54 protein-coding genes, 4 pseudogenes and 1 riboswitch (2 of these 59 cut by a window edge) are annotated in these 56992 nt (G+C 64.0%); of the genes and pseudogenes, 38 read left to right on the forward strand and 20 right to left on the reverse strand.

Features of this window, described 5'->3' with window-relative positions; genetic code table 11:
* Window positions 1–170 carry the 3' portion of a ferredoxin gene (locus tag AOT96_RS33410; RefSeq protein WP_058228098.1) on the forward strand. The gene continues 22 nt to the left of window position 1, outside the view, so the window shows 170 of its 192 coding nt (coding positions 23–192); its start codon lies beyond the left edge, outside the window; its stop codon occupies window positions 168–170.
* 68 nt (window positions 171–238) lie between these two features.
* Window positions 239–1477 (forward strand): NAD(P)/FAD-dependent oxidoreductase, encoded by a 1239-nt coding sequence (locus tag AOT96_RS33415; RefSeq protein ID WP_065353021.1) that lies wholly within the window; start codon window positions 239–241, stop codon window positions 1475–1477.
* 123 nt (window positions 1478–1600) lie between these two features.
* On the opposite strand, the gene AOT96_RS33420 is transcribed toward AOT96_RS33415, so the two are convergent.
* A complete protein-coding gene (locus tag AOT96_RS33420) occupies window positions 1601–3163 on the reverse strand; it encodes an acyl-CoA carboxylase subunit beta (RefSeq protein ID WP_058228048.1) in 1563 nt (520 codons plus the stop codon).
* A 320-nt stretch (window positions 3164–3483) separates the two neighbouring features.
* A riboswitch (SAM riboswitch) is annotated at window positions 3484–3598 on the forward strand.
* Window positions 3599–3649: 51 nt separating this feature from the next.
* Between AOT96_RS33420 and AOT96_RS36265 the strand changes: the two are divergent.
* A pseudogene (locus AOT96_RS36265) lies at window positions 3650–3868 on the forward strand (aminotransferase class V-fold PLP-dependent enzyme); the annotation flags it as partial.
* Window positions 3777–4202: a hypothetical protein gene (locus AOT96_RS35590; protein WP_058228049.1), complete on the forward strand. Its 426-nt coding sequence runs from the start codon at window positions 3777–3779 to the stop codon at window positions 4200–4202. The pseudogene AOT96_RS36265 and the gene AOT96_RS35590, both read left to right, overlap by 92 nt.
* Before the next feature lie 166 nt (window positions 4203–4368).
* Here the strand turns inward: AOT96_RS35590 and AOT96_RS33430 are convergent, their stop codons facing one another.
* Window positions 4369–4905 carry a hypothetical protein gene (locus tag AOT96_RS33430; protein WP_058228050.1) on the reverse strand — a complete coding sequence of 179 codons (537 nt, stop codon included), beginning with the start codon at window positions 4903–4905 and terminating at the stop codon, window positions 4369–4371.
* Window positions 4906–5265: 360 nt separating this feature from the next.
* On the opposite strand from AOT96_RS33430, the gene AOT96_RS35120 reads away from it, so the two are divergent.
* Window positions 5266–5715: a GIY-YIG nuclease family protein gene (locus tag AOT96_RS35120; protein WP_231915179.1), complete on the forward strand. Its 450-nt coding sequence runs from the start codon at window positions 5266–5268 to the stop codon at window positions 5713–5715.
* 29 nt (window positions 5716–5744) lie between these two features.
* Window positions 5745–6480, forward strand: a pseudogene (locus tag AOT96_RS33435) (IS6 family transposase).
* Between the two features lie 80 nt (window positions 6481–6560).
* On the opposite strand, the pseudogene AOT96_RS35595 reads toward AOT96_RS33435, so the two are convergent.
* Window positions 6561–6680 (reverse strand): annotated as a pseudogene (locus AOT96_RS35595) (aldehyde dehydrogenase family protein); the annotation flags it as partial.
* A 74-nt stretch (window positions 6681–6754) separates the two neighbouring features.
* Entirely contained in the window at window positions 6755–8023 is a 1269-nt protein-coding gene (locus AOT96_RS33440; protein WP_058228051.1) for an acyl-CoA dehydrogenase family protein, read from the reverse strand.
* A 185-nt stretch (window positions 8024–8208) separates the two neighbouring features.
* Between AOT96_RS33440 and AOT96_RS33445 the strand changes: the two genes are divergently transcribed.
* From AOT96_RS33445 to AOT96_RS33480, 8 genes are all read left to right on the forward strand, one after another.
* The gene (locus AOT96_RS33445) at window positions 8209–8733 is read left to right on the forward strand and encodes an aromatic-ring-hydroxylating dioxygenase subunit beta (protein WP_054801153.1); all 525 of its coding nucleotides are present in this window, start codon (window positions 8209–8211) and stop codon (window positions 8731–8733) included.
* A complete protein-coding gene (locus AOT96_RS33450) occupies window positions 8730–9533 on the forward strand; it encodes an SDR family NAD(P)-dependent oxidoreductase (RefSeq protein ID WP_058228052.1) in 804 nt (267 codons plus the stop codon). The genes AOT96_RS33445 and AOT96_RS33450 overlap by 4 nt, the downstream gene beginning before the upstream one ends.
* A 31-nt stretch (window positions 9534–9564) precedes the next feature.
* The gene (locus AOT96_RS33455) at window positions 9565–10485 is read left to right on the forward strand and encodes a quinone oxidoreductase family protein (RefSeq protein ID WP_058228053.1); all 921 of its coding nucleotides are present in this window, start codon (window positions 9565–9567) and stop codon (window positions 10483–10485) included.
* A gap of 492 nt (window positions 10486–10977) precedes the next feature.
* The gene (locus AOT96_RS33460) at window positions 10978–11586 is read left to right on the forward strand and encodes a helix-turn-helix domain-containing protein (RefSeq protein WP_058228054.1); all 609 of its coding nucleotides are present in this window, start codon (window positions 10978–10980) and stop codon (window positions 11584–11586) included.
* Complete coding sequence (locus AOT96_RS35925) at window positions 11478–11810, forward strand: IclR family transcriptional regulator domain-containing protein (RefSeq protein ID WP_231915187.1); 333 nt, start codon at window positions 11478–11480, stop codon at window positions 11808–11810. The genes AOT96_RS33460 and AOT96_RS35925 overlap by 109 nt, the downstream gene beginning before the upstream one ends.
* A 110-nt stretch (window positions 11811–11920) precedes the next feature.
* Window positions 11921–13480, forward strand: coding sequence for a long-chain-fatty-acid--CoA ligase (locus AOT96_RS33470; protein ID WP_167349902.1), 1560 nt, complete (start codon window positions 11921–11923; stop codon window positions 13478–13480).
* A 92-nt stretch (window positions 13481–13572) separates the two neighbouring features.
* On the forward strand, window positions 13573–14310 hold the full coding sequence (locus tag AOT96_RS33475) for a dienelactone hydrolase family protein (protein WP_058228056.1): 738 nt from the start codon (window positions 13573–13575) through the stop codon (window positions 14308–14310).
* A 152-nt stretch (window positions 14311–14462) separates the two neighbouring features.
* Complete coding sequence (locus AOT96_RS33480) at window positions 14463–15779, forward strand: aromatic ring-hydroxylating oxygenase subunit alpha (RefSeq protein ID WP_058228100.1); 1317 nt, start codon at window positions 14463–14465, stop codon at window positions 15777–15779.
* A gap of 165 nt (window positions 15780–15944) precedes the next feature.
* Here AOT96_RS33480 and AOT96_RS33485 read toward each other — a convergent pair whose 3' ends face one another.
* Window positions 15945–16919 carry a zinc-binding dehydrogenase gene (locus AOT96_RS33485; RefSeq protein WP_058228057.1) on the reverse strand — a complete coding sequence of 325 codons (975 nt, stop codon included), beginning with the start codon at window positions 16917–16919 and terminating at the stop codon, window positions 15945–15947.
* A gap of 461 nt (window positions 16920–17380) precedes the next feature.
* On the opposite strand from AOT96_RS33485, the gene AOT96_RS33490 reads away from it, so the two are divergent.
* The 6 genes from AOT96_RS33490 (at window position 17381) to AOT96_RS35130 (ending at window position 22720) form a co-directional block, all read left to right on the forward strand.
* Window positions 17381–18145, forward strand: a complete 765-nt coding sequence (locus AOT96_RS33490) for an ABC transporter ATP-binding protein (RefSeq protein ID WP_058228058.1) — start codon at window positions 17381–17383, stop codon at window positions 18143–18145.
* Window positions 18142–18852, forward strand: coding sequence for an ABC transporter ATP-binding protein (locus tag AOT96_RS33495; protein ID WP_058228059.1), 711 nt, complete (start codon window positions 18142–18144; stop codon window positions 18850–18852). The genes AOT96_RS33490 and AOT96_RS33495 overlap by 4 nt, the downstream gene beginning before the upstream one ends.
* A 13-nt stretch (window positions 18853–18865) precedes the next feature.
* Complete coding sequence (locus AOT96_RS33500; protein ID WP_058228060.1) at window positions 18866–19756, forward strand: branched-chain amino acid ABC transporter permease; 891 nt, start codon at window positions 18866–18868, stop codon at window positions 19754–19756.
* Window positions 19756–20889: a branched-chain amino acid ABC transporter permease gene (locus AOT96_RS33505; protein ID WP_058228061.1), complete on the forward strand. Its 1134-nt coding sequence runs from the start codon at window positions 19756–19758 to the stop codon at window positions 20887–20889. The genes AOT96_RS33500 and AOT96_RS33505 overlap by 1 nt, the downstream gene beginning before the upstream one ends.
* A gap of 148 nt (window positions 20890–21037) precedes the next feature.
* Window positions 21038–22345: an ABC transporter substrate-binding protein gene (locus AOT96_RS33510; protein ID WP_058228062.1), complete on the forward strand. Its 1308-nt coding sequence runs from the start codon at window positions 21038–21040 to the stop codon at window positions 22343–22345.
* A gap of 117 nt (window positions 22346–22462) precedes the next feature.
* A complete protein-coding gene (locus tag AOT96_RS35130; protein ID WP_257233077.1) occupies window positions 22463–22720 on the forward strand; it encodes a zinc-binding dehydrogenase in 258 nt (85 codons plus the stop codon).
* Between the two features lie 189 nt (window positions 22721–22909).
* Here AOT96_RS35130 and AOT96_RS33515 read toward each other — a convergent pair whose 3' ends face one another.
* From AOT96_RS33515 to AOT96_RS33525, 3 genes are read right to left on the reverse strand one after another with little or no spacing between them, the layout of a single operon-like run.
* Window positions 22910–23809, reverse strand: a complete 900-nt coding sequence (locus AOT96_RS33515) for an SDR family NAD(P)-dependent oxidoreductase (RefSeq protein ID WP_058228063.1) — start codon at window positions 23807–23809, stop codon at window positions 22910–22912.
* Window positions 23806–24309: a nuclear transport factor 2 family protein gene (locus tag AOT96_RS33520; RefSeq protein ID WP_058228064.1), complete on the reverse strand. Its 504-nt coding sequence runs from the start codon at window positions 24307–24309 to the stop codon at window positions 23806–23808. Before AOT96_RS33520 ends, AOT96_RS33515 begins: the two co-directional genes overlap by 4 nt.
* Window positions 24310–24348: 39 nt before the next feature.
* On the reverse strand, window positions 24349–25761 hold the full coding sequence (locus AOT96_RS33525; RefSeq protein WP_063892161.1) for an FAD-dependent oxidoreductase: 1413 nt from the start codon (window positions 25759–25761) through the stop codon (window positions 24349–24351).
* Window positions 25762–25940: 179 nt separating this feature from the next.
* Between AOT96_RS33525 and AOT96_RS33530 the strand changes: the two genes are divergently transcribed.
* Together AOT96_RS33530 and AOT96_RS33535 are read left to right on the forward strand one after the other, a co-directional pair.
* The gene (locus tag AOT96_RS33530) at window positions 25941–26798 is read left to right on the forward strand and encodes an alpha/beta fold hydrolase (protein WP_231915182.1); all 858 of its coding nucleotides are present in this window, start codon (window positions 25941–25943) and stop codon (window positions 26796–26798) included.
* Window positions 26799–26885: 87 nt separating this feature from the next.
* Window positions 26886–27209: a non-heme iron oxygenase ferredoxin subunit gene (locus AOT96_RS33535; protein WP_054801916.1), complete on the forward strand. Its 324-nt coding sequence runs from the start codon at window positions 26886–26888 to the stop codon at window positions 27207–27209.
* Here the strand turns inward: AOT96_RS33535 and AOT96_RS33540 are convergent.
* Entirely contained in the window at window positions 27194–28837 is a 1644-nt protein-coding gene (locus AOT96_RS33540) for an FAD-dependent monooxygenase (protein ID WP_197486194.1), read from the reverse strand. The genes AOT96_RS33535 and AOT96_RS33540 overlap by 16 nt on opposite strands.
* Window positions 28838–29017: 180 nt before the next feature.
* Between AOT96_RS33540 and AOT96_RS33545 the strand changes: the two genes are divergently transcribed.
* The 4 genes from AOT96_RS33545 (at window position 29018) to AOT96_RS33560 (ending at window position 33757) form a co-directional block, all read left to right on the forward strand.
* On the forward strand, window positions 29018–30217 hold the full coding sequence (locus AOT96_RS33545) for an NAD(P)/FAD-dependent oxidoreductase (RefSeq protein WP_063892153.1): 1200 nt from the start codon (window positions 29018–29020) through the stop codon (window positions 30215–30217).
* Between the two features lie 68 nt (window positions 30218–30285).
* Window positions 30286–31257 (forward strand): alpha/beta fold hydrolase, encoded by a 972-nt coding sequence (locus AOT96_RS33550; RefSeq protein ID WP_058228103.1) that lies wholly within the window; start codon window positions 30286–30288, stop codon window positions 31255–31257.
* 37 nt (window positions 31258–31294) lie between these two features.
* A complete protein-coding gene (locus AOT96_RS33555; RefSeq protein ID WP_058228067.1) occupies window positions 31295–32161 on the forward strand; it encodes an alpha/beta fold hydrolase in 867 nt (288 codons plus the stop codon).
* A gap of 531 nt (window positions 32162–32692) precedes the next feature.
* Complete coding sequence (locus tag AOT96_RS33560; RefSeq protein ID WP_058228068.1) at window positions 32693–33757, forward strand: extradiol ring-cleavage dioxygenase; 1065 nt, start codon at window positions 32693–32695, stop codon at window positions 33755–33757.
* Between the two features lie 54 nt (window positions 33758–33811).
* Here AOT96_RS33560 and AOT96_RS33565 read toward each other — a convergent pair whose 3' ends face one another.
* A complete protein-coding gene (locus AOT96_RS33565; RefSeq protein WP_231915183.1) occupies window positions 33812–34615 on the reverse strand; it encodes an IclR family transcriptional regulator in 804 nt (267 codons plus the stop codon).
* 217 nt (window positions 34616–34832) lie between these two features.
* Here AOT96_RS33565 and AOT96_RS33570 point away from each other — a divergent pair, with 217 nt between their 5' ends.
* Both AOT96_RS33570 and AOT96_RS33575 read left to right on the forward strand, forming a co-directional pair.
* A complete protein-coding gene (locus AOT96_RS33570; protein WP_063892154.1) occupies window positions 34833–35894 on the forward strand; it encodes an amidohydrolase family protein in 1062 nt (353 codons plus the stop codon).
* Window positions 35891–37093: an FAD-dependent oxidoreductase gene (locus tag AOT96_RS33575; protein WP_063892155.1), complete on the forward strand. Its 1203-nt coding sequence runs from the start codon at window positions 35891–35893 to the stop codon at window positions 37091–37093. The genes AOT96_RS33570 and AOT96_RS33575 overlap by 4 nt, the downstream gene beginning before the upstream one ends.
* A 70-nt stretch (window positions 37094–37163) precedes the next feature.
* Here AOT96_RS33575 and AOT96_RS33580 read toward each other — a convergent pair whose 3' ends face one another.
* The gene (locus tag AOT96_RS33580) at window positions 37164–37964 is read right to left on the reverse strand and encodes an enoyl-CoA hydratase/isomerase family protein (protein WP_058228070.1); all 801 of its coding nucleotides are present in this window, start codon (window positions 37962–37964) and stop codon (window positions 37164–37166) included.
* Between the two features lie 183 nt (window positions 37965–38147).
* On the opposite strand from AOT96_RS33580, the gene AOT96_RS33585 reads away from it, so the two are divergent.
* From AOT96_RS33585 to AOT96_RS35600, 5 genes are all read left to right on the forward strand, one after another.
* The gene (locus tag AOT96_RS33585) at window positions 38148–39815 is read left to right on the forward strand and encodes an acyl-CoA synthetase (protein ID WP_063892163.1); all 1668 of its coding nucleotides are present in this window, start codon (window positions 38148–38150) and stop codon (window positions 39813–39815) included.
* Window positions 39816–39819: 4 nt separating this feature from the next.
* A complete protein-coding gene (locus AOT96_RS33590) occupies window positions 39820–40575 on the forward strand; it encodes an SDR family NAD(P)-dependent oxidoreductase (RefSeq protein WP_082654934.1) in 756 nt (251 codons plus the stop codon).
* Window positions 40576–40633: 58 nt separating this feature from the next.
* Window positions 40634–41122, forward strand: coding sequence for an FAS1-like dehydratase domain-containing protein (locus AOT96_RS33595; RefSeq protein ID WP_063892164.1), 489 nt, complete (start codon window positions 40634–40636; stop codon window positions 41120–41122).
* A gap of 2 nt (window positions 41123–41124) precedes the next feature.
* Window positions 41125–41547 carry a MaoC family dehydratase gene (locus AOT96_RS33600; protein WP_058228073.1) on the forward strand — a complete coding sequence of 141 codons (423 nt, stop codon included), beginning with the start codon at window positions 41125–41127 and terminating at the stop codon, window positions 41545–41547.
* A 141-nt stretch (window positions 41548–41688) separates the two neighbouring features.
* Window positions 41689–41832 carry a hypothetical protein gene (locus tag AOT96_RS35600; RefSeq protein ID WP_156525060.1) on the forward strand — a complete coding sequence of 48 codons (144 nt, stop codon included), beginning with the start codon at window positions 41689–41691 and terminating at the stop codon, window positions 41830–41832.
* A 227-nt stretch (window positions 41833–42059) separates the two neighbouring features.
* Here AOT96_RS35600 and AOT96_RS33605 read toward each other — a convergent pair whose 3' ends face one another.
* From AOT96_RS33605 to AOT96_RS33615, 3 genes are read right to left on the reverse strand one after another with little or no spacing between them, the layout of a single operon-like run.
* Window positions 42060–44402 (reverse strand): CoA transferase, encoded by a 2343-nt coding sequence (locus tag AOT96_RS33605; protein WP_058228075.1) that lies wholly within the window; start codon window positions 44400–44402, stop codon window positions 42060–42062.
* A 21-nt stretch (window positions 44403–44423) separates the two neighbouring features.
* A complete protein-coding gene (locus AOT96_RS33610; protein WP_058228076.1) occupies window positions 44424–45194 on the reverse strand; it encodes an SDR family oxidoreductase in 771 nt (256 codons plus the stop codon).
* Window positions 45195–45203: 9 nt separating this feature from the next.
* A complete protein-coding gene (locus tag AOT96_RS33615) occupies window positions 45204–45986 on the reverse strand; it encodes an enoyl-CoA hydratase/isomerase family protein (protein ID WP_058228106.1) in 783 nt (260 codons plus the stop codon).
* Window positions 45987–46219: 233 nt separating this feature from the next.
* Here AOT96_RS33615 and AOT96_RS33620 point away from each other — a divergent pair, with 233 nt between their 5' ends.
* Together AOT96_RS33620 and AOT96_RS33625 are read left to right on the forward strand one after the other, a co-directional pair.
* On the forward strand, window positions 46220–47332 hold the full coding sequence (locus AOT96_RS33620; RefSeq protein WP_058228077.1) for an acyl-CoA dehydrogenase family protein: 1113 nt from the start codon (window positions 46220–46222) through the stop codon (window positions 47330–47332).
* Between the two features lie 14 nt (window positions 47333–47346).
* Window positions 47347–48537 (forward strand): acyl-CoA dehydrogenase family protein, encoded by a 1191-nt coding sequence (locus AOT96_RS33625; protein WP_058228078.1) that lies wholly within the window; start codon window positions 47347–47349, stop codon window positions 48535–48537.
* A gap of 73 nt (window positions 48538–48610) precedes the next feature.
* Here the strand turns inward: AOT96_RS33625 and AOT96_RS33630 are convergent.
* From AOT96_RS33630 to AOT96_RS33655, 6 genes and pseudogenes are all read right to left on the reverse strand, one after another.
* A pseudogene (locus AOT96_RS33630) lies at window positions 48611–49416 on the reverse strand (SDR family NAD(P)-dependent oxidoreductase).
* Window positions 49417–49559: 143 nt separating this feature from the next.
* The gene (locus tag AOT96_RS33635) at window positions 49560–50483 is read right to left on the reverse strand and encodes a zinc-binding dehydrogenase (protein ID WP_058228080.1); all 924 of its coding nucleotides are present in this window, start codon (window positions 50481–50483) and stop codon (window positions 49560–49562) included.
* Between the two features lie 78 nt (window positions 50484–50561).
* Window positions 50562–51305 carry an SDR family NAD(P)-dependent oxidoreductase gene (locus tag AOT96_RS33640; RefSeq protein ID WP_058228081.1) on the reverse strand — a complete coding sequence of 248 codons (744 nt, stop codon included), beginning with the start codon at window positions 51303–51305 and terminating at the stop codon, window positions 50562–50564.
* 47 nt (window positions 51306–51352) lie between these two features.
* Window positions 51353–52363: an NADPH:quinone oxidoreductase family protein gene (locus tag AOT96_RS33645; protein WP_058228082.1), complete on the reverse strand. Its 1011-nt coding sequence runs from the start codon at window positions 52361–52363 to the stop codon at window positions 51353–51355.
* Window positions 52360–53037, reverse strand: coding sequence for a nitroreductase (locus tag AOT96_RS33650; protein WP_058228083.1), 678 nt, complete (start codon window positions 53035–53037; stop codon window positions 52360–52362). The genes AOT96_RS33645 and AOT96_RS33650 overlap by 4 nt, the downstream gene beginning before the upstream one ends.
* Before the next feature lie 88 nt (window positions 53038–53125).
* Window positions 53126–53818 carry a TetR/AcrR family transcriptional regulator gene (locus AOT96_RS33655; RefSeq protein WP_058228084.1) on the reverse strand — a complete coding sequence of 231 codons (693 nt, stop codon included), beginning with the start codon at window positions 53816–53818 and terminating at the stop codon, window positions 53126–53128.
* Window positions 53819–53939: 121 nt separating this feature from the next.
* Between AOT96_RS33655 and AOT96_RS33660 the strand changes: the two genes are divergently transcribed.
* The 3 genes from AOT96_RS33660 to AOT96_RS33670 form a co-directional block, all read left to right on the forward strand.
* Window positions 53940–54983: a phosphotransferase family protein gene (locus tag AOT96_RS33660; protein ID WP_412778659.1), complete on the forward strand. Its 1044-nt coding sequence runs from the start codon at window positions 53940–53942 to the stop codon at window positions 54981–54983.
* 231 nt (window positions 54984–55214) lie between these two features.
* The gene (locus AOT96_RS33665) at window positions 55215–56117 is read left to right on the forward strand and encodes an enoyl-CoA hydratase-related protein (protein ID WP_058228086.1); all 903 of its coding nucleotides are present in this window, start codon (window positions 55215–55217) and stop codon (window positions 56115–56117) included.
* Between the two features lie 89 nt (window positions 56118–56206).
* Window positions 56207–56992, forward strand: partial view of a CaiB/BaiF CoA transferase family protein gene (locus AOT96_RS33670; RefSeq protein WP_063892156.1) — the 5' portion only. It continues 357 nt past the right edge of the window; the window shows 786 of its 1143 coding nt (coding positions 1–786); its start codon is at window positions 56207–56209; its stop codon lies off the right edge, out of view.

The raw sequence follows: 56992 nt of genomic DNA on the forward strand, positions 1-56992 counted from the left end.
AGAAGTGCACCGGACTGGGCATCTGTGAGTCCTTGGCGCCGGCTTTCTTCGAAGTAGACGACTCCGGCGACCTGCTCCTGCTCAAGGACGACATCGGGCCCGATGAACTCGCCGAGATCGAAGAGGCCGTAGCGGGCTGCCCCACTGAGGCGCTGCGGATCATCCGCTAGGGGAAGCGCCGCGGGTTCTCCGGAGGAGGGGAACTCCCACAAAACGACATCAAGTAGAGGACGAGGATATGAGCGAGCGGCATCTGGTAGTGGTCGGCGCGTCTCTGGCCGGACTGCGTGCGGTCGAAGCAGCCAGGAAGACCGGCTTCACCGGACCGATCACACTGATCGGTGGAGAGAAGCACCTGCCCTACGACCGTCCACCGCTGTCGAAGGCCTATCTCGAAGCAGGATCGGAACCCGAGTCCACCCAATTCCGTGACAGTCGCACATTCTCGGATGAACTCGATGTGACACTGCTACTGGGACGACGCGCGACCTCCCTCGATACCGCACGGAAAGTCGTCGTAGTCGACGACCGTGAGGGGCGAAGCGAGGTGCATTACGACGCTCTTGTCATCGCCACCGGGGCCGATGCGCGCCTCTTGCCCGGTACCGAGGGGCTTGCGGGCGTTCATTCCCTGCGCACCATCGATGACGCGATTGCGGTGCGTGCGGCACTCGACGCGAATGCTCGGACGGTAGTGATCGGTGCCGGATTCATCGGCTCCGAAGTGGCTGCCGCAGCGCGTAAGCGAGGCGTGGACGTCACGGTCGTAGAGGCGCTGGCCACTCCGTTGGTGCGGGCCGTCGGCGAGAGGCTGGGTGGTGCAATCGCATCCCTGCACGAGCGCAACGGCACACCACTCCTGTGTGGGGTGGGTGTGAGCGCAGTGGAGGGCGCCGGACGCGTTGAACGCGTGGTCCTTTCGGACGGCACCGTTCTGCCCGCGGATCTGGTGGTCGTGGGCATCGGTGCTGTGCCGGCCACCGGCTGGCTGGAGGATTCTGGCCTGACTCTCGACAACGGAATCGTGTGCGATGAGAACCTCTACACCGGTGTGGAGGGAGTGTATGCGGCCGGCGATGTAGCACGTTGGCATAACACGCTTTTCGATCGTTCACAGCGTCTGGAACACTGGACCAGTGCTGCCGAGCAGGGAGCCGCCGCTGCCCGCAACGCGCTCGATCCTGATGCCGTGAAGGCTTACACCACCGTTCCCTACTTTTGGTCCGACTGGTACGGCAGCCGGATTCAATTCGTAGGGGTTCCGCAGGCCGACGAGATTGTGGTGGTCGACGGTGAACTCGACAGTGACCGCTGGGTCGCGCTCTATCGCGAGGGTGATCGTCTGGTCGGCGCCCTTACCCTCAACGGTCAGGCTGTGATCATGAAGTACCGAGGCCTGCTGATGAAGGGTGCCACCTGGGCCGACGCCCTTGCCTTCGCCGAGAAGCGAAAGCTGGCAGCTGTAGTCAAGGCGTAATCGCAGCGATACTGAATCCAGAATGCTTGGCTGACAGGATTTTTCGGAGAAATCAGGCCACCATCGCTCGGGCTGTGAGCGATGGTGGCCTAGTCGTACGTGTACTTCCGAAGTGGAGACGGACTAGATCGGGGAAATTGTCCGGCGTTTGCCCGGCACCCGAGATTCTCGTCGCGGAGCAACCCGGGACAGTGCTTCGGCTAGAAGTCGACGGGTATCCGAAGGGGCAACCACGTCGTCAATTCCGAATCCGTCAGCGGCTTCGAAAGCTCCGATATTGGAACTGAACTTGGCAATCAGCGACTTACGATGGGCCGTAGGATCATCCGCAGCTTCCCACTCGCGGCGGTAGGCGATGTCAACTGCGCCTTCCACCGGCATTGCGCAGATCTCGGCAGTAGGCCACGCAAGGGCGAGATCGGCTCCGTAGCTCCGTCCGCCGCCCATCGCGATGTACGCGGCTCCGTACCCTTTGCGCAGAACGATACTGAACCGAGGGACGGTTGCCTGCCCCATCTCGAAGACCAATCGCCCACTGCGCCGGGACAACTGGCTGGATTCGGCAGCAGTACCGATAAGGAACCCCGGCAGATCGATCAGGATGACCAGCGGCAAGCCGAACGCATCGCAGACTGCAATAAAATGTGCGGCTTTTTCACAGGCAGGGCTGTCGAGCGCCCCACCCAGATGAAGCGGCTGGTTCGCGATGACTCCTACTGGACGTCCGTCGATGCGCGCGAAGCTGGTCACTACGTTGGCCGCAACGACCTCGCGCAGTTCGAATACCGAATCCTCGTCGGCTATTCCGCGGATTACGTCCCTGACATCGTAGGATTGGCGACTGCTGAGCGGCACGACCTCGTCGAGATCGACGGCGGCCGGTTTCCGAATGCCGGGCACTCGTGGCGGAAATTCCTCTGAACTCGACGGCAAGAACCCGAGGAACGCCCGAATCGCGTCGATGGCTTCTGGCTCGTCGTCGACCGCGATATCCGCAACACCGTTGCATGCCTGAACATCGGCGCCGCCGATCTGCTCATTGGTCAGATTCTCACCCGTGGCAGCAGCGACAAACGGCGAGGAGGACATCCCCAGGGTCGACATATCCCTGACCATCACAACAAAATCGCTGAGTGCAGCGAGGTTTGTTGCGACACCGAAACCCGGGCCCATCATCGCCGAGACGACAGGAACCAGTCCCGACAAATCGACGAGCTGTTGAAGTAGAGGTGACCCGGGTGCGGCGTGGCGTGAATCCAGACCCTCCTGCATGCGGTGCCCGCCCCCGTCGCTCAGCAAGATCAGCGGGATCCGGTCTAGCAGAGCGCGTTCGGCGCATCGAGCGACCTTCTGCATTCCGGTGACGCCGTTGCTGCCGCCCAGCACGGTAAAGTCGAAGACCGCCAGCGCTACTGGCCGACCATCCACGTAGGCCACTCCCGTGACGACGCCGTCGCCGGGTGCAATCAGGGGGTCGCTTCCGGGCTGAGCAGGCCCGGGCCCGGCCAGTCCGCCGAATTCGAAGAAGCCATCCTCGTCGGCCAATAGTGCGATGCGCTCGCGGGCGGTCAGTTTGCCGCGCTGATGTTGACGGCTGACCTCTGCCGGCCTCGACGCGTCAAAACCCGACGCGTGCCGATCGATGACCTGCTGCGCAAGTGGATTTGGTGTCGAATCCTTGCTCACCGCACTACCTTTCAATGAATTTGGTGCCCAACGAAGCTGGTTCTCTCTGATTCATCGCCATCGTCCCGAAAACCGAGATCACTCCGTCGGCGTTAATTGAATGTAAGTTAAAATAAAGACTGCGTCAATCTGCTTGCCGGGCGTGCGTCCGACAAGCAGATGAACGCAGATCTGCTACTGCGGAGCAGTTCGAAGGCCATCCTCGGAAAGCGTCGTGCCGAGCATGTTCGGCCGGCTCGATCTCAGGCTCTATGCAGCCGAGACAGATGGATTACGCGTCAGGTTGACAAGGTTGGAAGTTCCTGCCATTCTCCTTTGCAGGTCACGAGTACCAGTGTTCAGCCCCGGCTTGCTGGTCGGCAACCCTCCTCCGCGGTGGGGTGCTCCGGGTGACGACCCGGCTGTATCCGAAAACGGATGCGGCAAGCGCGGGCTTCCGGGAACAACACCCGAAAAATGAGTCCTTGAACGTGAGGATTGTCTTCGATGACTGCTGTTTTGAGTGCCGAGTTCTGTGCCACCGCCCCCATTGCCAAGGTTTCGGGTTCTGACCTGCAGGTTCCCCTCGTGCAGGGCGGCGAGTGTTCGTACGCAAACTTCGACTACGCAGCCAGTGCGCCAGGCATTGGCCCAGGTCACGGACTGCATCGCAGAATTGCTCCCACTTACGCCAGCGTCCACCGCGGCGCCGGAAACGTCCGAAGGCCAGATCGTCGGATTCACGATCCGGCATGACTACACGACACTGGCGGACGTCCCGGTCTCCCGGTCTCAGCTCCGGCGGGGCACAGCCCGCATCGCACCAGTAGTAGCAGAGACGTTGCACCGTCTCACCGCCCCAGAGCGAACCGAATCCGCTCGGTTGCAACAGTCGATCGAACGGCTACGAGTGGAAGAGGACGCTGCTCGCAACGCTGCGACCTCGCTCCTGTTCCCTGACGAGCAGACGCTCGTCGCAGCCGAAGCCCGACTAGCTGCGATCGGCGCGGAGATCGCCGGCGTCCTCGACAGCGACCACCAGCACAGTCAGGCGGCCTGACCGACACGGGGCAGGTGCGGATCCTTCGCCTTGCCGCACCTGCCCCGAATCCGCACCAGAGAACCGGCCCTCACACCTGATCTGTGAGGGCCGGTTCGCTGGTGTCGGCGGCAGCAAAGAGCCGGACAGGTCCACAGACAACTTCCCCCACAGCGCGGCCGGACAGTCATGACCACAAATACCGCTGGCGACCTACGAGAGTTTTCTCGTAGGTCGCCAGCGGTATTTGCCTCTCAGGCGGCGTACACAACACGTCCAGACTCTCGGCCAACAAGCCTCCGTCCAGAACCCACCGGACGAACAGAGGCTCGCTCGAATCGAAGTTGGCGTACTCCACTTCGCCGGTCACCCCCAACTCCGCGACAACAGAGAGCGCCGCTTTGGCCGCCACGGCGTCCCAGGGATAACCAGCATCGCGCAGCGCACCTCCACCGCCGAACCGGATGTGCAACGTCGACACCGTGCAGTCTACCCGAAAGTGTTCGCACTGCTCTACCAGTGCGCTCGTACGGAACAATCCAGCCAACATGCCAGCGAGCCGCGCATCAGGACTGACGTCAGAGAACTCACCCCGTGTCTCCGCACCACATGACACCAGCGAAGCAATCGTTGCCGCCACTGTTGCATCCAACCCACCATCGTCGTCACTTCGATCAGCGACGACGAATGCTCCACGGAAGCAACGACTTTGTCCTTCACCCATTATGTCCCTCGATTCTGTCTGCGAAATCCGATACGCCAATGGCCACCAGGGACGACTGCGGGTGCGGCACGCCGACCTCATGCTCCGCTCGAACCGAGAGCCCGGACAGGACAGACACCCAACCGATCCGATTTCCAACACGCGCTGGCCCACCGAGATCCCGTAGCTCTCAACCCGGTCACCGCACTGACGCGCACCCACCACCGCTCTCGCGCTTTGGGTCCAGTTCACGGACAGCGTCCGCCCGGTGCGCGATGCCTTCATCGCTTTGCATGCACCGTGCCGACGAGGCTGACAGCTCGCGCCACACGACCCTGCCCTCATCGGCGACAGTTCCTGTTTGTCGCGCTGAGTGTCTGCGTGGCGAGGCAGACTGCTCGCTATGCAAACCCCGCATCCACGGCGCCGCACGATGCAGCCGATACCATCACCGCGCTCAGTAGCTCCAGTCGCGCGCTCGAGGACCTATCCATGCTGCCCGCGGCACCGGGCCTTTACGCGTGGTGGGCGGCGCCGGAGGTGTTCTCTCAGCTCCCGGGGCCCACACACCCGACCAACGCTGGGATACGGCTGCTCTACATCGGTCTCGCCACGAACCTGCGCCGGCGGATTATCAGTAATCATCTGCGCCGCAGCGGATCATCCACCCTCCGCCGCACCCTCGCCGGGTTGCTCCTCGATACCGAGCACTACCGGACCCGACGCACTGATCGCGTCGTCCTCGTCGACGAGGACGAGATTCGACTGACTGCCTGGATGCACACCCATCTACGATTGACCTGGTTCCAGCACCCGGCATCGTCAACTTAACTGGGCCTCCAGTCAGGGACGATCATTGGATGAGCTTTGGAAGCGAGACACTGGCGGATGCGACGCGGTCACTGTACAAACGGCACCGCTATCCTGCGGAGATCATCGCGCACTGCGTGTGGTTGTACTACCGGTTCACCTTGAGCTTGCGCGACGTTGAGGAGTTGATGCTCGCCCGCGGCATCGTGGTTTCGCACGAGACGATCCGTACATGGTGCGCGAAGTTTGGGCCCGAATACGCGCGTGGCCTGCGCCGACGCGCTCCCGAACCTGGCGACACATGGTTTTTGGACGAGGTGTTCATCAAGATCGGCGGTATCCGGAAGTGCCTGTGGCGGGCGGTCGATCAGGAAGGGAACGTCCTCTTTCGTCCTGGTCCAGTCACGACGCAACGCGAAGGCAGCGAAACGCTTCTTCGGCAAGCTGATGCGCAAGCAGGCCCCGGCGCCGAGGGTGCTGGTGACCGACACGCTCGCCAGTTACGTTGTGGCGCATCGTGAATTTATGCCATCGGTCGAACACCGGCGCTCGAAGTACCTCAACAACCGGGCCGAGAACTCGCACCAACCGACCAGGCAGTGCGAACGGGCAATGAAGGTCTTCCGCTCGCCCGTTGCGGCACAACGGTTCCTGGCGGTGGTCAGTGCGATCTCGCCGCACCTCCGGCCTGGCCGACACAAGCTCACTGCGAGCGATTACCGCTTCGAAATGACCGGCCGATTCGCTACCTGGAACGACGTCACCGGCGCACCTTACGCCGCCTGAACCGGTTTCACTCCAAGAGAATTCGCCCCCCAGTATGACCGAATGCTGTTGATCCCCAGTTGCGTTCAGCTAAGTTGACAAAGCCCGATCAGGGCCGATTTTCCACCCAGTTCGTGCACCACGGGCTTGAGTGACCGCGCCGCCAGGGCCATGATGTCGCTTCCAGTGCGATCGGATCCGGTGAAACTGATCATGTCGACAAGCCGGCCTCGGCGGCAGCTGACGTTTGACGGCACGATGGTGGGCATCGGTCTGACGCCTGGTGTCACGACAACTAGGAAGCGTCGTACAGTTCGTGGGCGCGTCGCGTCATCTCGACCTTGTGGTAGCTGGGGAACATGCCCTCGGCCGGCTTGATGTCGCGCAGGACTTCCTTGGCGACGACGACCTTGTGGACCTCCGTAGGGCCGTCGGCGAGGCCGACATGGAACGAGTGGATGACCCACTCGGCGAACGGCATCTCATGGGTCAGGCCCAGCGATCCGTGGAGGTGCAGGGCACGGGAAGAGATGTCGTGGAGGAGCTTGGGCATCGTCGCCTTGACGGCCGAGACGTTTTTGCGGATTGCCTTCCAATCGTTGCCCTGGTCGGCCAGCCACGCGGTCTCGAGGATTAGCAGGCGGAACTGACGCAACTCGACCCAGCTGTCGGCGATCTTCTCCTGCACGAGCTGTTTCTGCGAGAGTTGCTCGCCCTTGGTCTCGCGCGAAACGACTCGCTCGCATATCATCTCGAAGGCGCGTGTGGCCTGGGCGAGGGTGCGCATTGCGTGGTGCATGCGGCCACCGCCGAGACGGACCTGAGCCACGACGAATGCGTCGCCCGGTCCTCCGAGCATGTTCTCCGCCGGGACGCGGACATTGTTGAAGCGCAGGTGGGCATGCGATTCGTCGGGCTCCCCGTAGACACCGTAGTTCTTGATGTTCTCGATGCCGGGAAGGTCGCGCGGGACAATGAACATCGACATGCGGCGGTACGGGTTCTCGGCGTCCGGGTCCGTCACCACCATGAGGATGAAGAACGCCGCGTGGTCGGCCTCGGAGGCGAACCACTTCTCGCCGTTGATGACCCACTCGTCGCCGTCGGGCTCGGCATGGGCCGTGAAGATCAGGGGGTCGGCGCCGCCCTGCGGTTCGGTCATCGAGAAGCACGACACGATCTCGTTCGCCAGCAGCGGGTGGAGGAAGGTCTCCTTCTGCTCGTCGGTGCCGTAGTGCGCGAGGATCTCGGCATTTCCGGAGTCCGGCGCCTGGCAGCCGAAAACGATCGGGCCGAAGCGCGACATGCCGAACTTCTCGTTCATCAGTGCGAGTTTGAGTTGGCCGTAGCCCTTTCCGCCCAGTTCGGGGCCCAGGTGGCAGGCCCACAGTCCACGCTCCTTGACCTCGGCCTGTAGCGGCCGGACGAGGCGGATGAACTCAGGGTCGTGGATGTTCCACTGGCTGCCCAGTAGGTAGTCAAGCGGCTGGACCCGCTCGCGCACAAAGGTGTCGATCCAGTCGAGTTCGGGCTGAAACTCAGGATCGTTCTCAAAGCTCCACATGCTGGGTGTCCGTTCCGTCGAGGTGATGTCGGCACGACAGTAGGTCAATTGAATTAAAAACACAATCAACTGATTCACTGTGGTTTGAAGTGGATACGTCGAGGTTCCGGACCATGGAACGTGCTCTGGTCCACACTCGATCGGCCCGAAAGACTGGCGATCAGTGAGACAACAGGAGGTTGACGATGAGTAATGTCCAGGTGGACCCGGTTCCCGTACTGTCCGTGTCGGACGCGCAGCTTCGACAGATCGAGCGGTACCTCTTCGACGAGGCGCAGTTGCTCGACGAGTGGCGGCTGCACGAGTGGCTCGAGCTCTTCACCTCAGATGCCCACTACCTCATTCCTTCCACAGATCGTCCCGACGGCGACCCGAGCCGCGACTTGTTCCTCGTGCAGGACGATCGGTTCCTGCTGGAGCAGCGTGTCAACTCGCTGCTGACCCGAGCTGCTCACGCGGAATACCCTCACTCACGGACGACCCGGATGATCTCCAACATCCGGGCAACGCACGGGGAATCCGGCCGCATTCACGTCCGCGCCAACTTCGCCGTCTACCGCGTCCGCAACGGGGTCATCGACACGTACGTCGGCCAATACCGTCACATTCTCGAGCCTGATGCCGAGCAGGTCCTCAAGTACGTTGAGCGCAAGTCCGTCCTGACAATGGACGCGCTCCGTCCACACGGCAAGGTCAGTATCATCCTGTGAGCCGTCTCGAAGGTAAGGTCGCGATCGTCACGGGCGCCAGTGCCAATATCGGGGGATCGCTGGCAGCAGGGCTCGCAGCAGCGGGGGCCAAACTCGTCTGTACAGACATGTCGGCCGAAGTTGCGGCAGCGACTGTCGCACGTATCGAGGACGCGGGTGGTGAGGCACTTGCCGTCACCGGTGACGTCACCGATCCCGATCACGTATCGGACGTCGTCGCTCAGACGCTGGAGCGCTGGGGACGTATCGACGTGCTCGTCAACAACGCCGTCTGGTTCAACCAAAAGGGGCTCTTCACAATGCCTCTCGATGAGTACCGCCGCCAGATCGACATCATCTTGGGTGGTGCCTTCCTGTTCACCCGGGCGGTCGGCCAGGCGATGATCGACCAGCAGGTCGCGGGCAGCATCATCAACGTCCTCTCGACCGCGGCGTGGCAGGGACAGCCCGGCAACATCGGCTACAGCACAGGCAAAAGCGGACTTATCAACTTCACTCGCTCGGCCGCGATGGAGCTCGCCGAGCACGGGATCCGGGTCAACGGCTTCACCCCGACAGCGACGCAGCCGGAGGACCCGGAACTGGTGGCTCGGATGGCCGCAATGACGAGCCAGCCCAGCGCTTACCCGATGGACTTCACGGCTCAATTCCCGATGAAGCGGTTGCCGACGCCGAGCGACTACGCACCGACGGTCGTGTTCCTTGCATCGGACGACTCCCGGATGATCACCGGCAGCAACATCACGGTCGACGGCGGTGCCACCGCCAAATACTGGCCGTGGAGGCCCCAGCAGGACTGAACAACCCACTAGGGCCGAACAGGAGGACACCGTGCGTGCTGCAATCATCACAGAACTCGGAGCTGAGCCAGTCCTCGGCGAGCGACCCGACCCGGTCGCTGGCGAGGGCGGCGTTCTCGTGCACGTTTCAACCGCAGCCCTCAATCCGGCGGACTTGGTTTATGCCTCGGGTATTCGGCTGAAGCCGTCGACGCCGTTCGTCCCCGGGATCGAAGCGGTCGGTAGAACACCCGACGGAAAGCGGGTCTACTTTTATCCCGCACAGCACCCCCACGGCACGTTCGCGGAGCAGGCCGTGGCGCACCTGGGGCAGGTCCAGCCGCTCGCCGACGACATCACCGACGAACAGGCTCTGTGTCTCGGCGTCGCCGGCACGACCGCCTGGCTCGCGCTGACATACAAGGCCGGCATCCAGCCCGGTGGGTCGGTACTGGTGCTCGGAGCGACCGGCAGCGTCGGCCAGATCGCCGTACAGGCGGCCAAGGCTCTCGGAGCGCGCCGAGTCGTTGCCGCGGGTCGTGACCGCGAAACCCTGGACACCCTGCTCGATCATGGAGCGGACACCGTGGTGACGCTCGACGAGGGCTATGAGAGCAGGCTCGTCGACGTCTCCGAGGGGGGCTTCGATCTCGTCGTCGACTCTTTGTTCGGCGACCCCATGGTGGCCGGCATCCGGGCGACCCGGGCCGGCGGGCGGATCGTCAACCTCGGAATGCGCGCAGGCCGGACCGTCGAACTCCCCGGGATCCCCCTCAAAGGGCGTGACCTGCTCTCGTGCAGCATCGACATGGTGCCGACCGCCGTCAAGGCGCGGGCCTTCGGCGACCTGTGCCAGGTGGCACGCACAGGTGGGATCCACGTCGAGTTCGAGCGTACGGCCCTCGCAGACGTCGCCGAGACGTGGAAACGCCAGGCAACCAGTCCACACTGCAAGCTGCTCATCGTGCCCTAAGCGTGGGACCTCGGCTCAGGTGGTGATGGCGGTCATGATCGTGCAACTCGGGCGCGTGCCGTTCGAGTCGGCCCGAGTTGCCGCCACATTGCGGTTCAGCCATGCATGGGCTGGCGGTCTCCAGAGTCGTGACCAGGAGCGCGATGGTGTCGGCTCTTGCACCGGGGTGGGGCGATACGCCCGCGTGCCTCGACCCTGTGTGACTCGACATAGACGAGGAATCCGTCCTCGGTCTCGATGACCAACAACAGTGCAGGCTACCGCTGTTCCATCTGACGGGACGGTACTCATGCTGACCGTGATCAGGGAACCCGGGCGGTGCGCAGACGTTCCAGCGGTCGGAACCGTGGGTGCCATTTATCGGACACGGATCCCACGATAGCCATTGATTACGGCGTTATCTACGTCACACCGATTTGGCTGCACCGATAGCGACACTCCCGTCGCACCAGCGCGCTCTGGGTAGGTGGCAGCGATGAGGAAGAGGTCCAAATGAGCATCGACATCATTGAACCGTTCACGCTCGACCGGGAAGTCAACGCGTCCCGTGAACCGACTGAGAATGTAGCGCAGTCTTCCGCGTCGAAGGCGCTGGAACTGCTCGAGGTCATCTCGAAGGCCCGCGGAAACTCCTTCGGACTCACCGAGGTCGCGGCCGACATCGGCGTCCCCAAGAGCACGGCGCACCGGCTGCTCAAAACTCTCGTTGAGCACGGCTTCGTTGGACGCAGCGGCTCACGCTACCGAGTTGGCGGCACATTCTTCGAGCTCAGCGAAGCAGCTCGGTGGTCGGAGTTCGGCGAGTTGCGTGATGTCGCGTCCGGACCGCTCAACTGGCTGTTCGAGCGCTCGAACGCCGACGCTGTCCACGTCGCGACCCTGAGCGGTCGCGACGTGCTCTACCTCGACAAGATCACCAGACCAGCTGGAACCGGCTGCCGAGCCGAGTCGGCGGTCGCTTCCCAGCTACCTGCACGGCACTCGGCAAGGCGATCCTCGCCTATAGCTCGCGGGCGACGGTGTTGTCCGTCATCGGACAGCCACTGTCCCGGGTCACCCCCTACTCGGTTGCTCTACGCAACCAGTTCGTCGAGCAGTTGAGCAAGGCGCACACGGATGGTTACGCGATCGAGCGTGAGGAGGCATGCCACGGAACGATTTGCGTCGCTGCCCCGGTTCTGCGCGATGGAAAGACAATCGCTGCGATCTCGCTGAGTGTCCCGACTGCGGGTGTGGCGCGCACCGGTGACGCCGGTCTGGATTCCTTGGGCCGGCTCGCGGTCGACGCTGCTGCCCGAATCACGCGCCTGCTCCCTCTCGACTGAAAGAGGTCGCTATTGCCCGTGAAAACGACCCGTCCTTAACCGAGCACGCGCATCGCTTCCCGAATCGCCTGCCTGTTTCATCTCGTCCATCTACCCTGAAAGAGGTCCCTGTGCCCATAGACACCGACCCGTCCATTGCCGAGCATGTTCGCCGCTGGGCGACCACGGCGCCCGATAAGCCCTGCATGAGTTGCGATGATGTGACCCTGACGTGGGCCGAGCTCCACGACAGGGCTAGCCGGCTCGCACACGGGCTCACCGAGTCCGGAGTCGGACCGCAAGACCGGGTCATCTTCCTCGACAAGAACAACCCGGAGTTCTTCGAAATCACGGCCGGCTCCGCGATGGCAGGGGCCGTGACCGCAGCGGTAAATTGGCGCCTCGCGCCACGTGAGATGCTGCAGATCATCAACCACTCCACGGCCAAGGTGTTGTTCGTGGGGGAAGAGTTCGTAGGGCAGTACGAGCAGTTTCGTGACGATCTGACGACGGTCGAGAAAGTCGTCGTGATCGGCAGGGCGCAGGGCCTGGAAAGCTACGAAGACTGGCTCGAGCGTCACGTCGCGAAGGATCCCCTCGTCCCGGTCCGGTCCGACGACACCGCGATGCAGATGTACACCTCGGGCACGACGGGCCTACCCAAGGGAGTTTTGTTCAGTAGCCGCGCCGTGCTCGCGACGGAGGGAATGGCCGAGGTCCTGCGCATTGACGAGACGTCAACCCTGCTGATCTCGATGCCGGTCTTTCACTCGGCAGGAGCATGCTTGGGGGTACTGGGTTTCCGCACAGGTGCCCACATCGTCATCGCGCGCGATACCGCTCCGACCACAGTCTTGTCGCTCATCGCACGGTGGCGGATCACGATGACGACGCTCGTTCCGGCGGTGCTCAAGATGATCGCCGAGTCGTCCGAGATCGACCGATATGATCTCTCCAGCCTGGATACGATCGCTTACGCCGCTTCACCGATCTCACCTGAACTGCTTCGTCGGTGCCTGGCCGTCTTCGATGCCAGGTTCCTGCAAATGTACGGTCTGACCGAGACGCAGAGCGCCACTACCTTGCTCCCCGAGGACCATCTCGACCCCGAGCATCCCGAACGTATCCTGTCGGTCGGCAGGGCCATACCTGGTGTCACCTTGCGCGTCGTCGACCCCGGGACGGGCGACGACGTCGAGGACGATGTCGTCGGTGAGGTCTGGATCAAAGCGCCTACCAATATGCACGGATACTGGTGCAACGAAGAAGCCACGCGCGACACGCTGACCGAGGATGGTTTCGTCCGAACCGGTGACGGTGCATTGCTACGGGACGGATACGTTTACATGCGTGACCGGCTCAAGGACATGATCGTGAGCGGGGCCGAGAACGTCTACCCGATCGAGATCGAGAACGTCCTGATCGAGCATCCCGCCATCAACGACATCGCAGTGATCGGCGTCCCGTCGAACCGGTGGGGTGAGACGGTCAAGGCGATGGTCGTCCTGAACGCCGATGCTGCACTGACCGAGGCCGAAGTCATCGCCTACGCGCGGGCCAACCTTGCGGTCTACAAGTGTCCTACATCCGTTGAATTCCTCGACGAATTACCGCGCAATCCCTCAGGCAAAATCCTCAAACGGGTACTGCGCCAGCCCTATTGGAACGATGCGGAAGGCCACATCGGCTGACCGGCAGCGTTCCAGCGTCCAGAACGTTCACGTGACGGGTGGTGGTCGGTGGGACACCATCGACCGATAGACGACGAGAGGGGCAAGGAACGATGATTCCCGTTCCCAGGATCATACCAACGTACGCCGAAGTCGTTGCTGCAGGTGGTAATTGGCCGATCGCGCAGATCAACCTGCCCGGCATCCCCCGCGGCGCCGTGATCTTGCTGTTTGACCAGGATGGGCTGGGCGAACAGTCGGTCGAACTCATGAACGGGTTCGCGGAGCAAGGCTACGAGTCGCTCGCGGCCGACATGACGGCCGTCAGTCCCGATCTCATTGATGACGACCGCGTGCTTGAGGTCCTGCGATCCTTCGTGGCGCAGCTCGAGAAGCGAGGCTGGCGCGAGGAACAGATCGGCATCGTGGGCTACGGCTTCGGTGGACGGATCGCCCTGCGGGCGGCCGCCGATCTGGACCTCGGCGCCGCCGTCAGCGTCTCGCCAGACGGAGTGGCCCGCGGCACCGACGTCCGACCCGCACTGGTCGACGACGCCCGACCGGTCACGACGCCCTGGCTGGGCATGTTCGGAGCCGACGACGAGGCCGCGCCGATTGAATCCGTCAGGCTTCTGGCCGAGCGGCTGACGGACTCGTCACCGGCATACACCGAGGTCGTGACTTACCCCGGTGTCGGCGATGACTTCTTCCGCGAGTCGGCCGAGGCCTTGGGCCATGCAGCGATGTTCGACTCCCGGCAGCGTGTCATGGAGTGGCTAAACCTGCGGGTCGTGCCGCGGCAGTCGCCGTTCGCCGAGATCTGGTCCCTCAAGGAAGCCATGAGTGACTGACATGGCTTCGTTCGATCTCCCCGCGTTTCCGATGATCGGAACGTCCACTATCCCGTGCCGTATGGCCCAGGCACGTTTGACCGAGCAATGATTCGGCGGAGGTCAGTTCTCCGCAGCACCCAGAGCACCGAGAATACAAAGGAAGTGTGCTGATGTCGCAATTCATCGACGACGACCGCGAGATGCCCCGTTTCCGGGTAAACCGTCAAGCGATGGTCGATCCCGAGGTCTTCGCCAAGGAACGCGACCAGATCTTCAGCCAGGTTTGGCTCTACCTCGGTCACGAGACAGAGCTGAAGAAGCCCAACGACTTCAAGACGCGCAACGTCGCGGGTCGTCCGCTGATCTTCGGTCGTGACTCCAAGGGCAAGATTCAGGTCTGGATCAATTCGTGCCCGCATCGCGGCGCGATGATCTGCCGCGAGCCGGAGGGCAATGCCCGGTTCATGACGTGCTTCTACCATGGCTGGAGCTTCAGCTCTGCGGGCAAGCTAGTCTCTGTCCCTGGCGACACCTCGTACGGTCCGGCTTTCGAGCGTCCAGGCTTGTCGACCCCAGCGAAGGTCGACTCGTACCGAGGCTTCGTTTTCGTCAGCTTCAACCCTGACGTCGAGCCGCTGGTCGACTACCTCGCTGGTGCAACAGACTTCATCGACCTGGTCGCAGATCAGTCCGAGGCGGGCATGCAGATCCTCGAGGGGTCGCACGAGTACTCGGTCAAGGCCAACTGGAAGTTACTCGTTGAGAACAGCGTCGATGGCTACCACGCGGTCTCGGCGCACCAGCGCTACTTCGAGATGGTTATGGCATCCGGGGTCGAAATCGACAGCGCCAAATTGTCGCAGTCCGTGGGCCTCGATCTGGGTAACGGACATGCTGTCGTCGCCGGCGGACCCGATACAGGCGGACTGTTCGGACGTCCGCTTTCCGTAGAGGGCAATGCTGAGAGGGAGTCGCGCTTCGAGGAGTTCCGGGCGAAGTACGGCGACGAGTGGGTCGACCGGATGTCAGGGTCCCGCAATCTTGTGATCTTCCCCAATCTGGTCATCATCGACTTGGTTATGGGCGTCGTGGTCCGCAAGATTGACCCACTCGCACCCGACTATATGGAAGTCTCGGCCTGGCAGCTCATCCCGCCGGAGGAGGGCGACGAACTCAAGCGCCAGCGCCTCGACAACTTTCTGACGTTCTGGGGGCCGGGCGGCCTGGCCTCACCCGACGACGTCGAGGCGCTCGAGACCTGTCAACGGTCCTTCGCCTCATACCAGGAATTGCCGTGGTCGGACGTTTCGCGCGGCATGGCAGGGGAGGACCAGCCCGTAGGATCCGACGAGTTGCAGATGCGGGCATGGTGGCGGCGCTGGAACGCACTGATCACCGGAGAGGTCCTGCCCCCGGAGCAGCACAATCCGCCGGCCGCGGGATACACCGCCGCACGTAGGGTCCAAGAGCAGCAGCCCGCCACCTGAGTGCGAGAACGCGAGACGTAACGATGCCCACCAGATTCACGACTGGTGGGCATCGTCCGTTTTTCGGGGCACCTCAGGAGCCGCATGGCATCCCGTAGTGCGTAGAGCTGTGACGGTTGGTTCCGTTCCGGCGTTCTGCAGGGCTGAACGCCGGAACGGCTGACGTCACGGGTGGGTCACGAGTCGCCCCACGACCTCGCCACGCTCGAGCCGGGCGTAGGCCTCATTGAGGTCGGCCAGGTCGACGACGGTCGTTTCGGGCCGCAGATGCCCTTGCGCGAGTAGGTCGAGGAACTCGGCCATATCCGTGACGGTGCGGCCGAAGGAGCCGCGCAGGGTCTGGCGGCGCAATATCAGGCTGTGTGTGTCGACCTTCGCGGCGGCCGCAGACATCCCGACCACGACGACCCGCCCTCCGCTGCGCACGACACTTAAGGCTTGCTCGGTCGTGGAGCCGGTGCCCGCGAAGTCGACGAGGACATCGGGGCGCAGGTCACGCAGCGACTCGATCTCGGTGAAACACTCGGTCGCTCCAGCGCCTCGTGCCGCGTCGAACGTCACGGGGTTCACGTCTACGCCGTAGACCGTGCTGTCGAGCAGTGCTGCTGTCCGCACGCCGTTGAGGCCGAGGCCTCCCAGTCCGATGATCGCCACCGTTTCACCGGCATTGACTCCTGCGGTGGTTCGGACGGCCGAGTAGGCCGTTGCGATCGAGTCGGTCGCGACTGCTGCCTCATCGAAGCCGACACCGTCGGGGATGGGTTGCAGCTTCTCGTGCGGCACCGTGACGTACTGGGCGAAGCCGCCGTCGATAGTGAGGCCCGGTGTGGCTCGAGGGATCATCGGCCCGCCGGAGATAACTCGATCGCCCACCGAGAAGTGGGTGGGAACCCCGTTACCGATTTCGAATATGGTTCCGGCGATTTCGTGACCGAGCGTGATCGGTGCGGTGGTGGCGAGCAGCTCGCCCTCCTCGGTGGACATCGTGTGGACCAGTGAGCCGTCCAGGATGTGCAGGTCGGAGTGACACAACCCGGCGGCTTCGACGCGCAGCACGACCCATCCTGGTGCTGCGTCCGGTATCGGAATGTCCTGCAGTTCCATGGGTCGCCCGGCGACGGTCATGCGCATAGCTTTCATGGGCTCAGGATGTCTTCGAGGGCGACGTCGATAGGAAATGTTCCACGGGCCGAAACGGCAAACCTGGCGTTATGCGCCGCGGTAGCTGACTTTGCGCAAGCGTTCCGTCTGCCGGAACTTGTGCTTCGCGCCACGGCTGTCTCGATGGAGGCTTCAGCCGATCACACGGATGGCACTTCCTGCATTGTCGCGTCCGGCATGCCAGGAAATTCCAGAGAAACGCGGGCATGCGGGAACGGCTCCACGTCGGAGACAGCAGCAGGATTTGTCGTCCGCAGAGTCTCCGCGGTGCCTCGTTCCGTTCGGTGGAACTAGCTGTGACACCTCGATGTAGTCCACATCACACTGACGAAAACGGATGGTCAGTGTGCCTTCGCTCACACCTAGTGCGACGCACATGCCACACGAACCACGGGAGACCATATGAAACAGTTCCTGGCCAGAGAGACGAGGAGATCACCATGAGTGGGCTCATCATCGACGACGTTTCGATGCACTTCGGCGGGATAAAAGCCCTCGACGGCCTTTCATTCACGATCGGCAGCGGACAGATCTGCGGCCTGATCGGCCCTAACGGGGCCGGCAAGACCACGCTGTTCAACTGTGTCAGCCGGATCTACCAGCCGAGCTCAGGCAGCATCAGGATGGATGGAGAGGAACTCCTTTCCGTACCTGCTCACAAGATCGCCGGGCACGGCGTTGCACGCACGTTCCAGAACCTCGGCCTGTTCCCGTCGCTGACCTTCCTCGAGAACACGATGGCCGGCGCCTACTCCTGTGGCAGGGGCGGCTATGTGCGGTCTCTGCTTCGCTTCGGTGAGGACAAGGCAGAAAAGCAACTCCGGAGTGAGTCGTTCGAACTGCTCGAACGGCTCGACCTTGCGGACCTCGCCTTCCTTCCCGCGGCTGATCAACCGTTCGGCACCCTCAAGCGGCTCGAGTTGGCACGCGCGCTGGCCGCCAAGCCCAAGTTGCTGCTGCTCGACGAGCCCGCCGGTGGGCTGACCCACAGCGAGGTCGACGAGCTGTCCAGCACGATACTGCGCGTCCGCGACGAGTTCGACCTCTCGATCCTGCTGGTCGAGCACCACATGGCGATGGTCATGGGCATCTCCGACCTCGTCGTCGCGATGAACTTCGGCAAGAAGATCGCCGAGGGGAAGCCCACCGAGGTCCGTTCACACCCCGAGGTCATCTCGGCCTATCTGGGAGCGCCCGCCGCATGAGCCTTCTCGAAGTACAAGATCTGTACGCCAACTACGGCACCGCTGATGTTCTGCACGGGATCAACCTGACTGTCGAAAATGGGGAGGTCGTCGTGATTCTGGGTGCCAACGGCGCTGGTAAGACGACGACGATGCGCGCCATCTCCGGCATGATCCAGCGTCGTGGCCGCGTGATGTTCGACGGTAACGACATTTCCGCAGCCTCACCCGACGAAGTCGTGCGACTCGGACTGGCCCAGGTCCCGCAGGGACGTGGCACGATCGCAGACCTCACAGTGGAGGAAAACCTTCGGGCAGGTGCACACGTGCGCACGGATAAGAAGGGGATCGTCGACGACATCGCGCGCTGGTTCGACACATACCCGCGCCTGTCGGAGCGACGCAAGCAAAAGGCCGGTCTGCTGTCCGGTGGCGAACAGCAGATGCTCGCGGTCTCGAGGGCCATGATGAGCCGCCCCCAGCTGTTGCTGTGCGACGAGCCGAGTCTGGGGCTCTCTCCCAAGCTCACGCAGGAACTTTTCGTCTCGCTGGCGCAGATCAGCAAAGAGATGAGCATGGCCATCCTGCTCGTCGAGCAGAACGCCACCCTGGCGCTCGGCATCGCCGATCGCGGCTACCTGATCGAGGTGGGCACGATTGCCGCATCTCGACCGGCAGCCGAACTTGCCGGTGACGACGCCATCCGCGCCGCATACCTCGGGTACTAGGGAGAACTGACTCATGGATCTCTTGATCGCCCGCATCATCGACGGGCTCAACAACGGCGTGATCTACGCGTTCCTCGCCCTCGCGCTGGTATGCGTCTACCGCAGCACCAAGCACCTCAACCTGGCCCAGGGCGAGATGGCCATGTTCAGCGCCTTCCTCGCCTTCGCATTTACCCAAGCCGGTGTCCCGGTTGTGTTCGCGATCCTTTTGGCCGTTGCGGCGGGTGCGATCGGCGGCGGACTGATAGAGCGGGTACTCGTGCGGCCGCTGGGTAATAACGCCGATTACTCGATCCTGTTGGTCGGGATCGGCGTCTTCCTCGCCCTCAATGCGGGAGCGGGGTTGATCTGGGGAGGCGAGCCGCTGCCCTTCCCCAGCGTGCTGCCATCTGGTCCCGACGACTACATCTCGATCTTCGGCGGTCGACTGCGATACCAGCAGCTGTTGATGATGGTCCTGTTGGGACTCGTCCTTGCCGGCATCTTCGCGCTGTTCAAGTACACCAAGCTCGGCCTGGCGATGCGCACCGCGACCAGTAACCCCGAGTCCGCGAAGCTGCTGGGCATCCGGGTCAATCGGATCAACGCGTTGGGCTGGATCATGGCCGGCGCCGTCGGCGGACTGCTGGGGCCGCTCGTGGCACCTGGCACGACCCTGACGACGTTCATGATGTTCAACTTCCTGATCTACGCATCCGCGGCGGCCACGCTCGGCGGTTTCGATTCCCCCGGCGGCGCGGTCGTGGCGGGGCTGATTATCGGTGTGCTCGAGAGTCTCGTAGGCGGCTACGTGTCCTTCATCGGCTCGGATCTCAAGCTGGCCGTGGCGCTCGGGTTGCTGCTCGTGGTCCTCATGGTTAAACCGTCCGGCCTTTTCGGGTCCAAGCGAGTGGAGAGAGTCTGATGGAACTTCCGATCACTGTTCACGAAGGCACGGCCGCGCACCGCGGCCTCAACCTCGGCCGTGCCATCCTCGTTGTGGCCGTCATCGTGGTGCTTCCGTACGTCGTGAAGTCCTACCTGCTCGACCAGATCACAGGCGCGCTGATCCTGGCGATCGCCGCGGTCGGCCTCAATCTGCTGTCGGGATTCGGCGGACAGATATCGCTGGGCCATGCAGCCTTCTTCGGATTCGGTGCATACTCGACCGCCATCCTGGTGACCGACCACGGTTGGTCGGCTCCGCTGGCTTTCGTGATGGGCATGCTGGTCTGTTTCATCGTGGGAGTGCTGGTCGGCATACCCGCTTTGCGGGTGAAGGGCATGTACCTCGCGTTGGTGACACTGGCGGTGGGCGTGGTCTTCCCGAGTCTCGTCCGCCGGTTCGAGTCGCTGACCGGAGGCTCAGCCGGTCTGTTCGGCATCGAGTTCAAAGCTCCGGACATCGCCTACTTCGCCGGCCGGTCAGGTCAGGTGGTCTGGCTTTACTACGTAGCAGTCGTCGCACTGCTGCTGGCGTGCCTGATCGTCTGGAACATCATGCGGGGGCGGACGGGACGCGCCATTGTCGCCCTTCGCGACAACGAGTCGGCCGCGATCGTCATGGGTGTTGACCGCACCGTCGTAAGGACTGTGCTGTTCGGCATCTCGGCAGCGATCGCCGGACTCGCCGGCGGCCTCTTCGCTGTCGACACCGGCATTCTGACCCCCGATAGCTTCTCGCTGCTGTTCACGATCTACCTGCTGGTCGCGATGGTCCTGGGTGGCCGCGCGAGCTACTGGGGACCGATAATCGGCGGCTTCGCGATCTACTTCTTGCCGCTGTGGACGGGCGAGATCACCGAGGGACCCGCAGCTGGCGTTGTCTTCGGTGTCCTCATTATCGTCATGGTCTTCACCCTTCGCGATGGTGTCATCGGCGGTCTCAAGAGCCTCGGTGCCAGGTTCCTCGTCGTACAGCCGTCCCAGCCCGCGTCCAGCGTGAAACTCGGCGAGGACCCTCTGACGGGAGATTTCGAGGTCCTCGATCCCGACGAGGTGCCGGCCGCTCTGGAAGAGATGCCCGCCGGCAGATCACCCGTGACAGACCCCGTCTGACACCCAGAATTCTCGGGAAAACCGCCACCACATGTCGCGGGATCCCTTCGACTCGGTGCGCTTGATGAGGGCGCACTGCTGACAGCACCACTTGTTCTATTCGGCAATCTCTCGGTCCGTCCCGGACCCTTTCTTGAAGGAGTACGACGTGTTCACACATCGCAAACACCTGGCGGGAGCAGTGCTGGCTCTCGGCCTCCTGGTCACGGCCTGTAGTTCACCGGGCGGTGACAGCGCAGGCGCCGCGGACACGTCCAGCGAGTCGAATGCGGCCGCGAAGGCGCTCGGCATCGACCTGGCAGCCTGCCCGACCGACGTGACCAAGGCATTCGGCACGACAGTCAAGGTTGGGAACACGATCCCGCAGACAGGACCGGTTGCACCTGCCTTGGGTGGCATCGGACCTGCCATGAAGGAGGCGTTCCGTCAGTTCAACGAGACCTCGGGTCTGGGCACCACGTTCGAGTTGGTTCAGGGTGATGACGCTTTCACACCGGACAAGGCATTAACTACGACGCAGACTTTGCTGGACAAGGACGGCGTCGACCTGATCACCGGGGTTGTCGGCACCGCTCAGGTCGCTGCGATACGCGGAGTCCTCGGCGGGGAGTGCGTGCCGCTGATGCCCGGGATCTCGGGCGGTACTTCGGCCAACAATCCCGCCGAGTATCCATGGACATCGGTGTTCACTCAGCCGTCCGCTCTCGACGCGCGGATCATGATGGCCAGCATCAACGAAAACCACCCCGACGGCGCGAATGTCGCAGTGCTGTATTCCAACAACGAGTCGGGCAAAGATTATCTGAGTGCGCTCGAGAAGTACGCGGGCAAGAGCAAGATCGTAAAAACCGAGACGATCGAAGCAACCGAAACAGGGTCACCCTCCTCACAGATCACGACGCTGCGTTCCACCGGGGCCACCGTGGTGATCGCAGTTCCGACAGCTGCTCAGTGTGCGTCGACGATGCAGGAGGTCTCGAACCAGGGATGGAATGCCGACCGATACATGTCGTCAGTGTGCGCGAGCTTGACGTTTGACGTCGCCGGCGCGGCAGCCAATGGCTGGCACATCACGACGTATGCGAAGGACCCCACGCGTGGTGAGTTCGTCAACGACCCAGTCGTAGTGACCGCGATCGACTCAATTAAGAAGGCCTCGCCCAGTACGCCGATCACGACCACGACGATGACTGGCTTCCTCTACCCGCAGCCGTTCTTCGAAGCGGCAAAGGTTGCGGCGAAGTCTCCGCTGGGTCTGAGCCGACTCGGGATGATGGACGCCGTCACTCACCTGGACTTCCAGCCTGCACTCCTCAAGCCGGGCGTGAAGTTCAAACTCGACGGTCTCAAGGACCAGGTCGCGATCGAGGCGTCCTATCTGAGTGTCTACAACTCTGACACCAAGCTGTTCGAGGACGGCAAGCTGTACGACTTCGAAGGACAGATGACGGGGTAGTCGAGCACCAGCTCAGAGACCCGGCGGACGATCGTCCGCCGGGTCTCTGAACTACTTCCTGACCAGGCCCACGGGTCTGGCTTGCTCCGCCACATCCAAGGAGAAGACATATGACTGATAGACGTCTACTTCGACAGCGTCGGCGGTCGTATCTTGGAGGTTGCCCTGCACAATATGAACCTGCATGGTCGAGTCGTGTGCTGTGGTGCGGTATCCCAGTACGAAGGCCCGGCTGGATCTCCAGGCCCAGCGAACGTTCCTACTGTGCTCGTGACGAAGAGGCTCGCGATGCAGGGCTTCATCGTCTACGACTTCGCGGAGTCGTTCCCCACTGCACTCGCTGACCTCGAGGCCTGGTTTCCTCTGGCGATGTGAAGGTTCTCGAGGACGTCAGGGAAGGCATGCAGGCGGCCCCGTCAGCGTTGGTCGACCTGCTGGGCGGAGGCAACGTCGGCAAGTTGATGGTGCGTGTCGGTCCAGACGCCTGAGTCTCGACGCTCACCGGATCCATAGCCTTCGTTGGCGCCCGCGACGAGGACGTGATCCTCGGCGAGGGCGTCGCATTCAGTCGTTGAAGCGGGGGAGTAGTCCGTACTGCTCGACCGAGCTGTCGAGGATGCGGAACCCCTCGGCGTCGGTGACCTGGTCGAGTCCGGCCGCGACCTCCTCGATCGAGAGTGTTCGACTCGACAGTCCAGGCACCGCGGCGCTGAACAGCAGAGCCGCGCGTCCTCCGCCCGCAGCTAGCGTCTGGCAGGTGAGTTCACACGATCCGTGGGACAGGTAGGCCACCACCGGGGAGACGATCGACGCCTGTAGGTACCGAAGATCGAGATCGGGATGGTTCTCGAAATATGCCTTGGCATATCCGGTCGCAGCGACAGGCGCCAGCGCGTTTATCCGGATGTCGAGGTCGCGATTGTCCAGCGAGGCTGCTTTCGTGAGCCCGACGACGCCGGCCTTGGCGGTCACGTAGGGCACCGAGTCGGGCGCGCCGAACACACCGAGGGCTGACGTCGTATTGACGATGCGGCCGTGCCCCTGACCTCGCATGTGCCGCAGGGCCTCCTGCATTGTCCAGAAGGTCCCGAACAAATGCATGTTCAAAGTCTCGGCAAAGGTCTGCGTCGAGACCTCCTGGGCAGACCCGCTCCCGCCGGCCCCGGCGTTGTTGACCAGGATGTCGATGCGCCCGAAGGTGTCGACGGTCTGCCGGACAAGACCGATCGCCTCGGTCTCGACACCGACGTTCCCGGTGGCCGAGACGGCCGTCAAGCCCTCGTCGCGTAGCTGTTCGGAGACGACGTCGGCCAGTGGTCGCCCGTCGTCGGCGGTGCTGATGTCATTGATCACGACCTGGGCGCCACGCTCGGCCAGCAGCCGCGCGTGAGCCAGTTCCAGGCCTGCTCCCGACCCGGTGACCAAGGCGACTTGACCGTCGAAACGGTACTCGGCGGTGTTCATGAGGAGAGGGATTCGACTGTGATGTGACCGGCGATCGGTCGGCCGAACGCGTACGCGGACTGAATCGGGTTGTAATACTCGCGGACATGTTTGACCATGTTGTTCTCGGTGATCATCTTCATGATGTAGCGGTTGCGGTAGTCACGGCCGTTGGCCATCGTGAGCTTGCCGTAGGTCTCGAGGAACACCGTTGTGCCGTCAGCAGACAGCGTGATTTCGCAGTTACAGGGTCCCTCGCTTTCGCCTTCGGCAGTAAAGGCGACGGCCCAGAAGTCGGTTGCCGCATCGATGCCGACGTAGGAGCGGAACTTGCCCTCCTCTACCTGCCCCGACTCACTGAAGGGGATCTCGACCACGATGTCGTCGGCCATGCAGCTACGGACCGCTGCGAGATCCTGCGCGTCGACGGCCTCATGCCAGCGGCGGAACACGTCGAGGGTGGCTGTGGGGCCTTCGGTACGGGCCAGGACCTCATGGAAGTCAGGCTTGAGCTCGGTCATGATCGTCCTTCGTCGTGCGGTCGGTGATGGGATCTGGGGCTATGAGCGTGGAAGTTGCGCGACGCTGGACAGGCCGGCGGCCCGGCCGAAGACACCGGCCTTGCCGAGCCCGGTGCCGCTGAGATACGTCGCGCCGTGAAAGCCGCCGACGACCTCGCCGGCCGCGAAGAGCCCCGGGATCGGCTTGCCGAACACGTCGACGACGTTCAGTTGCTCGTCGACCCGGACACCACAGAAGGTCGTGGTCAGACCCGAGCGGCAGGGGAATGCATAGTAGGGCGCTGTGTCGAGGTGGCCGCCGCGCGCGACGCCGTAGTCGCTCAGCGATCGTCCGAACTCGGGATCGACGCCCTCGTCGACGAAGCCGTTGTAGGCATTGATCGTGGCCCGCAACATATACGGATCGATCTGCAGTTTCTCGGCGAGATCCTCGACCGTGTCGGCGACGATGACATACCCGTCGGCCAGAGCCGATTTGAAGTCCGCCGGCGTCGGGGCGACCTGAGAACGATTCATCATCCAGTCGTCGAACACCTGGAAGCCGATTCCCGCCGGCTGACGGACGCAGATCGAGCTGATGGTCTTGTAGTTGAGGTTCTCGTCGACGAAACGTTTGCCGTCGAGGTTGACGATGATGGCACCCTGCGAGTTCGGGTACAGCAGGCGGGGCTCCTCGTTCGGGTCTTCCGACAGGTCCGGGTAGTTCTTGATCGAGGCGCCGAAGGAAGCCTCGACGTAGCCCATGTCGGCGACGTCGGCGCCCAGTGCCCACGCCATGCGCAGCCCGTCACCGGTATTGTCGACACCGCCCATCTTGGTAGCGTCAGCCCACTGTGGGGCGAAGGTTTCCAGCAGCTCACGGCTGCGGGCGAAGCCCCCGCTCGTCAGGATCACGGCGGCGGCGTGCAGCACGATCTCCTGCCCGTCGCGCTCGAGGACGACGCCGGTGACGCGACCCTCCGCAGCCTGGACGAGCCGCCGAGCAGTGCTGGATGGCCAGTAGTGGGTGTGGTCGAGCGCCACGAACTTCTCGTGCATGACCTTCGTCGCGTAACCCTGAGGTGCCGCGTGCATGCGCGAGACCACGTCGGTGCCGGTGATCGTCAAAGTGAAGTCGATTCCGTGACCTCGCATGAACTCGAAGGTATCGAGCTGGTGCTCGAGGTAGGCCTGGACGGGTGCCGGATCGTTCTTGCCCCGTCCGGCGGCGAGGATCGACGCGCGCAACTGCTCGTTGTCGTCCTCGATGCCGGCGGCCGCCTGAATGTCGGTGCCGGCGAACAGCATTCCGCCACCGGATTTCACCGATGAGCCGCCGTATTGCGCGCCCTTCTCCAGTAGCAGAACCGTGGCGCCGCTCTCGGCGGCGGACAGTGCTGCGATGTTCCCCGCCAGGCCGGCTCCGACGACGATGACGTCGTATATGGCGGGCTGCGATTCGTGGATACTCATCGGTTCACTCCTGATTCGGACGGATCTGACGCCGGGAACGGCGTGCGTCATTGCCGCCGATGCTGCTCGCCGTCATCGATTGTCGACATCGAATGTTCCAACTGGCGAAACCGACCTGCGTCACGGGGCGGCGGACCTGTTAGTCCTTGGTTATGTTCTCTCCCACTACGGCCGCCCCGGTGACACTCACTCCAGCATGGTTCCAGCGGGCTCTGGCGCAGCACGCCATTGTCCACACGCTCGATGTGGACGGGGTCGCGGTGACCTGCCGATCGTGGGGTGAGCCCGGGGCGCCCGGTGTGGTGCTGGTGCACGGCGGCGCGGCGCACGCTCGGTGGTGGGACCACATCGCGCCGCTGCTCGCGACCACGCGCCACGTCGTCGCGCTGGATCTGAGCGGTCACGGCGACAGTGGTCGCCGGGAAACGTATTCGCTCGAGGCATGGGCGGACGAGGTCATGGCAGTCGCTCGGGACTCCTTCGACGCACCGCCCGTCGTGATCGGGCACAGCATGGGCGGCATGGTGACCCTCGCCGCCGCGACGTGGCACGGGGCCGACCTGGCGGGCGCGATCATCATCGACACACCGATCCACGAGGCGACACCCGAGGAAGCTGCGGCACGGGACAAAGTCGCGTTCGGACCACAGAAGGTCTACGTGACGCGTGAAGAGGTCGTGGCACGGTTCCGCGTGATCCCCGGCCAGGACACCGAGCCGTACATCTTCGACCACATCGCCGAGCACTCTGTCCGTCAGGTCGGCGGTGGCTGGGCATGGAAGTTCGATCCCGCGATCTTCGCCCACGAGCCTCTGCGTCCCTGTGAGCTGTCACGGCTCCAATGCAGCGTTGCACTTCTCCGGCCGGAGCAGGGACTGGTGGACACCGCGATGGGCGAGATGATTTCCGAGCGACTGAACGGCGCGGCTCGGGTCATCGATATCCCTGCTGCGGAGCACCACGTCATGCTCGACCAACCGATTGCCCTGGTCACTGGGCTGCGGGTACTGCTTGCTTGTGACGTTTCCGCCGAGTGAAACGGTCCCTGTCGGGTTTTCGGTTACCGAACCAGACTGATCGTCTGCCGAGAGAATTTCCGGCAATGACGAGGAGGTCGATACCTGATGGAAGATACACAGACGATGAAGCGCCAGTTAGCCTGCGCTGTAGATGATCTCACGCCGGGTGAGTCCATGACCCTCGACGGTGGACAGATCGCCCTGCACCGGGCCGAGGATGGGACGTTCTTCGCCACGGCCGACAGTTGCTCCCACGAGAAATGGTCGCTCGGCAGTGAGGGTGAGATCGAGGGCAGTGAGCTCGTCTGTCCGCTGCACATGGCGCGCTTCGATCTGGCCAGCGGCAAGCCGTTGTGTCTGCCGGCGACCATCGCGCTTGCGACCTATCGGGTCGAAATCGACGACGACCAAGTTTACGTCGTCTCCTGAGCCATTGCGTCGCGCTCAGCTTGGGTGAGGTGGCCGACCGCCTGCTCGGCCCAGTGGTCGACATCCTCGGGCAGCACGTCGCCGCGCCAGAACACGTGTAGGTCGGGCCGCACTAACAACAGCGAGCAATCGTAGGCCGCACGGACGTTCGGGTCGTCGATTCGAAGTACCTCCAGAGGTGCACCCAGCCTGGCGAAGTCCGCCTCGACGGCTGTCGTGTCGGCCGAACCGGTCAGGTCGATGAATGTGTAGTCCTGACCTAAAGCATCCTGCATGGCACGGCCGTCCTGGAGCCAGATGTGCGGGACACGTACGCCAGGACGCGTGTGCGCCGTGTAGGTCGTGGTGTCCCAGTCGGTGATGTTGTCGTCCTCATGGGCGATCAAATCCGAGCCGGCATAGCTGTAGCCCCACTCGACGCCGATCATCTCGTGGACGCGACGGTGGTGGATGTTCGCCGCGGCACCCACCTCCGACCGTAGTGTCGCGCCAGCGGGGGTGTCCTCGGTAATCTCAGGCGTCACGAGATCACGCCATAGGCTCATGCCTTGGGCGGCCCATCCGGAGGCCTGGACGTTGCGAGCGCCGACCTTGCGCCGCTCGGTCTCGTAGCTGTCGAGCAGACCCGGCCCACCCCAGCCCTGGACCGTTCCGGCCAGCTTCCAGGCCAGGTCGATCGCGTCACCGACGCCGGTGTTCATGCCCAAGCCACCGGTGGGGATCACCAGGTGGACCGCGTCGCCGGCCAGTAGTACACGTTCGTCGCGGTATCGCTCGGCCAGTAGGAGATGCAGCTTCCAGTTCGTCGAGTTGCGGATCGTGAAGTCGAAGTCGAAACCCACACGGTCGCGCACGGCCTGTGCGAGGTCGGCGTCCACGTCGATCGCGATATTGAGGGTGAAGTCCTTTCGGCTGCCCTGCACGACGAAGGCGCTGCCTTCGGCGTCGGCGACGTAGTAGTGGCGTCCCTTGCCAATTGGGATCTTGTCGTAGAGCTCATCGGAACGGAACGTGACCTGACGCAGCTGGCGGATACTGCCTTGCCCTTCGAGTTTGATGCCGAGTTTTTTGCGGATTGTGCTGATGCCGCCGTCACAGCCGGAGAGATATCCGGTGCGAACCGTCTCCCGGGCTCCCGCGAGGTCTTCGAGGGTCACGGTCACGCCTTCGTCGTCCTGGATGAAGTCGACGAGGTTGTAGCCGAAGCGCACCGTGACGTTCGGGGTGCTCTCGGCGACCCGCTTGAGCACAGGTTCGAGGTCGTTCTGTGCGACGAGTTGGTATGGCTCGAGCGGTTCGGAGGCGTCGGTCGTTGCGGCGATTGTGGCGCGGTGCTCGGCGACGCTGGGATATTCGAGCTTGACCAGGGGCGGGTCCGACAACCGGGTCACGATGAAGACATCCATCGAGCCATCGGCAGGGTAGCCTGCCGCACGAACTTCGTCGGCGATGCCGAGACGTCGGTAGAACTCCATCGTGCGTGCGTTGGAGCGGTCCATCTTGGGCCACTCCTTGGTTGTCGGATCCTTCTCGACCAGCAGCGTTCGGACTCCGCGCCTGCCGAGGTCGATGGCCAGGGTGAACCCGACCGGTCCTGCTCCTACGACGACGACATCGAACTCATTCACGATGGTGTGCTCCAAGATTGATGTTGATTTCGGTCGCGCACCGGTGATGCGTCCGCACAGTTTGGGGCGCCGTGTGCTCTGCGACCCAGCCGATGTTCCATCGTGCGAAACGTGCCCGCCGGGTTCCAGCCAGCGGTATACCTCGTTGCCCGACCCAGTGACCCCGATGACACTTGCGCCGTGTCCATCTTGATAATCGGCGCGTCCGTGGCGGGAATCCGCACGGCGCAGGCCCTCCGCATGCAGGGTTACAACGACGCCATCACGGTCGTGGGCGAAGAGGTCCACCAGCCCTACGACAAACCTCCGCTGTCCAAGGAGATGTTGCTCCCCGACGGCCCCAATCAGCCCGTTCCGCTGTTGTCGAGCGCCGAGTTGGAGGCTCTCGACGTCCAGATGCATCTCGGCACTCGCGCTGTCGCGCTCGACGTCAATGAACGCGTCGTCACGACCCATGACGGCACGACATTTCCGTTCGACGACTTGGTGATCGCGACCGGCGTCACCCCTCGAACACTGCCGGGGGCCGATACGCTCACCGGGATCCACACGTTGCGTAACGCCGAGGACGCCGTCGCACTGCGGGTCGGCCTGGCGACCGCACAAGACGTTGTTGTCATCGGTGCGGGATTCATCGGTGCCGAGTTCGCTTCGGCTGCACGGGCATACGGCACGCGCGTGACGATTATCGAGACGCAGCAGGTTCCGCTGACACATGTACTCGGAGCTGAAGTAGGTGCCGAGCTCGCACGCTTGCATGAGGTCAACGGTGTCACCGTCCACACAGGTGTGCAGTTCTCCCATTTCGTCGGAGATTCGCACGTCTCGGGAGTAGCACTAGAGGACGGTCGAGTCTTGCCTGCCGACCTGGTGGTCGTGGGAATCGGCGCAACTCCTGCCACCGAGTGGCTGGCGTCGTCCGGCCTACCGATTACCAACGGTCTGGAATGCGACGCGTCGCTGCATGTCCGCGGCACCGACCGGATTTTCGCGGCAGGCGACATCGCCCGATGGGCACACGGCTTCTACGGTTCGGACCTGCGGATCGAGCACTGGACCAATGCCAATGAGCACGCCGGGATCATTGCCGCCGACGTGATGGGTACGTCCGTCCCACATGCTCAGGTGCCGTACGTCTGGTCCGACCAGTACGGCCATCGGATCCAGATCGTGGGCCGTCCGGGCGACGGCGCCGTGGCGATCTCTCACGGCACGGTCGAGTGCGGGCTTGTCGCGGTATACGCGGACGAGGCCGGCATCGTGACCGGCGCGTTGGTCGTGGACGACCCGCGGATGTTGATGAAGTGCCGAAAGGCCGTGACCAAGCGCGTTGCGGTTACCGACCTGGATCTGGGCCTGACGCCCGCTCGTCCGGTGTGACCCGACCTAACGGCAGACAACTGACCCGGAGGCGTCCGCGTCCGGTGCACATCAATGAAGGAGTGAACATGGCGTTGACGGAAGAGGGACTCATCGAGGTTCCGGGAATGATGAGTCGCTGGGTTCGGCTCGCGAGTGGCGCGAAGGCCCACTACATGACCTCCGGCACGACCGGCCCGGCCGTCGTGCTGCTGCACGGTGGCCTTCCAGGCTCGTCGGGCACGGCGGGGTGGCGCTTCATGGCACCGTTCCTGGGGGCCAACGGTTTCCGGGTCTACTGCCCGGACATGCCGGCATTCGGTCTGTCGGACGACCGTGAGGAGTTCTGGCCCGAAGGCGTCCACAGCTATGTCGACTTCATCCATGAGTTCACGACTGCACTCTGCCTCGACGAGTTCCACCTGTCCGGCAACTCGATGGGCTGTATGAACACGACCAACTACGTTGTGGCCCATCCGGAGAGGGTGCTGAGCTTCGCGCTGATCGCCGGTGACATCGGCGACGTCGTACCCGCCGGGCTCAAGCCGCCGGCCAAGGTCGAGCTGACGCAGTACGACGGCACCCGTGAAGGAATGCGCTCGATGATGAGCGCCATCATCCACCGAGGCGAAGCGATCAACGACGACCTGATCGAGATGCGGTTCGCTGCGGCTGAGCGCGGCAAGGAGGCCCACGCGCAGTTCTGGCCCGGTCTGCTCCAGTACGGCCGGATCATCCCGTGGGAGGACCCCAATATCGAGGCGCGTCTCTCGACCAAGGGCCGGCTCGACAAGCTCACGATTCCCGGGATCTACCTCTACGGCACCGAGGACGTCTTGACGCCGGTCGAGTGGGGTTACGAGCAGGAGAAGGTCCTGCCGAACATTCAGTTCTTCTATCCCGAAGAGACCGGGCACCAGGGACAGACGGACTCGCCGGAGATCTTCAACCAGGTGTTTCTGGAGTTCTTCCGGGACGGCCAGGTCTCCCGTCAGAGCGCGGATGCAGCCGGTGTGTCCAAGTTGCGTCCCGAGCTTCCCGACCTCGTCGCGCAGGTCTGAAGTCCGGTTCCGGTCCTCGACGAAAGGAAACAGAATTATGAGCATTGCCACCGAGAAGTCCTCGGTCACCGCAGAGAGCACGAGCCGGACGGTCCTGACCAGCCGTTACAAAATCCACTACTACGAGGCCGGAGTCGGCCATCCCGTAATCCTGCTGCACGGCAGCGGTCCGGGCGCGACGGGGTGGAGCAACTTCCGCCCCAACATCGAGCCGCTCTCTCGCCAGTTCCACGTCCACGCGGTCGATATGCCCGGTTGGGGCGAGAGCGACACTCAGAACGACACAATCGGCCGTGATCACTCCGCCGATCTCATCGCGTTCATGGACGAGCTCGGGATCGAAAAGGCTGCCTTGGTCGGCAACTCAATGGGTGGAATGACGTCCGTCGAGACTGCCGTCCGCTACCCGGAGCGGGTCAGTCACCTGGTTTCGATGGGCGCACCAGCGCCTGGCCTCGACCTCTTCAGCCCCGGAGGCGGCCTCTCCGAGGGCCTGAAAGTTCTCTTCCAGGCATACCGAGTGCCCACACCGGAGAACATGAAGAAGCTCGTACAGATCATGTGCTTCGATCAGTCGATGGCCACGGACGAACTTGCCGGGCTGCGTTCGGCTGCAGCACTCGCCCACAGAGGGCACCTCGATAGCTGGAACACGTTGTGGGACAACCCACAGCCGCCCAACCCGTATTTCGGGTTGCTTCCCGATCTCGCCAAGATCACGGTGCCGACGCTCGCTCTGCACGGACGAGATGATCGGGTCGTGAGCTTCGAGCACACTCTGCGCTTCCTGGCTGCGGTTCCGACGTCACGTGCTCACATCATCAACCGCTGCGGTCACTGGCTACAGATCGAGCATGCCGATGAGTTCAACCGCATCATCACCGATTTTGTGAGCAACGCCTGAGGCAGCACGACACCGATGAGGGGTGAGGTCGATAGCCTCACCCCTCGTCCTCCGTCAAAGTCAGCTGCGTGACGCGATCCGCTCCAGCGCTACGTCGACCAGCAGGTCCTCCTGCCGCCGACCCTCTTGCGGGGTCCGGCCCAGACTGGAACGTCGCGGGCTGCTCACGATGTGTTGTTGCACTAGGTATGCCAAGGGGATGTCGTCGGTCCCGATGAGGTTGCGGACTGGCGCACAGGGGACGCCGGTAGTCGCCGACTGCTCGCGCCATGCAACGGCGGCATCCTTGCGTCGTCACGACGTGGGTCATCGGCAGACGTGGGTCATCGGCAGTAGGGGGCGTGGATGGGGAGTTCTCCATGTGGATCACCACCGAGCGCTGCGGGCGTTGCCGCGGAAGGTTCCAAGCACCAGAACTTCTGGTGGTGGGATGCGTTCCACAAGTCTCTAATGACGAATACGTTCGGATCATCGGCGCTTATCGACGAAGCTCGACGGCGCCGGTGTCAGCAATGAGGAGGAGCAGCACACATGGCAGAAGTGATAGGTCTCGGTATGACTCACTACCCGATGCTGGCCGGTGCGGACACGCACATGGCAAACCTGATGAAGAGCGTTCTGAAAGATCCAGATATCCCCGAGGATCGCAAGGACCCGGACAACTGGTCCGCGTTAGCGCAAAGCGAGTGGGGTGACGATCAGGGGACCACTGCCGCGGCCGGTCACCGGGCGCAGCTGCGCAAGGGACTCGACAAGGTCCGCGCCGCGCTCGACGACTTCGAACCCGATGTTGTCCTGGTGTGGGGCGACGACCAGTACGAGAACTTTCGAGAGGAGGTCATCCCGTCTTTCTGCGTCCTGGCGTATGCGGACACAGAGGTTGAGCCCTTCGCGGTGTTGAAGTTGCTCGATGTCCCCAACGTTTGGGGTCTTCCGGACGAGGAGCGGTTCACGATGAAGGGCGACCCCAAGTTCGCCAAGCAGATCGCGACTGCCGTGCTCAACGACGGCATCGATGTCGCCTACTCGTACGAGCAGCGTGAAGGGATCCACTTCCCGCACGCGTTCGGCAACACTCAGATCTTTCTCGACTACGACAACGTCGGTAAGGAGTTCCCGTATCCGGTGATTCCCTTGGCGGTCAACTGCTACGGCGAGCACGTCATCGCGCGCAAGGGCGGCATCGCCCGCTTCGCCGACATCAAGGCAGGGGAGAATCTCGATCCTCCGGGACCGTCCCCGTTACGCTGTTTCCAGTTCGGCCAGGCCATCGGTCGTGCCGCACGTGCCAGCGACAAGCGCGTCGCGCTGATTGCCTCGGCGAGTTGGTCACACGCCTTCCTGAACGACAAGGACTGGCACCTGCGTCCGGACATCGAGGCTGACCGCGCGTTGTACGACGCGATGGTCGCATGCGACTACGAGGCATGGAAGAAGGTCACAACGCGTGAGGTCATCGAGGCAGGCCAGCATGAGATGCTCAACTGGTTTTGTCTGCTGGGTGCGATGTCCGAGCTCGATCTGAAGCTCGAGTGGAGCGAGTTCGTGGAGACCGAGGTTCTCAACTCCAACAAGACGTTCGCGATCTACCGCTGATTGGAACGTTCGACGGCGCCGTCTTCCCGATCGGGGGTTCGGCGCCGTCGAACGTCAGAGCTCGCGCGGAAACCAGTGCGCTCGTCCCTGAGCCAGGCCCCCACGGGACCCCTTTGCGATCTGGGCTGCGGTGTCACGCAAGGCATTCACGATCTTCTGACCGGTATCGGTATCGGCGCGGTGGGAGATCGAGATCGCGCCGATCGCGACGTCGTGAACCACGATCGGGGCTGCGACGCAGGCCTGGCCGAGCTGTGCCTCGTTGTGCTCATAGGCGATGCCGCTGGTGCGGATCTTGCGGAGCTCGATCACAAAATCCTCGACGTTCGTGATCGACCGCGGCGTCAGCATGGGCATGGGCGAGGGGAGGAACGCCTCGAGGTCTTCGAGGTTCTCCCAGGACAGCAATGCCTTACCGACGGCTGTGCAGTTGGCCGGGAGACGGACACCGACACCGGAAGGGCCGGTCGGGGCAACGGGATTGGCGAGCTTCTCCAGATAGACGACGTCGTAGCGCCGCAGCACCGCGAGGTGGACGGTCTGGCCCGACCACCGGTGGAGTGCGGCGAGGTAAGGCATCGCCATGTCGCGCATGCTGCCGGCCGGCGTGTTGGCCGCAAGTTCCAGCAGTCCCAGCCCCAGCTTGTAGCCGGAGCGGTGCTGCTCGATGGCATCGAGGTCGATCAGCCGAGCGATCAGCCGATGCACGGTGGACTTGGGTAAGCCCGACGCGCGCGACAGCTCGCTGAGTGTCATGACCCGTTCGTTGTTGTTGAAGGCGCGGAGGAGGTCGAACGCCTTGGACAGGATCGATGGTGGCTCGGGGGTCCGAGACCCATGGGCGAGAGGGTCATTCACAGTGTGCAACTCCGAGGGGTTGTACGGCACTCGCAACGTGACGTGGTTCACCCACCTTAACCAGGTGGATATTGTGCGCTTTTTTGTGGCTTCGGGCGATCACGTGGCTATTCCGTCGGATGGAACAGGGACTGGTATTTCGCGTTGGGTCGTATTTAACCTTCCGTGGGGACGACTCTCCGGTTCTCCCTTACGCCCTCTTTTAGGAGCAATTCGGATGTTCACCGATGCCCCAGGTACCCACTGCGGAACGACGGTTGACGTCCACGCACATCATTTCCCACGTGGGCTCGACGATTTCGCGGCGCGTACGGGCGACAGACGGTGGCCCTGCCTGGTCCGCGACGACGACAGTTCGGGCCGGATCATGCTTGGTGACAGCGAGTTTCGGAAGGTCCGCTCTGCCCTGTGGGACGTGACCCACCGGGTCGGTGAGCTCGACGTTGCAGGGATCGATGTGCAGCTCGTGTCGCCCGTCCCGATCACGCTGACCGATTGGGCACCTCCGCAGGAGGCTGCGGATTTCGCCCGTGCCATGAACGACGGCATCGCCGAGGATGTAGCCGCCGCTGACGGTCGATTGCTGGGCCTCGGTGCGCTACCGGTCCAGGATATCGACGCAGCAGTCGTCGAGCTCGAGCGTGCGGTGAGGACGCTCGGGCTACGAGGTGTCGAGATAGGCTGCCGACTGGCGGGCCGCGAGCTTGACGACCCGGCGGTACGACCGCTCTTCGAGGCCGCTGCCGCGCTGGGTGCCGTCGTCTACGTACACCCACTGGGAGGGGGAGACGGAGCACTGCGTCGCACCGGTCAGCCGTACGATTTCGGTCTCGGCATGTTGACCGACACGGCGCTCGCCGCGGGAGCTCTGGTATTCGGGGGAGTCCTACGGGACCTGCCCGAGCTGCGTGTCGTGATGTCGCACGGCTGCGGAACCTTCCCCTGGTCGTTGCCGCGCCTTCGCCTCGGTGCCGTCCTCGCCGGCGACACCGACCACGACCACGACGACCTAGCTCGTAGGCTGTGGGTCGACACTCTGGTCTTCGATGCCGAACACCTGGCGCTGTTGGTCCGGCGCTTCGGTGCCGAGCACGTCATGATCGGCACGGATCACCCGTTCATCGCCGGCCAGCTCGAAGGTCAACAGACGCAGGTCCGCGACGCGGTCGATGCTGGAATCCTGACGGCGGAGCAAGCACTCGGGGTGTTGGGGACCAACGCCCTGGATCTTGTCCGAGGCAGCAGGCTCACTTCGGGCGCCGAGGCTACAGCACCATGACGACACACGACGTCACTGTCGTCGGTGGGGGCCCCATCGGACTCATCACGGCACTGGGCCTCGCGCAGGCTGGTATCGGTGTCACGGTACTCGAGGCCACGCCTACCGTCGTCCGCACGCCGCGGACAATGTTGTTCCACTGGTCGATCATGGCCGAACTGGAGCGACTCGGTCTGCTGGCCGCCGCGGCGTCGGCCGGGCTGGTTCAGCGGAGCTGGACGCTTTCGGTCCCGCGGACCGGTGAGGAGCTCGTGTTCGACCTGAGCGTGCTGGACGACTCCGTCGAGCACCCCTTCACTCTCCACCTCGGGCAGGACACGCTCAGTGAGATCGTGCTGGCCCGGCTCGGTGCAATGTCCAACGTCCGGATCGAGTGGGATATGTCGGCCCGCTCGTTCGAGCAGGATGCGCACGGCTGCACCGTGTCGGCGGTTGGTCCGGCGGGTGAGCGTGACTACCGCTCGTCGTGGGTCGTGGCGGCCGACGGCGCCCACAGCATCATCCGGCGTCAGCTCGGGCTCGCCTTCCCCGGTATGACATGGCCCGAGCGCTTCGTCGCCACGGATCTGGACCTCGATCTGGCGACACTGGGCTACGCGCGCTCCGTCGCCCGGGTGGACCCGACGCACGGTGCGCTGATCGCGCAGTTCGGTGATCCCGTGCCGTGGCGCTACACGTACGCCGAGAGCCTGATGCTGCCGAACGACTCGGTCGCAGACCGAATGCCCGACGTCTTCCGCGCCTTGCTGCCCGACGATGTCGATCCGCAGGTCACGGCGTGGGCGGCCTTCCGGATGCACGAGCGTGTCGCAGACCGGTTCCGAGTCGGCCGCGCGCTACTGGTCGGCGACTCGGCACACGTCACCAACCCGTCGAGCGGCTACGGCGTGGCAGGAGGGTTCTTCGACTCGGCCCTGCTCGTGGAGACGCTGGCCGCGGTGGTCCACGGCGACGCCCCAGAGGACATGCTCGACCACTACTCGGGCGTCCGGCGTCGGGTCTTCACCGAGATCTCGTCGCCGGTGTCCTCGGAGCGGAAACAGCTGATCTTCGACAGTCATGACCCGGTCAGGCTCGAGGCAGACCTGGAACACTATCGCCGGATCACCGGAGACCGTGACTTGATGCGTCGGGCCATGCTGGTCGAGCGCGAACTGCAAAGCGAATCGTTGCTGTCGAAGGGAAACCTGCCGGTCTGATGCGGTATCCCCTGGACCGATGTTGCCGATTGCTTCGCGGAGTTCGACCAGTATGTGGCATTTCCCGCGATCAGCGGTTGTTGTAGACGGGTACGCGACGCTGCATCTGGGCATTGATCGCCTCGATGAAGTCCTCGGTTGCAGCTCCTGCAGAGGCGTGCTCACGCTCGAGCAATAGCTGCTCCTCGAATGAGGCATCGATCGAGTTGCGCAGCAATGCCTTGGTGCGCCACAGCGAGCCCGGAGCGACAGCGAGTAGGCCATCGACGACCTCTTGAGTCCGGCTCTCGAGGTGTGCATCGCTGCTGAGCCAGTTGCACAGGCCGAACCGCTCGAGATCCTCGGATCCGACGACGTCGCCGAGCAGACAGATCTGCAGCGCGCGTGACGGTCCTACGCGGCGGGGGAGGAGCCAACTCTCGCCGTGATCCAGCGAATGCCCGAGATGGGGCTGCGGGAGGGATATCTTCGTCGTGTCGGACGCGATCACGAGGTCGGCGGCGAGCATGAACATGACGCCGATGCCGATCGCGTAGCCGCGCGTGCTCGCGACAATGGGCTGTGGCAGGGCCAGCAGATCTCGCAGCAGCGGCTGAATAGTCCCGGAGATACTCGAGTCGAAAGCTTCTCGACGCTCGTCGGCAGGCGCACCGAGGACACTTGCGATATCGCCCATGTCGGACCCGGTACAGAAGTCGGTGCCCTCGCCGCGGATCACCACGACATCGACGCACTTTCGGGTGCGCAGGTCGGCGACGGTGTCATGCAGTGCGGCGACCATGTCGGAAGTGAGCGCACCTTTGGCCTCAGGGCGGTCGATCGTGATCCATGCGACGCGTTCTGTGTGCTCGATCCGCACCTGTCCGGTCATCTCGCCATTCTCCTCACCATAAACACACTGCTGGCAGCCGCGGTGCTGCTCCGGAAGGCCTCAGAGTAAGCAGGGGCCTACACATCGACAGCCCACGGTTCCGAGGCACGGAACACGATGGTGCGGTCCGCCGCGAGGGGTGGTTCGGTGAGATTCCTACCGTTCGACACCGAGGTGAAAACTATGTCCGTAGTGCGCGAAAACCTGTACGCCGAACTCCACGCCGAGCGTGGGCTCTCGAGCTCCGAGATCTGGCGAGCTGCCGAGAAGCGACTCGACTGGCCGATCGATCGCGGGCTCAACACCGCACATGAGTGTGCGGACCGGTGGGCGCGCGACCGGGCTCGTCTCGCAATGATCATTCGGCACCCCGACGGCAGCAGCGACCGCTGGACCTACGCCGAGCTGGCCCGGACGTCGAGCCGACTGGCCTCAGCGTGGAAGGCCGCAGGGCTCGTGCGTGGTGACAAGGTTGCAGCCCTGGTCAATCAGCAGGTCGAGGCGTTCATCGGAGCGCTCGCCGCGTGGCGTTCGGGCATGGTCTACGTGCCGCTGTTCGCCGGCTTCGGCACCGATGCCATCGTGCAGCGGCTCAATGGCGCCGAGCCGGCAGCGGTCGTGGTCGATCACCGGTACCGGGGCCAGCTCGCAGAGGCGTTGCCGTTTCTGACCGTCGACCCTCAGATCTACACCGTGGCAGGCGCTGCAGGACGCGGCCTGGTCAAGGGCGACCGGAGCCTGTGGGCTGAGATCGACAGCCATGCTCCCGATTTCGGCATGGTCGAGACGGCGCCCTCCGACCCGGCGACGTTGATCTACACCAGCGGTACGACTGGTGCGGCGAAAGGCTGCATCCAGCCCCACTCATTGATTCTCACCATTCAGCCGTTCATCCGGCACACCTGGGCGTTAACCCCCGACGACATGTTCTTCACCGGCGCAGCACCCGGATGGTCCTACGGCCTGTACACGACCGGTGCTGGACCGATGGCGCTCGGCATCCCGCGCGTGGTCTACAGCGGGGACTTCGATCCGGCTGCGTGGTTGCGTATCTTCGAGGAGGAACAGGTCACCTACATTGCGGCTGCGCCCAGCGCGCTGCGTCGTCTCGTTCCGATCGCTGCGCGCCGGGGGATCTCGAGTAGCGTGCGCGGCGCGACCAGCGCGGGCGAACCGCTCGACGCGCCGCTCGCTCAAGCGTGGATGGAATTGACCGGCAGCACGATCCAGGACGGCTACGGCCAGAGTGAGGCCGCCATGGTGCTGGCCAACCTCGCAGACCCGGCGACTCCGGACGTCCCGGGCGCGATGTCATCGGTTGTCCCTGGCTTCGATATCGTGCTCGTTGACGACGAGGGCGTCGAGCAGGAGAGCCAGGGCATTTTGGCGCTGCGCAACCCCGAGTATCAGGCTGCGACCGGCTACCTGAACGGTGACGACCTGTGGAAGGCCCGTTGGCGTGATGACCTTTTCCTGACCGGCGACGTCGTGCGCCGTGACGAGGACGGTCGCTACTGGTTCGTCGGCAGGGACGACGATCTGATCGTGACGTCCGGCTACAACGTAGGGCCCAGCGAGGTCGAGAACCTCATCCTGGCGCACCCCGGAGTCACAGAGGTCGCCGTCGTGGCGGCGCCCGACCCTGAGCGCGGCTCGGTCGTGCGCGCGATTATCGTGCTTAACGGGACAGTTGGCCAGCAGCAGGTTTCCGACGAGATCGCCGCGGACGTGCGTAAGAACCTCGGACGCCACGCGTACCCCAAGATCATCGACTACGTCGACGAGTTGCCGCGTACGGAGGCTGGCAAGATCAAGCGCAACGAACTGCGCCGGCAGACCGCGCCGGTGTGAGGCAGTGACCGACCGGATGTTCCGGCTCGACGGCAAGGTGGCCGTGGTGACGGGTGCGAGCCAGGGCATTGGCGCGGCGATCGCTCGAACCTTCGCCGAAGCTGGGGCAGATCTGCTGCTGGTAGCCCGTCGCCACGACGCGCTGACGGAATTTGCTGACGAACTGAGAGTTGGGACCGGGCAGAGGGTCGTCACCGTCATGACCGACGTCATGGCCGAAGATGCGCCGGCTCTGATCGCGGAGCGCGCCCAGGCATCATGGTCGGGCATCGATGTGCTGGTCAACAACGCCTACTCGTCGGGCGGCGTGGTGTGCCCGGTGCTCGACCTCGACGACGAGGTCTGGGACGAAGTTCTGGCCGCCAACGTCGTTGCGCCGTTCCGACTGTGTCGGGAACTCGTGCCGCTCATGGCAGGCCGGTCGGGGTGCTCGGTGATCAACGTCGTCTCGGGTTCGGGTTTCCTGCCGTCCCAGGGCATCGGAGCCTACGGGGTCAGCAAGGCTGCACTGTGGATGTTGACACGTCAGCTTGCGGTCGAGTTGGCGCCCAAGGTCCGGGTCAACGCACTGTGTCCCGGCATCGTCAGTCCTGACGGTGAGCCAGCGCACCAAGCACACATTGACCTGCTGCCGCATGTGCCGATGGGGCGGTTGGGACGTCCAGAGGAGATGGCCGGCGCGGCCGTCTATCTCGCGTCTTCAGCCGCGTCCTACACGACGGGCGAGGTCGTTTTCGTAAATGGGGGCCGGCCATGGTGATCACACCGCACACCGCAGCATCGCGACACAGTTCGTGTTGATACTCAAGGAGTTGCCAATGGCCATCGGCCGATTCCCCATCGAGGCAGGGCAGGTTCTGCAGTTCGCGCGCTCGCTCGGCGATGCCAACCCCGTCTTTACCGATCCGGAGGTCGCCGCGACTGCAGGCCTGGACGCGATCCCGGCACCGCCGACGTATGTTCAGGCGAGCGCACACTTCGACCCGGACTACCCGCTGCGCCCGCACCTGGATGGACCTTGGTTCGGATCGGGGGGCGATGCGACGGGCTACGGTCCTGACGACGAGGACACTGCCAGTGGGACGCTGCACGGTGAGCAGCACTTCGTATATCACCGGCCGCTGCTTGTGGGCGATGTCCTCACGGCGACCGTCCGCGACGGTGATACCTGGCGCAAGCAAGGCCGTCGGGGCGGTGATCTGCGCTTCTTCGAGACCATCACTGACTACCGCGACGAGGCGGGAGAGCTCGTCGTGACGGCTCGCGTCGTCAGTGTCGCCACACAGCACCAGCCCAAGGACGACTGACCATGACCGATCAGCAAACTGCCGCGACCGCTACGGTGGGAGACACCCACGAGCAGGTTCTCGTGGAGAACCTCACTCGAACGCAGATCGTCCAGTACGCCGGTGCATCCGGCGACTTCAACGCTCTGCACACCGATGCGACCTACGCGACCGAGATCGCTGGCTTCCCAGGTGTTTTCGCACACGGCATGCTGACGATGGGCATGACGGGACGCATCCTGACCGACGTATTCGGCCCGCAGAATCTGCGGGTTTTCGGTGGCCGCTTCGTGACGCAGGTCTGGCCTGGAGACTCATTGACGGCTACTGCGACGATTACCGAAATACTCGAGGAAGGCGGGGAGCTTCGTGCCCGTGTGGCTGTCGAGACCGTCCGTCAGGACGGTAGGACGGTCTTCGTCGGCCTCGGCACCGTCGCGATCTAGATTGGCTACGGCACTTCTGGGGATCTAGCGGCAGCAGCAATGTGAGCTGCTGCGTCGCTGCAGACCGCGAACGCCGCCGTCACAACCGTCCCGACCAACGGCCGCGGGAGGCTGTGCCATTCACGGATCATGATCGCCAGCATGACCAGTGACGCGTCGATGATGACGCATCTTGGCGGCGGACGGACGGCAATGATCGTGCCGGACGAGAGCAGGAAGATCCCTGCGACGCTACCGACGAAGACCAGCGTCCAGAGCCGGCGAGCAGTCCGGTGCGGACCGTGATGAGTAAACAGCTCGACGCTTCCCCACCCCGACTCTGAAACTTGACGACGAGGCGGTCGATCACCACCAAGCCCACGGTTCGCTCGCCCGCGACGAGGGTGTTGGTCATGAAGATCGGCGTCACGGATCGTGATGTCGATCCGTGACGCCGATAAGTTGAAGATCTTGTGGCTACTGGCGCGGCTAGTGCATCGTCCAGAGATGTTGTGCACCGGCCGTTCCCGCAGTCACTGCAGGGTATAGGTGCGTTCGAACGGAGTGTTGAACGGCGAGTCCGAGATCAGTCCGTCCTCGCGAAGTGCGGCGATCTCCTCGGCCGTGCGACCCAGCCGGGTCAGGATCTCGTCGTTGTGCTGCCCGAACAGAGGTGCCGGAGAGCATGGCGTCATATCAGGTCCCTCGACGAACCGGACCGGTCCCGCGAGGTACTCCTGCGGCCCGATGACAGGGTGCGCGATTTCCACGACCCGTTTGCGGGCGAGCAGCTGGCGATGCCGCACTACCTCGTCTCCGACCTCGAGGCGTGCCGACGGGATGCCCGCTGCTCTGAGGTCGTCGACGACCTGTGTCGAGTCGAGCTCGGCGCATGCCTGCCGCAGTAGACCGTCGAGCTCAGCCCCCATAGCCTCTCGACCGGCCACGTCGGCGAATCGCTCGTCGGCTGCCCATGCTTTGGCCCACGGCAGCGCAGCGAGAGCGGACCACTGCTCGTCGTTCTCGACCGACACAGCGAATTCAGCGCCGTCGGTACCGCGATAGACACCTTGCGGGGCCGATCCTGGCCGGTTGTTGCCGGTGCGGCTGAAGGTCCGACCGGACGCGGACTGCTGGACTACCGCCTCGGCCGTCAGCTGGATCGCGGCGTCGCACAGCGGCACCTCCAGGAGTGCCCCGTGCCCGGTCACCCGTCGCCGTCTGATGGCGGTGATCGTGGCGAACGAGCACACGAACGCCGCGAACGGGTCGACCGCTGATCCGGTCAGCAGTGGCTCGCCGTCGGCATAGCCGGTCAGCTCCGCCATGCCGGATGCTGCGTTGACCGTATAGGTGAAGCCCGGCCGGTCGCGCCACGGTCCGTCGAGCCCCCAGGCCGGCATACGCACCATGACGATGTCAGGGTTGATCGCCCGGATGCCTTCGTAGTCGAGTCCGCGCGACTCCAGCACTCTTGGTCCGTAGTTCTCAAGGATGACGTCGGCCTCGGCGATCAACTCGCGGACCACGGTGAGCCCGCGGGGGTCGGCGAGATCCGCAGTGATGTCCTTCTTACCCAGGTTGGCGCCCACGAACGGCGCACCACGCTCCCAGAAACGATCGACCGTCCCGGGCACGCCGTTGAATCGGATGAGGTCGGGTCGGTTGACGGTCTCTACCTTGATCACTTCGGCGCCAAGGCTCGCGAGGTTCATAGTCACCATCGGGCCGGCCTGGAAGGTGCCGAATTCGACGACGCGCAGACCCGCCAATGGCAGCCGAGGATCGATGCCGTCGGCGGTGTTGCGGATGCGGGGCGCCGTGGACGACCAGTCCTGGTTGTCGTCTTGGCCGATGTCTGCGAGAAGAGCAGGCGTCCACCTAGCGTCACCGTTCACACGGAACGGGGGGCCGGGTGCGGTGAACACACCCGAGGCGCTCCGGACGAACGAGTTCCGTGCCGCGAACGGCGCGATCGACGCGATCGTCCCTGGAGTGGCGACCGGAACGATCGGCACCCTGTTGGCGGCACCAAGCTCGACAAGTTCGTCGATGGTGTGACGGCGAGTGAACTCACGGACGAGCGCAGTGACCTCGGCGGCGTGATCGACCCGGTCGTTGAGGGTGTCGAATCGCGGATCGTCGAGCGCAGGGACCTGGGCGATCTGCTTGAAGTCCTTCCACTGCGGCGGCGTCACGCTGACGACACATACCCATCCGTCACTGGCCTGTTCGATGCCGGGGATCGGTGCCTGCGGCAGTGGGTATTTCGAGTGGTGCTCGATGCGGTTGTAGAGCCAAGGGAACTGCTGCAGTGCAACGGCCGACTCGAACAGTGACACGTCCGCCACCACGGGGGCCTCGTCGGCGTCGTTGGCCAACAGTCCGACGACTACTGCCATTGCCGCCGCAGCGCCGCCGGTCATCTCGACGATCGGCACACCCACCGAGATCGATGGCTTGTCGCCGCTCGGGTGCACCAACGAGATGCCGGCCTCGGCCTGCAGCGTGAAGTCCGTCGCGGGGGTCGTCGCGTCGGGACCGTCGAGGCCGTATGGGGACACCGCGACGACGATGAGGCGCGGTCGACGCGACCGCAAATCGCGGACCAGTGACTGGACGTCGGATTTCTCGTCGCAGATCACGACGTCGACCCGGTCGGCGAGAGCAAGGCCAGCAGAGGAGCTGCTCACGTCGGTCACCGATCCCTTGCCGGCATGGAGGTACTCGGCGTACTCCGGGGAATCCGTGCGGAGCGGGTCGCCTTCGGAGGGCTCGAGTCGTATAACCGTTGCACCGGCATCACGCAGCAGCTTGCCGGCGTAGCCGGTGGAGACCCGGCGTCCTGCCTCCAGGACCACGATGTCGTCAAGCATGTGTATCTCCTTGTCGGTTAGTTACGGGGTCGCGCGTCGCGCGCCACCGTCCATGTAGAGCACGGATGCCTGTACGTAGCTGCAGGCATCCGAGGCGAGGAAGCACACGACGCGCGCGACCTCGGCGGGATCGGCGGCACGACCCGCCGGTAGTCCGGAACCCACCTCGGCGATGAGTTCCTGTGGGGATCGGCCCTGTTGCTCCGCCGCTCGCGCGACGAGCGTCACTGCCCGGTCGGTCAGTGTCAGACCGGGAGCCACGAGGTTTACCTGGATCCCAGACGACGTGAGCTCGTCGCTCAGGGCGCGGGTCAGGTTGTGGACCGCGATATTGGCCAGGCTGGTCGGCAGGTTGTCGGCTGTGGGGCTTGTGCCTGCGATGTTGACGATGCGGCCCCACCGGCGCTCCGTCGTCGACGGGATGACTCGCTGCGCCATCCTCAGGTAGCCGTGGAATTTCAGCAGGAGCGCATCGTCGACGTCGTCGGCCGAGATTTCGAGAACGTTGCCCATCCCTGCCGACCCGGCGCAGTTGACGAGGATGTCGATCCGGTCGAATGCATCGAGGCAAGCCTTGGCCGCCAGGTCGCAGCCCTCGACGGTCGTGAGGTCACAGCTCGCCGTCACCAGGTGCCCCGCGGACGAGGCGACGAGTTCGTCGAGCAGTGTGATGTCGCGGCTTACGGCGCAGACATTCGCACCCTCGGCCAGCAACGTTTCGACGCAGGCTCGACCGATACCTTTGCTGCCGCCGGTCACGATGGCCGCGTGTCCGGTGATCCCCAGGTCCATGGCTGCCTCTCAGCGGTCCTGAGGGCTCGATGCCCCGTTGGTTGCGAACGACGCGAGCCCGGCCGTGAGGTCATCGGAGTGCATGATCATGCCGATTGCGGTGTCGTTGGCCACCCAGAGATCGTCCGTGGATTGACCGAAGGCCTGCGCCGCGACGAACATGCTCGCGGCGACTGCGGTCGACGGGTGGGCGGCGATGAACTCGGCGCGCTCGATCGCCGCGGACACGACGTCCGAGTCCGTCAGAGTGCTCACGAGCCCGAGGGCGTACGCGCGCTCCGCGTTGATCGGCTGTCCGGTCAGGATCATGTCCATCGCGGTCGCCCGGCCGATCGCCCATGGGAGCCGGAACAATCCGCCGGCACCGGCGACGAGGCCCCAACGGACCTCTGCCAGTGCGAAGGAGGAGCGTCGTGTCGCGACAACGAGGTCGCACGACAGCATGATCTCGAGCCCGCCGGACGTCGCGAGCCCATCGACGGCGGCAATCAGCGGCTTGGTGCGGGTCAGCTGGGTGACGCCCGCGAAGCCACCCGCCGAGGTCTCGGCCCGAGCGCCGCCGTCGCGCTCGTCCTCGATCGTCCGTAGATCGTGACCGGCGCAGAAAACCGGTCGCGGCTCGGTGACGGTCGCAGTGAGGATCGCGACTCGCAGTTCAGGATCGTCCTCGACCTGAGCGAGTGCGGCACCGAGTGCCTGCGCCATCGGGTGGTCGAAGGCATTGCGGATGTCGGGCCGGTCGAGAGTGATGATCGCGATCGGCCCGCGGCGTTCGAGCGTGACGAGGGACATGGACGTTGACAGTAGGTGCATCCCGACCTCGACCGGCACAGTGTTTTCCGACCTCCGGAACGTTGGACGGGATCTGATCCTCCGCGTCTCGGCCACGCTTCGGGGGGGCTGCTTCCGGGGAGCGGAACACGCCGTTGTCCTCGTGACTGGGGTCACGAAATATGCAGCGAGGCTCGCCGACGTACGTGTTCGTCCCGGCGACCCACCGGCCCGACGAGTTGAGGAGACTTGGAATGAACCTGTTACCCGATGAAGACCACGAGGCAGTCGCGGAGTTGGCGCGCAGCATCGCGACCGACATCTTGTCGCCTGCTGCGCGTGAGGCGGAGCGAGAGCAGTCCGTACCCAAGGATGTCTGGAGCAAGCTCTTCGACAGTGGACTGACCGTCCCGATCCCGGAGGAGTTCGGCGGTGGTGGTGTTCCCGACACGATCACCCAGTTGCTTGCGGTCGAGAACCTTGCGTTCGGTGACGCCGGGATCGCGATGGCGGCTGTGTGGAGCGGAGCTGCCGGTGGTCTGATCGCTCGGCACGGCACGGCGTCGCAGACCGATGGCCTGCGCATTTTTGCATCGAGCCCCGACGCACGGGGCGCGGTGGCCCTGTATGAGGGTCACGGCCGAGGACCGGCCGAGCTCGAGACCACCATCGCGATCGACGGAGACACTGTGAGGGTCACCGGCCGGAAGGTCGGGGTGGCTTTCGCTGCGTCGGCCGATCCGCTAGTTGTCGTGGGCCGTGACGCACAGGACGGGCGTCTTCGAGCAGTCGTTCTGGCGAGCGGTGACGCCGGAGTGACGGTCGATGACGTGACCCGAGGTATCGCGCTCGATGCCGCTGCTTCAGGTTCGATCACGTTCGACGTCACGACGACGACCGACGCACTCCTTGGTGGCACCGATGCCGACGCGGTGGCGCTGACGACGTCCGTGCAGCGGCTCCGGCTCCTCAATGCCGCCGCCCAGGTCGGTACCGCGCAGCGTGCGATCGAGTACGCCGCGGCATACGCGACGACGCGCATCGCATTCGGCACGCCCATCGCCACCTTCCAGGGTATTTCGTTCCCGCTCGCCGAGGCCGTTATGCAGCTCGACGCCGCGCGGCTCGAGATCAGCGATGTCGCAGAGCGCCTCGACCTCGCCGTTGGTGTGGGTGAGGTCGATGTCGCACGTGCGGTGTCATACGCCTCCGAGATCGCACTCGAAGCGACTCGCGACAGCGTGCAGACGCTCGGCGGTCACGGCTTCATCACGGACCACCCGGTGGAGATCTGGTACCGGTCCGCAGCCGCCCTCTCGGCACTCGACTTCGACCCGACGCGCTCGTCCTTCGAGCCCGCGCTCTGAATAGGGGAAAGAACATGTCTTACAGCTTCCAGCTCAGCAAGCCGCTCGTCGATTACGGTCGCGCAGTCCGCGAGTGGTCCGCGTCCGAGGCCCGCCCGTACGCGCGGCAGGCCGACACGGAGCACAAGGTCCCGGACAACTGGGCCGAAATTATTGGCACCAGTCCGGTATCGCTCGGTCGGAGCGACCTGGCCGAGCCCGACCCGATCCCTACGTTCGACGAGGGCTATTGGGTGCGCAACCTGGTCTTCTACGAGAACATCAACTATGGCGATATTTGGGTCCAGCAGACCCTCGGTAGCGGCATTGCCCACCTGGTTGTGGAGTCGATGGGTACCCCTGAGCAGGTCGAGAAGTGGTACACGCCCGCCATCGAGGAGAACACGCCGACTGGTTTCGCGCTGACCGAGCCTCACTTCGGCTCCGACACCTCGCAGGTCTCGACCACGGCGACCCGCGATGGCGACAGCTGGGTGCTGAACGGCACCAAGATCTTCTGCAGCGGTGGTGCCACCGCGGAGTACATCGTGGTGTTCGCGACAGTCGACAAGTCGCTCGGCGCCAAGGGCATCAACGCTTTCGTCGTGCCAGCCGATGCACCAGGCTTCATCATCGCGAAGGAAAACGAGCAGAAGCTCGGTATCCGAAGCTGGGTCACGTCGGAACTGTTGTTCGACAACTGCATCATCCCGGTCGAGAACCAACTCGGCTGGACAGCCGACGGTTCCGCGGCTCCGCGCCGCAGCGGGCAGGGCGGCGCGCTGGGCGCGCTGGCCAACAACCGCCCCAACATGTCGGCGATGTGCATCGGGCTCGGTCAGGCGGCGATCGACGTCACGACCGGTATTCTCGCGGGCCAGAAAGCAGCCTTCTCTCCGCAGCGATGGCGCGCAGTCGAGGAGGATCTCGAGGCGATGAACTTCGCCCTCGAGCGTGGACGCCGGATGTCGTATAAGGCACAGTTCCTCGTCGATCAGGGTAAGGAAGACCGGGCGATCTCGGCCGCCGGTAAGGGCTATGCGCCCGAAACCGTCGAGCGTGTCATTCGTCGGTGCATGCAGCTGCTGGGACCTGAGGGTACGAGCGAGGAGCTTCTGCTCGAGAAGTGGTACCGGGACGTCAAGATCATGGACATCTTCGAGGGTTCGGGCCAGGTTCAGCGCATTGTTGTCGGACGGACGCTGATGGGTCGTCTCGCCGGCTGATCACGGTACCGGCGCTTGCATAGTCATGGCGGGACTCGACTCAGGGTCCCGCCATGACGCATCTCTGCATCCGTCAGACGATCGATGCACCACCGTCGACGGCGATGAGCTGACCGGTCAGGAAACCGGCCAGCGGGCTGAGCAGGAGCTCGACTACGTCGGCGATATCCGACGGCTCGCCTTGTCTCTGAAGGGGAATCATGGAGAGCTCCTCGTCGCTGGCGACGAATCCGGTGACCTTCGACTGGGCAATCAGACGTGAGGTTCGGATGACGCCCGGGCGATGCAGTTCACCCGGATGCCGTCTTTCCCGACTTCGGCCGCGAGGTACTTCGAGTAGTGCAGCACTGCGGCCTTGCTCATGGCGTAGCCCGCGATATAGTCGCCGGCTGCAACCTTGAAGCCCGAGCCACTCGAAACTGTGATGATCGATCCGCCGCCCGCAGCTTTGAGGTGAGGTACCGCCGAGCGGCAGCAGTTGACGACCGTCGTCATGTTGACGGCGACGAGTTTGCTGTAGTCGTCGTGAGGGGTCCGGCTCGCCGTGCTGTCGGGGTAGGGAGTGATGGCCCCGCCGGCAGGGATGAAGAGGTGGTTGAGGTGTCCGAACCGCTCGACGACTGTGGCGATCGCGCGCTCGGTCGCCGCGGGGTCGGTGAGGTCGACCTGCACGCCGAGGCCGTCGCCGGCCCGGTTCTTCAGCTCGTCCTCGACGGAAGCTGCCGTCAGGTCTTCGTCGAATTCGGTTGCTGCGCTGAGGTTGACGTCGAGTACGGCTACTTTCGCGCCTCGCTCGGCGAGCCTCAGCGCGGTGGCCCGTCCGATGCCGCGTGCCCCTCCAGCGACGACGACCACGGACTCGTTCAGGGCAGGTGGCATGTTTAGACTCCTCGGTGACTGTGACGGTTCGCAGTCGTTCCTGCGAACCCGGTTACCCGTCGGCCGGGCACCTCATCACAGTGCCGGTCGTTCGCCGCCGAGGACACCGGAAATTCCGTGTGATGAAACGTCGGACGGGCTCGTCAGGATCGGTCGAAGTGCACCGTGATCTTGCCGGGCGGCATGCCTTGGTCAAGACGATGGAGCACATCGGACACTTCGGAGAACGCGTACGAGCTCCCGAGGGCGGGTCGGATGAGTCCCTGCTCGGCCATCTCCAGCAATGTCCGATTCATCGCTTCGTCTTCCTCGGCGGAGAAGCCGCCGGCGAAGACTCCGACCAGTGCGAGGTTGTGTAGCACGACGTCACCCATGGCGGCATCGATCCAGCTGCCGCTCGCGAAGCCGATCACGGCCACGGAGCCCCGGCTTCGGACGCCCTTGACAGCCTGCGCAGCGACGGCCCCGCCAACCGGGTCGAACAGGACGTCCACACCGATACCGCCCGTCAGCGCGAGGAGTTCGTCACCGACGTCCGACACGCGGTGATCGATACAGTCGTCAGCGCCGGCATTGGCGCAGTACGTCAGCTTCTCCATGCTGCTGCCCACCGCAATCACCCGCGCACCGAGAGCTTTGGAGAGGGCGATGGCGGCGAGCCCCGAGCTGCCACTGGCACCAAGCACAGCGATGGTCTGCCCGGCGCGCACCGTCAGCCGGCTGATGAGCGCGGCGTGAGCGGTGCGGAATCCGATCATGAAGCCTGCAGCCTCGGCGTCGGACAGCGTCGACGGCGCGAGCACAGCCTTGGGCGCGCGGATGTAGGCATGGTCTCCGAATCCACCATGTCCTTCGGTAAACGGGGTCAGACCCATGACCCGGTCACCGACTCCGAAGTTGGCCTTCGCGCCCGCCTCGACGACGATGCCGACAACCTCCTGGCCTGGTTGGACCGGCGGTATCGGCGTAAGCGGATAGTGGCCCTTCACCATCAGAAGGTCCGGCAGGCCCACACCGCACGCGGCGACACGGACGAGCGCAACCGGTCCGGTGTCGGCGGTTCCCACGTGACGTCCTCCAAGCGTAGGACGGCACGTGGGTCGCCGAACGCGTGTGCGCGCCAACTGCGCCCCTCGGTCGCCATCTCAGCGCCATCCGCCGTCGACGCGGAGCAGTGCCCCGGTGGAGTACGACGACGCCGACCCGCTGAAGAACAGCACAGCGCCGACGATCTCGGAGGGTTCGGCGCAGCGGCCGAGGGCGACAACGGACTCGAGTTCCTCGCGGGCGCCGTCTGCCCAGTTGTCCGAGATGTCGGTCAGGAACGGTCCGGGCTGGATCGTGTTGACGCGCACGGACGGTGCGTACTCTTGGGCGAAGCCCTCGGTGAGGACGTGCAACCCGGCTTTGGCCGCGGCGTAGGGGAGGGCTTTCTCCGATGGCCGGATGGCCTCGATGGAACCGATGTTGACGATCGACCCGCCGCCGGATTCCACCATTTTGTGGCCGATCAGCGCGGCCAGCCTGAACGGTCCCCGTAGGTTGACGGCGATGGTCTTATCGAACAGGGCTTCGGTGACATCGACCAGGCTCGGGTAGTGCGGGGACAGGCCCGCGTTGTTGATCAAGACATCGACACGGCCGAACTCGGCGTAGGCCGCTTCGACGAGCCTGTCGCACTGCTCCCAGTCACTGACATTGCAGGCAATGGGGAGGGCACGGACCCCGAACCTCACGCGGACGTCCTCGGCGAGCGTCTCGCATGGCTCGATCTTGCGGCTCGCGATGACGACGTGGGCACCGCGCTGAGCGAATGCCAGCACGATCTCTTTGCCCATGCCGCGGCTGCCGCCGGTCACGACGATAACTTTGTCTTTGAACTCTTCCATGGTTACTCCTGGTGTGGTCAGTGGTGTGTGAAGGAGGGCCGGGGTGGTCACCCGACGGTCCCGTCGAGCATGACGACAGAGCGGCCGACTGTGACCCCGTCGTCCAGGTCTTGTAGGGCACGGGGTGCATCGGCAAGAGGAATCCGTTCGCCGATCAGAGGCCGGATCGCCCCGCCGGTGGCGAGGGCCGAGAGCTCGGCGATGGCGCGGGCGACGACATCCGGCCGTTTTGCCGTGTATAGGCCGGAGTTGATCCCGATGATCGAATAGTTCTTGACGAGCGGGTGGTTGAGCGGCTGGGACAGGATCTCGCCGCCGGCAAACCCGATGATGAGGAGCCTGCCCTCGAAGGACACGCACTTGGTCGACTCGAACCAGGACGGACCACCCACAGGGTCGTAGACGACATCGGCGCCTCGGCCGCCGGTGGCGTCCTTGACGGCGTCGATGACAGAAACCTGTTCCCTGTCGATCACCAGGTGTGCACCGAGGTTTCGCACGGACTCGGCCTTCCGAGTGCCACGCGTGACGCCGATGACGGTCGCGCCGGCTGCGAGGCCGAGTTGGACGGCGGCGCTGCCCACGCCACCGGCGGCAGCGTGGACCAGCAAAACCTCGCCGGCCTGGATACGCGCGCTGTGGGTGAGGGCTAGCCAGCCCGTGAGATACGCGCTGAAGAGGGCGGCCGACTCGGCGGCGTCCAGGCCGACTGGTGCGGGGAAGAGCAGGTCGAGGTCGACCAGCGCGATGTCGGCGAGTCCGCCGTGCAGTCCGGCGCCGATCGCGATGACCTTCGACCCGACCGAGAGATCGCGGCCGACCAGGTCTACGCCGGGACCGATCGAGACGATCTCTCCGTAGAAGTCTGCGCCGGGGGAGAACGGGAGGGTCGGCTTGTGCTGGTAGCCGGCGCGGCACATCAGGACGTCGGGGAAACCCAGTGTGCAGGCCGCGACCCGTACTGCGACCTGTCCCGCACCGGGCTGGGGGTCCGGGACTTGGACAAGACGCATGACCTCTGTCGGGGCACCGAAGGCCTCGACGTGCCAGGCTCTCATAGCGACGCGCCCGTGGTATTTACGTGGTGGACTGCTTCGTGCACGTCGGCCCGTGTTGTGCGGAACGCGTTGACCGGGTGGGTCGTGTCGGCGTGGCCGAACGAGACGGTGCAGACGATGTGCTGGTCCTCGGGGATCCCCAGCTCGGAGCGAACGACGTCGGTGTGGAACGCGATGGCACCCTGGGCGACCGCGCCCAAGCCAAGCTCCTGCGTAGCCAGGAGCAACGTCGAAACGTAGGCTCCGCAGTCGACGGCGCCGTATACGCCCAGCTCGGCTGCGGACGTGATGACGGCAGTGTGGGGGGCCCCGAAAAAGTCGAAGTTGCGTGCCATCTGCGCGTCTCGGCCTTCGCGGTCGGAACGGTCGATGCCCAATGCCGAGTACAGGCCATAGCCCGCTTCCCGGCGTCGGTCGGCCCGGACACCCGTGTAGCCGGCTGGCAGCTGCAGGTCCGAGACGGGCTCTTGGGAGGCGGCGTAGACGGAGAGGGCTTCGGCAAGCTGCGTCGTCGCATCACCACTCGTGACATACACCTGCCACGGCTGAGTATTGCACCACGAGGGCGTCCGCTGCGCGAGCGCGAAGAGCTCGTTGAGCGTTTCTTCGTCGACCTGTGCAGGCAGGAAGGCGCGACAGCTGTAGCGCGAGGACAGGAGGGTCGACAGGCTCATGCGGGTGACACTAAATCTCTAGCGGTCGTTCGCTACAGGCAGTGTTCCGCTAGATGGGCCACCCCGCGGCGTGATTCGTGCGGGGGTGTCAGCTCGATTTCTGTCGGTAGCGCTCGTCGAGCAGTCGTTGCGTCTCGTCAGAGATCTCGGCGCCGAGCAATGCCGCGGACAGATCGACGAGTTGGCTCGAGAACAAAGCGTGGTCGCCCTCGGGCGAGTTGTTGGCGCGCCGTCCAATCTCGATGTACGCAAAGCGGATGGCCGCGAATCGGCGGTGCAGTGGGCTCCCCGCTGTGCCGGGTGGCATGAGCTGCTCGACCAGGCGACTCCAACGGTCCTGGCTGCCGCTGCGGTCGTAGATGATGGCGCCCGCCGGTTCGTTGGGATCGATCACCTTGTTGTCCCGGTTGACCAGCTGGGCGGCGATCTGCAGGAACTCCGGGCCACCGTCAGGATCGTTGAGCTTGGCGACGAGCGGCTGGACGAGTGCGGAGCACGCGTCACGGAGCGAAGTCTTTTCGCGTGACGCAAGCAGGTCGAGAATCGCATCCCTGCGCAGGGCGACGGACTGGATGTGCTTCTCGACCAAGGCGCGGAGCAGTCCGTCGCGGTCGCCGAAGTGATACTGCAACGAGGTGGTGTTGCGCTGGCCGGCCGCGCGCATGATCTCTCGCAGGGAGACTCCTTCGATGCCTTGGTCGGCAAACAGCCGCTCGGCGGCTGTGATTATCGCTGAGTGTGCGTCGCGAGTCGGTTCGCGATTCGTCGTGCTTGCGGTCATGGACAAAGCGTACCTGTGTGTACTGCTACTGCGACAGTTTGTGTTTCATTTGATCATATCTATGATTCACTTGAATTAATTTGTGCGCAGGGAGCCGCCTGACGAATGCGAGGACTGAATGATGACGATCTCCGGTGATGCCTACATCGACGCGACAGCGGTGGCTGCATGGATGGACGGTGCAGGCCTGGGCGGAGGTTCGCTCGAGCAAGTCGAGCCACTTGCAGGGGGCACACAGAACATCATGGTGTCGTTCGTTCGCGCAGGACGACGCTACATCCTGCGTCGTGGTCCCCAGCACCTGCGAGCAGGTAGCAACAGGATCATGGGCCGCGAGATCACCCTGCTTGGCGGTCTGGCACAGACCGCTGTTCCGCACGCTCGACTGATCGCGAGCTGCGAGGACGAGTCGGTTCTCGGTGGTGCGGTCTTCTACCTGATGGAGCCGATCGACGGGTACAACGCCCTCGTGAGCTTGCCCCAAGGTCAAGCCGCTTCGCCCGAGATGCGTCACCGGATGGGTCTGAGCATGGTCGAGGCGCTTGCGACGCTCGGTGAGGTCGACTACAAGGCCGCGGGGCTCTCGGGGTACGCGCGGCCCGACGGCTTCCTCGAACGTCAGGTGCCACGTTGGCTCAGCGAGCTCGATTCCTACTCCCAACTCGAGGGCTACCCCGGTCCCGACATCGGCGATGTCACCCGCGTGGCCGAATGGCTGGAACGGCACCGTCCGCGAGCCTGGACACCCGGCATCATGCACGGCGACTTCCACGTATCGAACGTGATGTTCCGTCACGACGAGCCGGAGATCGCGGCCATCGTCGATTGGGAGATGACGACAATCGGGGACCCACTGCTCGACCTCGGATGGATGCTGTCGCTATGGGCAGGTCCGGACGACGTCGAGGACCTCCTTGGTTCGGCCTACGCCACCGGCGGCGGGTTGCCGACAGAGCAGGAGATCGTGCAGCGCTATGCCGACCGGTCTTCGCGAGACGTCTCCGCTATCGACTGGTACGTCGTGCTGGCGTGCTTCAAGCTCGGCATCGTCCTGGAGGGGACCTATGCGCGTTCTCTTGCCGGGCAGGCGTCTGTCGAGACAGGGCTGCGCCTACACGCGATAACGCTGCGGCTCTTCGACAGGGCGATTCAGCGGATCTCGTAGCGACGATTCGGAGAATCGAAATATTCGGTGCGTAGTCGGCTACTACAGCCATGTTCTGAGCCTCGGAACACCCTCTTGGCCGTAGACCGTAGCGCACTTAGAGTCCCTGAACGATCGTCAAGTAGCAAAGGGATCTCTCATGTCGTCAGCCGTCATCGTCAGAACAGAGTCACGACCGCGTCCGGCTGGGACGAGCGGCGCGGTGCATTGTTCGGGCGCGCAGGGGCCGTCATGAGCGATGTCAAACGCGAGATATCCGGGCACATTGCGACGATCACTCTTGATCGTCCGGAGGCACTTAACGCCTTCACCGACACTATGGAGGCCGAACTCATCGCGGCCTTCGATCGGTGTGACGCCGACGACAGTGTCCGTGCCGTGGTCCTGACAGGGGCCGGTCGTGTGTTCTGCGCGGGAATGGATCTGTCGGAATCGGATGCGACATTCGAAGGGTGGCGCACGAGCGATCTCGCGCCCGCCGGAACCAAGTTCACCGTGGACGGTGAGGAGTTGCCGTTTCGGCGAGACGGTGGCGGGCGGGTCGGACTGCGGATGCACGCCCTCGACAAGCCGATCATTGCGGCTATCAATGGCCACGCGGTGGGCGTCGGGATCACGATGACACTCGCGGCTGACATCCGGGTCTGCGCGGACCACGCCAGGATCGGGTTTGTTTTCAACAGGCGAGGCCTGGTCCCGGAGTCGTGCTCGTCGTGGTTTCTTCCGCGGCTTGTCCCGATGAGTCGGCACTCGAGGGGGTGGGTTCTGACCGGACGGGTCTTCGACGCCGATGAGGCGCTGCGGCGCGGGCTCGTGCGGAGCCTGCACCCGGCGGACGAGGTAGTCGACGTGGCGTACGCCTTGGCTCGCGAGGTCAGCGACAACACGGCGCCGGTCTCGGCGGCCCTTGCGCGGCAGATGATGTGGCGGATGCTCGGTGCCGCTCACCCGATGGAGGCCCACGAAATCGAGACCCATGCCCTTAACGTGCGGGATGTCAGCCGCGACGCGGTGGAAGGCATCTCTGCCTTCATCGACAAACGCAGCCCCGCCTTCGCAGACTCCGTGTGTGCCGACCTGCCCGATCTCTTCAGACACATGCCTGCGCCCGATTTCGGTGCCCTACCGAATTGAGAGCCATGACCCAGCAGGTCAACCGGCGCTGACGTGGAGCGCCCCAAACATCATCTAGCGCCCCAAACATCATCTATGGAAGGCAGAATATGAACGGACCACTCAGAGGGCTCCGGGTTGTCGAGCTGGCCGGGATCGGCCCGGGACCCCATGCAGCCATGATGCTGTCCGACCTCGGCGCTGACGTCGTACGGGTGGTTAGGCCCTCGACGCCTGAGGGGGAGTACACCACTACGTCGCACGTTCTGCGCGGACGCACCACAGTGCTCGCGGACCTCAAGATCAGCGAGGACGTGGAGCGAGTGCGTAATTTGGTCGCCTTGGCCGATGTTCTCATCGAGGGGTTCCGGCCAGGGGTCGCTGAACGTCTCGGTCTCGGACCGGACGAGTTCACGACGAGCAACCCGCGGCTCGTGTACGCCCGGATGACCGGATGGGGACAGTCCGGCCCGCTGGCGAACACTGCGGGGCACGACATAAACTACATTTCGCTGACCGGGGCCCTCGACGCGATCGGGCCAGCCGAGACGCCACTCCCCCCGCTGAACTTAGTGGGCGACTACGGTGGCGGCTCGATGTTCCTCATTACGGGAATCCTCGCGGCGCTCCACGAGCGTCACTCGTCGGGAATCGGCCAAGTCGTTGACGCAGCCATGATCGACGGTATCAGTGCACTGGTCCAGCCGATCCACGAGCTCCGAGCGATCGGCCAGTGGAAGGACAGTCGTGCTCAGAACGTCCTCGACGGCGCTGCTCCGTTCTACCGGACGTACGAGTGCAGTGACGGTCGCTTCATGGCAGTCGGCGCGGTAGAACCGCAATTCTGGGCTCTCGTCATGGCGGGACTCGGATTGGATGCATCGTCAATCCCTGAT

Source organism: Rhodococcus sp. 008, from assembly GCF_001682295.1.
Classification (GTDB): Bacteria; Actinomycetota; Actinomycetes; order Mycobacteriales; family Mycobacteriaceae; genus Rhodococcus_F; species Rhodococcus_F qingshengii.

Coding starts and splice junctions, on each gene's coding strand:
- AOT96_RS33665 (WP_058228086.1), top strand. CDS start 55,215: ATGAGCGATGTCAAACGCGAGATATCCGGGCACATTGCGACGATCACT.
- AOT96_RS33485 (WP_058228057.1), bottom strand. CDS start 16,919: ATGAAAGCTATGCGCATGACCGTCGCCGGGCGACCCATGGAACTGCAG.
- AOT96_RS33560 (WP_058228068.1), top strand. CDS start 32,693: ATGGCAGAAGTGATAGGTCTCGGTATGACTCACTACCCGATGCTGGCC.
- AOT96_RS33495 (WP_058228059.1), top strand. CDS start 18,142: ATGAGCCTTCTCGAAGTACAAGATCTGTACGCCAACTACGGCACCGCT.
- AOT96_RS33525 (WP_063892161.1), bottom strand. CDS start 25,761: ATGAGTATCCACGAATCGCAGCCCGCCATATACGACGTCATCGTCGTC.
- AOT96_RS33475 (WP_058228056.1), top strand. CDS start 13,573: ATGATTCCCGTTCCCAGGATCATACCAACGTACGCCGAAGTCGTTGCT.
- AOT96_RS33520 (WP_058228064.1), bottom strand. CDS start 24,309: ATGACCGAGCTCAAGCCTGACTTCCATGAGGTCCTGGCCCGTACCGAA.
- AOT96_RS33620 (WP_058228077.1), top strand. CDS start 46,220: ATGAACCTGTTACCCGATGAAGACCACGAGGCAGTCGCGGAGTTGGCG.
- AOT96_RS33555 (WP_058228067.1), top strand. CDS start 31,295: ATGAGCATTGCCACCGAGAAGTCCTCGGTCACCGCAGAGAGCACGAGC.
- AOT96_RS33640 (WP_058228081.1), bottom strand. CDS start 51,305: ATGGAAGAGTTCAAAGACAAAGTTATCGTCGTGACCGGCGGCAGCCGC.
- AOT96_RS33595 (WP_063892164.1), top strand. CDS start 40,634: ATGGCCATCGGCCGATTCCCCATCGAGGCAGGGCAGGTTCTGCAGTTC.
- AOT96_RS33440 (WP_058228051.1), bottom strand. CDS start 8,023: ATGTGGAGCTTTGAGAACGATCCTGAGTTTCAGCCCGAACTCGACTGG.
- AOT96_RS33615 (WP_058228106.1), bottom strand. CDS start 45,986: ATGTCCCTCGTCACGCTCGAACGCCGCGGGCCGATCGCGATCATCACT.
- AOT96_RS33490 (WP_058228058.1), top strand. CDS start 17,381: ATGAGTGGGCTCATCATCGACGACGTTTCGATGCACTTCGGCGGGATA.
- AOT96_RS33515 (WP_058228063.1), bottom strand. CDS start 23,809: ATGAACACCGCCGAGTACCGTTTCGACGGTCAAGTCGCCTTGGTCACC.
- AOT96_RS33500 (WP_058228060.1), top strand. CDS start 18,866: ATGGATCTCTTGATCGCCCGCATCATCGACGGGCTCAACAACGGCGTG.
- AOT96_RS33655 (WP_058228084.1), bottom strand. CDS start 53,818: ATGACCGCAAGCACGACGAATCGCGAACCGACTCGCGACGCACACTCA.
- AOT96_RS35600 (WP_156525060.1), top strand. CDS start 41,689: ATGACCAGTGACGCGTCGATGATGACGCATCTTGGCGGCGGACGGACG.
- AOT96_RS33625 (WP_058228078.1), top strand. CDS start 47,347: ATGTCTTACAGCTTCCAGCTCAGCAAGCCGCTCGTCGATTACGGTCGC.
- AOT96_RS33580 (WP_058228070.1), bottom strand. CDS start 37,964: ATGACCGGACAGGTGCGGATCGAGCACACAGAACGCGTCGCATGGATC.
- AOT96_RS33585 (WP_063892163.1), top strand. CDS start 38,148: ATGTCCGTAGTGCGCGAAAACCTGTACGCCGAACTCCACGCCGAGCGT.
- AOT96_RS33575 (WP_063892155.1), top strand. CDS start 35,891: ATGACGACACACGACGTCACTGTCGTCGGTGGGGGCCCCATCGGACTC.
- AOT96_RS33460 (WP_058228054.1), top strand. CDS start 10,978: ATGAGCATCGACATCATTGAACCGTTCACGCTCGACCGGGAAGTCAAC.
- AOT96_RS33650 (WP_058228083.1), bottom strand. CDS start 53,037: ATGAGCCTGTCGACCCTCCTGTCCTCGCGCTACAGCTGTCGCGCCTTC.
- AOT96_RS33550 (WP_058228103.1), top strand. CDS start 30,286: ATGGCGTTGACGGAAGAGGGACTCATCGAGGTTCCGGGAATGATGAGT.
- AOT96_RS33480 (WP_058228100.1), top strand. CDS start 14,463: ATGTCGCAATTCATCGACGACGACCGCGAGATGCCCCGTTTCCGGGTA.
- AOT96_RS33610 (WP_058228076.1), bottom strand. CDS start 45,194: ATGGACCTGGGGATCACCGGACACGCGGCCATCGTGACCGGCGGCAGC.
- AOT96_RS33430 (WP_058228050.1), bottom strand. CDS start 4,905: ATGGGTGAAGGACAAAGTCGTTGCTTCCGTGGAGCATTCGTCGTCGCT.
- AOT96_RS33505 (WP_058228061.1), top strand. CDS start 19,756: ATGGAACTTCCGATCACTGTTCACGAAGGCACGGCCGCGCACCGCGGC.
- AOT96_RS33660 (WP_412778659.1), top strand. CDS start 53,940: ATGACGATCTCCGGTGATGCCTACATCGACGCGACAGCGGTGGCTGCA.
- AOT96_RS33535 (WP_054801916.1), top strand. CDS start 26,886: ATGGAAGATACACAGACGATGAAGCGCCAGTTAGCCTGCGCTGTAGAT.
- AOT96_RS33445 (WP_054801153.1), top strand. CDS start 8,209: ATGAGTAATGTCCAGGTGGACCCGGTTCCCGTACTGTCCGTGTCGGAC.
- AOT96_RS33600 (WP_058228073.1), top strand. CDS start 41,125: ATGACCGATCAGCAAACTGCCGCGACCGCTACGGTGGGAGACACCCAC.
- AOT96_RS33645 (WP_058228082.1), bottom strand. CDS start 52,363: ATGAGAGCCTGGCACGTCGAGGCCTTCGGTGCCCCGACAGAGGTCATG.
- AOT96_RS33415 (WP_065353021.1), top strand. CDS start 239: ATGAGCGAGCGGCATCTGGTAGTGGTCGGCGCGTCTCTGGCCGGACTG.
- AOT96_RS33570 (WP_063892154.1), top strand. CDS start 34,833: ATGTTCACCGATGCCCCAGGTACCCACTGCGGAACGACGGTTGACGTC.
- AOT96_RS33605 (WP_058228075.1), bottom strand. CDS start 44,402: ATGCTTGACGACATCGTGGTCCTGGAGGCAGGACGCCGGGTCTCCACC.